42 protein-coding genes (1 of these 42 running past the window's edge) are annotated in these 52,585 nt (G+C 55.8%); 6 read left to right on the forward strand and 36 right to left on the reverse strand.

From position 1 onward, the window contains the following. Together guaA and guaB are read right to left on the reverse strand one after the other, a co-directional pair. Positions 1-657 carry the beginning of a glutamine-hydrolyzing GMP synthase gene (gene guaA / locus OGX93_RS20010; RefSeq protein ID WP_058667885.1) on the reverse strand. It extends 921 nt beyond the left edge of the window, so 657 of the gene's 1,578 nt are visible here — the first part of the coding sequence; it begins with the start codon at positions 655-657; its stop codon lies off the left edge, out of view. Between the two features lie 68 nt (positions 658-725). Then, a complete protein-coding gene (guaB, locus tag OGX93_RS20015) occupies positions 726-2,192 on the reverse strand; it encodes an IMP dehydrogenase (RefSeq protein ID WP_012131273.1) in 1,467 nt (488 codons plus the stop codon). Positions 2,193-2,353: 161 nt separating this feature from the next. Here guaB and xseA point away from each other — a divergent pair, with 161 nt between their 5' ends. After that, positions 2,354-3,727, forward strand: coding sequence for an exodeoxyribonuclease VII large subunit (gene xseA, locus OGX93_RS20020; RefSeq protein WP_286449842.1), 1,374 nt, complete (start codon positions 2,354-2,356; stop codon positions 3,725-3,727). Here the strand turns inward: xseA and OGX93_RS20025 are convergent. From OGX93_RS20025 to OGX93_RS20080, 12 genes are all read right to left on the reverse strand, one after another. Beyond that, positions 3,724-3,939 carry a zinc ribbon domain-containing protein gene (locus OGX93_RS20025; protein WP_058669111.1) on the reverse strand — a complete coding sequence of 72 codons (216 nt, stop codon included), beginning with the start codon at positions 3,937-3,939 and terminating at the stop codon, positions 3,724-3,726. The two genes, xseA and OGX93_RS20025, sit on opposite strands and share 4 nt — an antisense overlap. A 130-nt stretch (positions 3,940-4,069) precedes the next feature. Continuing rightward, positions 4,070-5,623: a peptide MFS transporter gene (locus OGX93_RS20030; protein WP_012131270.1), complete on the reverse strand. Its 1,554-nt coding sequence runs from the start codon at positions 5,621-5,623 to the stop codon at positions 4,070-4,072. A 300-nt stretch (positions 5,624-5,923) separates the two neighbouring features. Further along, positions 5,924-7,396, reverse strand: coding sequence for a ribosome biogenesis GTPase Der (gene der / locus OGX93_RS20035; RefSeq protein WP_047462015.1), 1,473 nt, complete (start codon positions 7,394-7,396; stop codon positions 5,924-5,926). Between the two features lie 118 nt (positions 7,397-7,514). Next, a complete protein-coding gene (gene bamB, locus OGX93_RS20040; RefSeq protein WP_012131268.1) occupies positions 7,515-8,693 on the reverse strand; it encodes an outer membrane protein assembly factor BamB in 1,179 nt (392 codons plus the stop codon). A 10-nt stretch (positions 8,694-8,703) separates the two neighbouring features. After that, entirely contained in the window at positions 8,704-9,324 is a 621-nt protein-coding gene (locus OGX93_RS20045) for a YfgM family protein (RefSeq protein WP_012131267.1), read from the reverse strand. Positions 9,325-9,337: 13 nt separating this feature from the next. Then, entirely contained in the window at positions 9,338-10,612 is a 1,275-nt protein-coding gene (gene hisS / locus OGX93_RS20050; protein ID WP_024130119.1) for a histidine--tRNA ligase, read from the reverse strand. A gap of 109 nt (positions 10,613-10,721) precedes the next feature. Beyond that, positions 10,722-11,840, reverse strand: coding sequence for a flavodoxin-dependent (E)-4-hydroxy-3-methylbut-2-enyl-diphosphate synthase (ispG, locus tag OGX93_RS20055; RefSeq protein ID WP_012131265.1), 1,119 nt, complete (start codon positions 11,838-11,840; stop codon positions 10,722-10,724). 26 nt (positions 11,841-11,866) lie between these two features. After that, on the reverse strand, positions 11,867-12,880 hold the full coding sequence (rodZ, locus tag OGX93_RS20060; RefSeq protein ID WP_286449843.1) for a cytoskeleton protein RodZ: 1,014 nt from the start codon (positions 12,878-12,880) through the stop codon (positions 11,867-11,869). Positions 12,881-13,170: 290 nt separating this feature from the next. Beyond that, positions 13,171-14,337, reverse strand: a complete 1,167-nt coding sequence (rlmN, locus tag OGX93_RS20065; protein ID WP_012131263.1) for a dual-specificity RNA methyltransferase RlmN — start codon at positions 14,335-14,337, stop codon at positions 13,171-13,173. 285 nt (positions 14,338-14,622) lie between these two features. Then, entirely contained in the window at positions 14,623-15,054 is a 432-nt protein-coding gene (gene ndk / locus OGX93_RS20070) for a nucleoside-diphosphate kinase (RefSeq protein WP_012131261.1), read from the reverse strand. Between the two features lie 148 nt (positions 15,055-15,202). After that, the gene (gene pbpC / locus OGX93_RS20075) at positions 15,203-17,515 is read right to left on the reverse strand and encodes a peptidoglycan glycosyltransferase PbpC (RefSeq protein WP_286449844.1); all 2,313 of its coding nucleotides are present in this window, start codon (positions 17,513-17,515) and stop codon (positions 15,203-15,205) included. Then, a complete protein-coding gene (locus OGX93_RS20080; RefSeq protein WP_104868343.1) occupies positions 17,516-22,450 on the reverse strand; it encodes an alpha-2-macroglobulin family protein in 4,935 nt (1,644 codons plus the stop codon). 210 nt (positions 22,451-22,660) lie between these two features. Here OGX93_RS20080 and sseA point away from each other — a divergent pair, with 210 nt between their 5' ends. Continuing rightward, positions 22,661-23,503 carry a 3-mercaptopyruvate sulfurtransferase gene (gene sseA / locus OGX93_RS20085; RefSeq protein ID WP_024130118.1) on the forward strand — a complete coding sequence of 281 codons (843 nt, stop codon included), beginning with the start codon at positions 22,661-22,663 and terminating at the stop codon, positions 23,501-23,503. Between the two features lie 90 nt (positions 23,504-23,593). Here the strand turns inward: sseA and sseB are convergent, their stop codons facing one another. The 11 genes from sseB to trmJ all read right to left on the reverse strand — a co-directional run bounded on the left by sseB (position 23,594) and on the right by trmJ (position 32,502). Then, positions 23,594-24,370, reverse strand: a complete 777-nt coding sequence (gene sseB / locus OGX93_RS20090) for an enhanced serine sensitivity protein SseB (protein ID WP_012131255.1) — start codon at positions 24,368-24,370, stop codon at positions 23,594-23,596. A gap of 94 nt (positions 24,371-24,464) precedes the next feature. Further along, positions 24,465-25,748, reverse strand: coding sequence for an aminopeptidase PepB (pepB, locus tag OGX93_RS20095; protein WP_049010618.1), 1,284 nt, complete (start codon positions 25,746-25,748; stop codon positions 24,465-24,467). A gap of 59 nt (positions 25,749-25,807) precedes the next feature. Then, positions 25,808-26,008 (reverse strand): Fe-S cluster assembly protein IscX, encoded by a 201-nt coding sequence (iscX, locus tag OGX93_RS20100; RefSeq protein ID WP_012131252.1) that lies wholly within the window; start codon positions 26,006-26,008, stop codon positions 25,808-25,810. An 11-nt stretch (positions 26,009-26,019) separates the two neighbouring features. Continuing rightward, positions 26,020-26,355, reverse strand: a complete 336-nt coding sequence (gene fdx, locus OGX93_RS20105) for an ISC system 2Fe-2S type ferredoxin (protein WP_012131251.1) — start codon at positions 26,353-26,355, stop codon at positions 26,020-26,022. A 1-nt stretch (position 26,356) separates the two neighbouring features. Then, on the reverse strand, positions 26,357-28,207 hold the full coding sequence (gene hscA / locus OGX93_RS20110; protein WP_071258070.1) for a Fe-S protein assembly chaperone HscA: 1,851 nt from the start codon (positions 28,205-28,207) through the stop codon (positions 26,357-26,359). A gap of 15 nt (positions 28,208-28,222) precedes the next feature. Beyond that, positions 28,223-28,738: a co-chaperone HscB gene (hscB, locus tag OGX93_RS20115; protein ID WP_104868341.1), complete on the reverse strand. Its 516-nt coding sequence runs from the start codon at positions 28,736-28,738 to the stop codon at positions 28,223-28,225. Positions 28,739-28,833: 95 nt separating this feature from the next. After that, positions 28,834-29,157: an iron-sulfur cluster assembly protein IscA gene (gene iscA, locus OGX93_RS20120; protein WP_004104506.1), complete on the reverse strand. Its 324-nt coding sequence runs from the start codon at positions 29,155-29,157 to the stop codon at positions 28,834-28,836. A 17-nt stretch (positions 29,158-29,174) separates the two neighbouring features. Beyond that, positions 29,175-29,561: a Fe-S cluster assembly scaffold IscU gene (iscU, locus tag OGX93_RS20125; RefSeq protein ID WP_002913991.1), complete on the reverse strand. Its 387-nt coding sequence runs from the start codon at positions 29,559-29,561 to the stop codon at positions 29,175-29,177. A gap of 27 nt (positions 29,562-29,588) precedes the next feature. Beyond that, entirely contained in the window at positions 29,589-30,803 is a 1,215-nt protein-coding gene (gene iscS / locus OGX93_RS20130; protein ID WP_024130117.1) for a cysteine desulfurase, read from the reverse strand. Between the two features lie 244 nt (positions 30,804-31,047). Then, a complete protein-coding gene (iscR, locus tag OGX93_RS20135) occupies positions 31,048-31,539 on the reverse strand; it encodes a Fe-S cluster assembly transcriptional regulator IscR (protein ID WP_012131246.1) in 492 nt (163 codons plus the stop codon). A 231-nt stretch (positions 31,540-31,770) separates the two neighbouring features. After that, on the reverse strand, positions 31,771-32,502 hold the full coding sequence (gene trmJ / locus OGX93_RS20140) for a tRNA (cytosine(32)/uridine(32)-2'-O)-methyltransferase TrmJ (RefSeq protein WP_071258072.1): 732 nt from the start codon (positions 32,500-32,502) through the stop codon (positions 31,771-31,773). A 118-nt stretch (positions 32,503-32,620) separates the two neighbouring features. Between trmJ and suhB the strand changes: the two genes are divergently transcribed. Next, complete coding sequence (gene suhB / locus OGX93_RS20145; protein WP_024130116.1) at positions 32,621-33,424, forward strand: inositol-1-monophosphatase; 804 nt, start codon at positions 32,621-32,623, stop codon at positions 33,422-33,424. Between the two features lie 104 nt (positions 33,425-33,528). On the opposite strand, the gene OGX93_RS20150 is transcribed toward suhB, so the two are convergent. Further along, on the reverse strand, positions 33,529-34,509 hold the full coding sequence (locus OGX93_RS20150; RefSeq protein WP_071258073.1) for a nickel/cobalt transporter: 981 nt from the start codon (positions 34,507-34,509) through the stop codon (positions 33,529-33,531). After that, entirely contained in the window at positions 34,500-35,138 is a 639-nt protein-coding gene (locus OGX93_RS20155; RefSeq protein WP_199971694.1) for a DUF1007 family protein, read from the reverse strand. The genes OGX93_RS20150 and OGX93_RS20155 overlap by 10 nt, the downstream gene beginning before the upstream one ends. A gap of 124 nt (positions 35,139-35,262) precedes the next feature. Here OGX93_RS20155 and csiE point away from each other — a divergent pair, with 124 nt between their 5' ends. Next, positions 35,263-36,540, forward strand: coding sequence for a stationary phase inducible protein CsiE (gene csiE, locus OGX93_RS20160; protein ID WP_286449845.1), 1,278 nt, complete (start codon positions 35,263-35,265; stop codon positions 36,538-36,540). On the opposite strand, the gene OGX93_RS20165 is transcribed toward csiE, so the two are convergent. The 4 genes from OGX93_RS20165 to OGX93_RS20180 all read right to left on the reverse strand — a co-directional run bounded on the left by OGX93_RS20165 (position 36,535) and on the right by OGX93_RS20180 (position 43,382). After that, positions 36,535-37,674 carry a 3-phenylpropionate MFS transporter gene (locus tag OGX93_RS20165; protein ID WP_286449846.1) on the reverse strand — a complete coding sequence of 380 codons (1,140 nt, stop codon included), beginning with the start codon at positions 37,672-37,674 and terminating at the stop codon, positions 36,535-36,537. The two genes, csiE and OGX93_RS20165, sit on opposite strands and share 6 nt — an antisense overlap. A gap of 88 nt (positions 37,675-37,762) precedes the next feature. Further along, on the reverse strand, positions 37,763-38,605 hold the full coding sequence (locus OGX93_RS20170) for an aldose 1-epimerase (protein ID WP_199971696.1): 843 nt from the start codon (positions 38,603-38,605) through the stop codon (positions 37,763-37,765). Then, a complete protein-coding gene (locus OGX93_RS20175) occupies positions 38,605-40,044 on the reverse strand; it encodes a sugar porter family MFS transporter (RefSeq protein WP_049009092.1) in 1,440 nt (479 codons plus the stop codon). The genes OGX93_RS20170 and OGX93_RS20175 overlap by 1 nt, the downstream gene beginning before the upstream one ends. Before the next feature lie 71 nt (positions 40,045-40,115). Then, positions 40,116-43,382, reverse strand: a complete 3,267-nt coding sequence (locus OGX93_RS20180; protein WP_286449847.1) for a DUF5107 domain-containing protein — start codon at positions 43,380-43,382, stop codon at positions 40,116-40,118. A 114-nt stretch (positions 43,383-43,496) separates the two neighbouring features. Here OGX93_RS20180 and OGX93_RS20185 point away from each other — a divergent pair, with 114 nt between their 5' ends. After that, positions 43,497-44,690, forward strand: a complete 1,194-nt coding sequence (locus OGX93_RS20185; RefSeq protein ID WP_047461977.1) for an ROK family transcriptional regulator — start codon at positions 43,497-43,499, stop codon at positions 44,688-44,690. Between the two features lie 184 nt (positions 44,691-44,874). Here the strand turns inward: OGX93_RS20185 and glyA are convergent, their stop codons facing one another. Beyond that, positions 44,875-46,128, reverse strand: coding sequence for a serine hydroxymethyltransferase (gene glyA, locus OGX93_RS20190; protein WP_049009096.1), 1,254 nt, complete (start codon positions 46,126-46,128; stop codon positions 44,875-44,877). 325 nt (positions 46,129-46,453) lie between these two features. On the opposite strand from glyA, the gene hmpA reads away from it, so the two are divergent. Next, positions 46,454-47,644, forward strand: coding sequence for an NO-inducible flavohemoprotein (hmpA, locus tag OGX93_RS20195; protein ID WP_012131231.1), 1,191 nt, complete (start codon positions 46,454-46,456; stop codon positions 47,642-47,644). A gap of 96 nt (positions 47,645-47,740) precedes the next feature. Here hmpA and glnB read toward each other — a convergent pair whose 3' ends face one another. The 4 genes from glnB to qseE all read right to left on the reverse strand — a co-directional run bounded on the left by glnB (position 47,741) and on the right by qseE (position 51,687). Further along, positions 47,741-48,079, reverse strand: coding sequence for a nitrogen regulatory protein P-II (gene glnB / locus OGX93_RS20200; RefSeq protein WP_002914032.1), 339 nt, complete (start codon positions 48,077-48,079; stop codon positions 47,741-47,743). Positions 48,080-48,155: 76 nt separating this feature from the next. Next, entirely contained in the window at positions 48,156-49,490 is a 1,335-nt protein-coding gene (gene glrR, locus OGX93_RS20205) for a two-component system response regulator GlrR (protein ID WP_024130114.1), read from the reverse strand. Then, positions 49,490-50,233, reverse strand: a complete 744-nt coding sequence (gene qseG / locus OGX93_RS20210; RefSeq protein ID WP_286449848.1) for a two-component system QseEF-associated lipoprotein QseG — start codon at positions 50,231-50,233, stop codon at positions 49,490-49,492. The genes glrR and qseG overlap by 1 nt, the downstream gene beginning before the upstream one ends. 23 nt (positions 50,234-50,256) lie before the next feature. After that, positions 50,257-51,687, reverse strand: coding sequence for a two component system sensor histidine kinase QseE/GlrK (gene qseE, locus OGX93_RS20215; protein ID WP_047461964.1), 1,431 nt, complete (start codon positions 51,685-51,687; stop codon positions 50,257-50,259). Between the last annotated feature and the right edge of the window lie 898 nt (positions 51,688-52,585).

Below are 52,585 nucleotides of genomic sequence, written 5' to 3' on the forward strand. Positions count from 1 at the left end.
ATTTACCGCATCGTCGATGATCTTCGCCGGAGTCCACAGCGCTTCACACTGGCAGATATCACGCACAAAGCGTTCCAGCATGCGCATACCCTGACGGGTGTGCGTGACTTCCGGGTGGAACTGCACGCCGTAAAAACGTTTTTCCTCGTTAGCCATAATGGCGAACGGGCAGGTTTCGGTGCTGGCAACGGTGACAAAGTCAGACGGGATAGCGGTAACTTTATCGCCGTGGCTCATCCACACGTCCAGCAGCGGCTTGCCGTCTGCGGTCAGGGAGTCTTCAATGCCGCGAATCAGCGCGCTGTCGGTTCTCACTTCCACCTGCGCGTAACCGAATTCACGTTCATTGGATGCTTCAACATGGCCGCCCAGTTGCATCGCCATCGTCTGCATGCCGTAGCACACGCCGAATACCGGCACGCCAGCTTCAAACACATACTCCGGCGCGCGTGGACTGTTTTCTTCAGTGGTGCTTTCCGGGCCGCCGGAAAGAATAATACCGCTTGGGTTGAATTCGCGAATTTGTGCTTCCGTAACATCCCACGCCCACAGTTCGCAGTAAACGCCGAGTTCACGCACGCGACGCGCAACCAGCTGAGTGTACTGAGAACCAAAATCCAGGATGAGAATGCGATGTTTATGAATATTTTCCGTCATTGACGCTAATTCCGAGGCAAGTGAAACAGATTAAATAAATCGCCCGACACGAGGTCGGGCGAAGAAAATCAGGAGCCCAGACGGTAGTTCGGGGACTCTTTGGTGATGGTCACGTCATGAACGTGGCTTTCCTGAATACCCGCACCGCTGATGCGTACAAACTCCGCTTTGGTACGCAGCGCGTCGATAGTACCACAGCCGGTCAGACCCATACAGGAGCGCAGGCCGCCCATCTGCTGGTGAATGATCTCTTTCAGGCGACCTTTATACGCTACGCGGCCTTCGATACCTTCCGGCACCAGTTTGTCTGCCGCGTTATCGCTCTGGAAGTAACGGTCAGAGGAGCCTTTGGACATCGCGCCCAGAGAACCCATACCACGGTAGGATTTGTAAGAACGGCCCTGGTACAGTTCGATTTCACCCGGGGATTCTTCAGTACCCGCCAGCATGGAACCGACCATTACCGCGCTTGCGCCTGCGGCGATCGCTTTGGCGATATCGCCGGAGAAACGAATACCGCCATCGGCGATAACCGGAATGCCCAGGCCTTCCAGCGCTTCAACCGCGTCAGAAACCGCGGTGATCTGCGGAACGCCTACGCCAGTGACGATACGGGTCGTACAGATAGAGCCAGGACCGATACCCACTTTCACCGCGCTGACGCCAGCGTCTGCCAGCGCGCGCGCGCCTGCGCCGGTTGCTACGTTACCGCCGATGATTTGCAGATCCGGGTATTTGGCGCGGGTTTCACGAATGCGTTGCAGAACGCCTTCGGAGTGGCCGTGAGAGGAGTCGATCAGCAGTACGTCAACGCCTGCGGCAACCAGCGCATCAACGCGCTCTTCGTTGCCCGCGCCCGCGCCGACTGCCGCGCCAACGCGCAGACGACCCTGCTCATCTTTACAGGCGTTCGGTTTACGTTCCGCTTTCTGGAAATCTTTTACGGTGATCATGCCGATCAGATGGAAGCTGTCATCCACAACCAGCGCTTTCTCAACGCGTTTTTCGTGCATTTTGGCAAAAACCACTTCACGCGCTTCACCTTCGCGCACTGTGACCAGGCGCTCTTTCGGCGTCATATACACGCTGACAGGCTGGCTCAGGTCGGTGACAAAACGCACGTCACGACCGGTAATGATACCGACCAGCTCGTTATCTTCGGTGACAACCGGATAGCCAGCAAAACCGTTACGTTCGGTCAGTTCTTTCACTTCACGCAGCGTGGTGGTTGGCAGAACGGTTTGCGGGTCGGTGACCACGCCGGATTCATGTTTCTTCACGCGGCGAACTTCTTCCGCCTGACGCTCGATAGACATGTTTTTGTGGATAAAACCGATGCCGCCTTCCTGTGCCAGGGCGATTGCAAGGCGCGCTTCCGTCACGGTATCCATTGCTGCGGAGAGCATAGGGATGTTCAGACGAATGGTTTTCGTCAACTGCGTGCTGAGGTCGGCAGTATTCGGCAGAACGGTGGAGTGAGCGGGAACGAGGAGGACGTCGTCAAACGTCAGAGCTTCTTTAGCAATACGTAGCATGGGCAATATCTCTAACCTGGGGGTGGATAAATATTGCCGTGGCATTATACAGAGCGAAACCGATTGCATCCACACTTTTTTGCAAATAATGCTTGCGATCCCCTGTGGGCGGGTTACTATCGACTGAATAACTTGCTGATTTAGAATTTGATCCCGCTCACATGTTATCCTCTCAGACCTCCTCAATCTTTACCGTAAGCCGCCTTAATCAGACGGTTCGTCTGCTGCTTGAGCAGAAAATGGGGCAAGTATGGATCAGCGGTGAAATCTCTAATTTCACGCAGCCCGCCTCCGGTCACTGGTACTTTACGCTAAAGGATGACACCGCCCAGGTACGCTGCGCGATGTTCCGTAACAGCAACCGCCGCGTCACTTTTCGCCCGCAGCACGGACAACAGGTGCTGGTTCGCGCCAATATCACCTTGTATGAGCCGCGCGGCGACTATCAGATCATCGTTGAAAGCATGCAGCCTGCGGGTGAAGGCCTGCTCCAGCAGAAGTATGAATTACTGAAAGCAAAATTGCAGGCTGAAGGGCTGTTCGATCAGCAGTATAAACAACCACTCCCCTCGCCCGCTCACTGCGTCGGGGTGATCACCTCAAAAACCGGTGCCGCTTTACATGACATTCTTCATGTCCTGAAGCGCCGCGATCCCTCCCTGCCGGTTATCATCTACCCGACCGCTGTTCAGGGTGATGACGCGCCGGGCCAGATTGTTCGCGCCATTGAACGGGCCAACGCCCGAAATGAATGCGATGTGCTGATCGTCGGGCGCGGCGGCGGTTCACTGGAAGATCTGTGGAGTTTTAACGATGAACGCGTCGCGCGGGCGATTTTCGCCAACCGCATTCCGGTCGTTAGCGCCGTCGGCCATGAAACCGACGTTACCATCGCCGATTTTGTTGCCGACCTGCGCGCGCCGACGCCTTCCGCAGCCGCCGAGATAGTCAGCCGTAATCAGCAGGAGTTGCTGCGCCAGATTCAGTCCGCGCAACAACGCCTCGGGATGGCGATGGATTACTATCTGGCAAACCGCAACCGCCGTTTTACGCAGCTTTTCCATCGGTTACAGCAGCAACACCCGCAACTGCGCCTGGCGCGCCAGCAGACGATGCTGGAAAGATTGCGCCAGCGGATGAACTTCGCGCTGGATAATCAACTCAAGCGCGCGGCTTCGCGCCAGCAACGTGTCCTCCAGCGTTTAAACCAGCAAAACCCGCAGCCGCGAATTTATCGCGCGCAAACGCGTATTCAGCAATTGGAGTATCGTCTGGCCGAGAACGTGCGCGCACGTCTGAGCGCCACACGCGAACGCTTTGGCAATGCGGTAACGCATCTTGAAGCTGTCAGCCCGCTCTCCACGCTGGCGCGCGGTTATAGCGTAACCACGGCGACGGACGGCAAGGTGCTGAAGCAAACCAGACAGGTGAAAGCCGGTGATGTGCTCACCACCCGGCTGTCAGACGGCTGGGTGGAAAGCGAAGTGAAAGGCGTGACGACCGCGAAGAAAACGCGCAGGAAAAAGACGGATTAAAGCGGCACAAACTCCACGCGCTTTTTAGAGATCAGCCCATGACCATTCTGGCAGAAATAATCCACCGCGCCGCAGGCTTTTAACACCTGGAGCGGCTTATGGCACTCCGGGCAGCGCGCTTCAAGTTCAATATCTTTATTGCAGCTGTCGCAGTGCGCCGCACCGTTTTGCGGTTCCAGCTCTGTATGGCAATCCGGGCAGGTAATCGACACGGTAACTCCTTTGATATGTTGCGAGCTGAGCATCAAAACCCATGACCAATAAATCCCTGAACGCCTGTTCCCGTCTCATTCGTTGAACTGCCGGGGCGTCACTCACGCCCCGGCCAGGTCGAATGTTGCATCAGGCGTTAGTGACCGGCTTCTGCTCATTTTTAGTCTGTGTATTTTCCAGCATACGACGAACCGGAACAATAAGCACGATCAGCACCGCAGCGCAAATCAGCAGGGCGACGGAGCAACGCGCGAAGAGGTCCGGCAGCATATCGAGCTGGTCGGCCTTCACATGGCCGCCAATCAGGCCCGCAGCCAGGTTACCCAGCGCGCTCGCACAGAACCACAGCCCCATCATCTGACCGCGCATTCTTTCCGGCGCCAGCAGCGTCATGGTCGCCAGACCGATCGGACTCAGGCACAGCTCGCCCAGCGTCAGCATCAGAATGCTGCCTACCAGCCAGAACGGCGATACGCCCGCCCCGCCGTTATTCAGCACGTTCTGCGCCGCCAGCATCATCAGGCCAAAGCCCGCCGCCGCACACAGAATACCGATAACAAACTTGGTGATGCTGCTCGGGCGAATGTTCATGCTCGCCAGCTTTGGCCATGCCCAGCTGAACACCGGCGCCAGCAGGATGATAAACAGGGCGTTGATCGACTGGAACCATACGGCCGGGATCTCAAAATCGCCGATCATGCGGTTAGTGTAGTCGTTGGCGAACAGGTTGAATGAGGTCGGCTTTTGCTCAAACGCAGACCAGAAGAATGCGGCTGAAACCAGCAGGATAAAGCAGACCAGCAGTCGTGCGCGCTCTTTACGGTTCAGGCCCGCAAAAACAAACAGGTAGATAAAGTAGAGCGCAACAGACGCCGCAATCACGTACACCAGCATGCTGGCTACCGCGACCGGGTTAATCACAATCACGCCCTGAGCGATCAGCGCAACAATAACCACCACGCCTACTGCCAGCGCCAGCAGCCATGCGCCCACGCCGTTTCTCTTCACTACCGGGCTGTTCCAGGTGGAGTCCAGCCCCACTTCGCTGTCGTAGCGTTTCATTGCCGGAACGGCAAACACGCGGAAGATGATCAACGCCACCAGCATCCCGATGCCGCCGATACCAAAGCCCCAGTGCCAGCCGTGGCTTTTAATCAGCCAGCCGGAGATCAGCGGCGCAATGAACGACCCCATATTGATGCCCATATAGAACAGCGAGAAACCGCCGTCACGACGCGCATCGCCTTTTTTATACAGCGTCCCTACCATGACCGAGATACAGGTCTTGAACAGGCCAGAACCGAGCACGATAAACATCAGGCCGATAAAGAACAGGTTGTCGCCCATCACGGCAGAGAGCGCAATCGACAGGTGGCCGAGCGCAATCAGAATCGAGCCGTACCAGACCGCTTTCTGCTGGCCGAGCCAGTTATCCGCCAGCCAGCCGCCAGGCAACGCCGCGAGATACATCGTACCGGCAAAGATACCGACAATCGCGGAGGCGTTTTCACGCGCCAGTCCCATGCCCCCGTCATAGACGGTCGCAGCCATAAACAGGATCAGTAACGGACGGATGCCGTAAAACGAGAAACGTTCCCACATCTCGGTGAAGAACAGCGAACCGAGCGGATAAGGATGGCCGAAGAACGTTCGGCTTTCTTTTTGATTAACAGAGGATTGCATAATTCTCCCGAAAAGGTATGTCGTTGTGCTTATAAACACCGCAATGCACGCCGACCAGTTACGTATCTGGCCGATTTTTTTACATGCGGCGAAGGGTTATTTAACCATTTGATAACCTGGAGCCAGTTTTGTCTAGTACCAACCCCTGGACTTTAAGATGAAAATTCGACAATTGTCTACTTTCTTAGATTTAAAATTGGAAGAAAACGAATAGTCATTGACATCACACAGGGAAACCATCGGCTGGAGCAAAACAAAAAAACCCGCGACAGGCGCGGGTTTTATCAACGTCAGCGACGATTATTTGCTTTTCTTAATGTGCTTAATCAGACGTTTACGCTTACGCATCTGAGTCGGGGTCAGCGTATTGCGCTTATTCGCATACGGGTTTTCCCCTTCTTTAAACTGAATACGGATAGGCGTTCCCATCACGTCCAGCGATTTGCGGAAGTAGTTCATCAGATAGCGCTTGTAAGAGTCCGGCAGGTCTTTCACCTGGTTGCCGTGAATCACCACGATTGGCGGGTTATATCCCCCGGCGTGGGCATATTTCAGCTTCACGCGGCGACCGCGAACCAGCGGCGGCTGGTGATCTTCAACCGCCATAGTCATGATGCGGGTCAGCATGGCGGTGCTGACGCGACGGGTTGAACTGTCATACGCTTCACGTACGGACTCAAACAGGTTGCCCACGCCGCTGCCATGCAGCGCAGAGATAAAGTGTACGCGCGCAAAGTCGATAAAGCCCAGACGGAAGTCCAGCGTCTCTTTCACCTGCTCTTTCACTTCCTGGGTCAGGCCGTCCCATTTATTCACGACGATGACAAGTGAGCGCCCACTATTAAGGATAAAGCCCAGCAGCGACAGATCCTGATCGGAAATCCCTTCGCGCGCATCAATAACCAGCATCACCACGTTGGCATCTTCAATCGCCTGCAACGTTTTAATGACGGAGAATTTTTCTACCGCATCGGTGACTTTCCCACGCTTACGTACGCCTGCGGTATCAATCAGCACGTATTCACGCTCGTCGCGTTCCATCGGAATATAGATACTGTCGCGCGTCGTTCCCGGCATGTCATAGACCACTACGCGGTCTTCACCCAGAATACGGTTAGTCAGTGTGGACTTACCTACGTTCGGACGACCGACAATCGCCAGTTTGATTGGCAGATCCTGAGGGTTGAAGTCATCTTCCGGCTCCTCTTCCCCGTTCTCTTCCGCTGCCAGTTTCGCCCAGTATTCAGCGTCTTCATCCACCTCTTCCTGCGGGGCGACGTCGTCCATCCACGGCAGCAGAACATGCTCCAGCAGGCTGAGCACGCCACGACCGTGAGAAGCTGCAATCGGGTGAATTTCACCCAAACCCAGCGCATAGAAGTCGACAACCGCCTGATCGGGATCGAGCCCGTCAGTTTTGTTTGCCACAAGGAACGTGGGTTTTTCGCGGGAGCGCAGATGTTTGGCGATCGCTTCATCCGCTGGCATCAGGCCAGCACGCGCATCCACCATGAACAGCACAACATCAGCCTCTTCAATCGCCAGCAGCGACTGTTCCGCCATGCGGGTTTCCACACCGTCTTCGGTGCCATCAATACCGCCGGTATCAATACAGATAAACTCGCGGCCTTCAATCTCCGCACGACCGTACTTACGGTCACGAGTCAGACCCGGGAAATCCGCAACCAGCGCATCTCGGGTGCGAGTTAGACGGTTAAATAACGTGGATTTTCCGACGTTAGGGCGCCCGACAAGCGCGACCACAGGTACCATGTTTAAAGCCTCATTTAAAAAATCATCAAACAACGCGCGCGATTTTTGCGCCGTTGTTAAAAACAGTAAAACGGCCCCTGCACCAGGAGCCGTTTTTCAAAGCGTGCGGCCGTGACGATTAACGCGTAATAGAATACAGCGTACCGTCTTTCGCCTGGATCAGCAGTTTGCCATCGGCAGAGACCGGTTCGGTCAGGAAGCCGGAGCTATCCACTTTTTGCTGAGCCACAAAACGACCGTCCTCAACGTTAATCCAGTGCATATAGCCTTCGCTATCGCCTACCACCAGATTGCCATTATACAGCGCAGGCGATGTCAGCAGGCGGTGCAGCAGATCGCTTTGCGTCCACAGCGTCACGCCGCCGTCGGTGGTCAATGCCAGAATACGGTCGTTCTGATCCACCAGGTAGATACGATCGCCGTCAACGATGAAATCATTCACCGAGCCCAGCTCACGTTTCCACATAATCTGACCACTGCGCAGATCCAGCGCCGTCAGGTTACCATTATAAGCCAGCGCGTAAACGACGCCATTGACGATAACCGGCGTGGTATCGACATCGCTCAGACGGTCGATTTCAGTCGAACCGGTCGCCTGGGAAATACGCTGTTGCCAAATCATCTGGCCCTGCTGCATCAGCACGGCGCTGACGCGACCGTTATCACCACCCACAATGGCGGCGCCATACGCGGTAGCCGGAGCGGACTCACCGCGCAGCGAAAGCGACGGCATGTCGAGGTTCACGGTCCATTTGATCGCGCCGTCCGCCTCATTCAGCGCCTGCAACTGACCGTTGCTGGTATGAATAAGCACCAGGCCATCGCTGACAACCGGGCGAGATAACGCTTCACCGGCGACTTTCGTCTGCCATGCCGTCGTACCGTCAGCCGCGTTCAACGCATAAACCTGCGCTTTTTCGCTGCCAACATAGACATGGCCGCCGGAGACCGTTACGCCGCCAGACAGCAACGCAGGCGCTCTGGAGAACCAGCCGTCTTTCTCCGCCAGGTTCACGGACCAGACTTCTTTCCCGTCATCCGCGTTTACCGCTTTTACGGTGCCTTTACGGTCAGCCGCGTAGACCACGTTATCGGCATACGCCGGGTGCAGGTTGGAATAAAACTCGCCGATACCGCTACCTACAGACGTACTCCATGCGGTAGACGGCGTAAACTGGTTTTCCACCGTCGGCAACGGGGACATTTTGACAACATCTTCTTCGCCACTAAACAGTGAACAACCGCTCAATAACGTAACAGAAAGCAGTCCTGGCAGAAGTAATTTACGCAATTGCATCGGGTCCCTCTCAGATGGACAAATTATTGATTTTCATCTGCATCATTTCACTCAGCGCCGGGCTGGCATCGCTTTTCACGCCTGCTTCCCATGCGCTGCGCGCGCCTTGTTTATCGCCTTTGCTCAACAACGCTTCGCCACGCAGATCGGCGACAATCGCAGCCCATCCTTCACCTTTTACGGTATCGAGCGTTTTCAGCGCGGTATCGGCCTGCTTGAGCTGCACCTGAACGCGGGCAAGACGCAGATTAATCACCGCTTTGAGGTTCTCATCGCTGGTGGCCGCCAGTCCTTGCTGTAGCTGGGCTGCGGCTTTCTCAAGTTCATTTTGATCAACAAACTGCTGCGCCAGTTCCATAGAAGCTAACGCGCCGTAGGTATTTTTATTCTCCGTGGCGAATTTCTCCGCAGCGGAGATGCTATCCGGTTTGCCCGCGCTCACCGCGGTCACCGCATTTTGATATGCCAGAGAAGCAGAGCGTGCGGACTCCGTCTGATGACTGGTCCAGTAGCGCCAACCGAGCAGCGCGCCAACCCCTAAAATCACCCCAACAGCCAGCGCTTTGCCATTTTCAGCAAAGAAGCGTTTAATCGCATCAACCTGGTCGTTTTCGTTCTCGTAAATTTCCACGCTGTCCTTCTCCTTAACCCAATAACGTGCGCAAATGTGCGGTCACACTATCCTGTGCGACTGCCGTTTGCTCACCAGAGCGCAAATCCTTCACTACAACGGTGCCGTCAGCCACTTCGGACTCACCCAGCACCAGTGCAACGCGGGCGCCCCATTTATCGGCACGGGCAAACTGTTTCTTAAAGTTGCCGCCGCCGTGGTTAGTCATCAGTTTCACGCCCGGATTTTCATCACGCAGGCGCTCCGCCAGTGTCATCGCCGCAGACTGCGTATCCGCGCCTGAGGCTACCAGGTATATATCGACAACAGGATCGGCATTAAATTCCAGATTAACTGCCTGAACTAACAAAACAAGTCGTTCCAGACCCATCGCAAAGCCCACCGCCGGGGTTGCGCGACCGCCAAGTTGCTCCACCAGACCGTCATAACGACCGCCGGCGCACACCGTGCCCTGAGACCCCAGACTGTTGGTTACCCATTCAAATACGGTGCGGTTGTAGTAATCAAGGCCGCGAACCAGACGCTGGTTGACGGTGTAAGCGATACCCGCCGCTTCCAGCAGTTTGCACAGACCGGCAAAGTGCTCGCGGGAGTCGTCATCCAGATAGTCGCCCAGAGCAGGCGCATCGTTGAGCAGCGCCTGAACGTCCGGGTTCTTGGAATCCAGCACGCGCAGCGGGTTGGTATACATGCGGCGTTTGCAGTCTTCGTCCAGCTTCTCTTTATGCTGTTCAAGGTATGCCACCAGCGCATCACGATAGTTGGCGCGCGCGTCAAGCGAACCGATGGAGTTCAGCTCCAGATTCACATGTTCAGCAATACCCAGCGCACGCCACCAGCGCGCGGTCAGCAGAATCAGCTCCGCATCAATATCCGGCCCTTGCAGACCGAAAGCTTCGACACCCAACTGATGGAACTGACGATAACGCCCTTTCTGCGGACGCTCATGGCGGAACATCGGCCCGATATACCACAAGCGCTGTTCCTGATTGTACAGGAGACCATGTTCGATACCGGCGCGTACGCAACCCGCCGTCCCTTCAGGACGCAACGTCAGGCTGTCGCCATTACGATCCTCAAAGGTGTACATCTCTTTTTCAACCACGTCAGTGACTTCACCGATAGCGCGTTTGAATAACGGGGTCTGCTCTACAATCGGCAAACGGATTTCACTGTAACCGTAGCTGCCGAGCACGTTTTTGAGTGTGCCTTCAATGCGCTGCCAGATGGCGGTTTCGCCAGGCAGATAATCGTTCATGCCGCGAATGGCTTGAATGTTTTTTGCCACGTTTATTCTCTTTCTGAATATAAAAATGAACCCTCAGCGCTTCCCAAACGATACGGGAGCCATGCGGGTTCAATCATACACGGGAAGCGCGCCGCTTCCCATCGCGTTATTATTTTTCAACCTGCTGCACGTCGATTCGACGCGCTTCGTCCATAATGCTGGCCTTCGCGCGGATACGGGCTTCAAGCTGCGTAATCATATCATCGTTGTCGAGTCTGTCTTTACGCACGCCGTCTTCATACAGGCCGCTTTTTTTGTTGCCGCCCGTTACGCCCAGCGTCGAAACCAGCGCTTCGCCCGGCCCGTTCACCACACAGCCGATGATGGAAACGTCCATTGGCGTGATGATGTCTTCAAGGCGTTGTTCCAGCGCGTTGACCGTGCCGATGACGTCGAACTCCTGACGGGAACAGGTTGGGCAAGCGATAAAGTTGATCCCACGCGCACGAATGCGCAGCGATTTCAGAATATCGAAGCCCACTTTAATTTCTTCTACCGGATCGGCCGCCAGAGAGACGCGCAGCGTATCTCCAATGCCTTCCGACAGCAGTAAACCGAGGCCAATCGCCGATTTCACCGCACCGCTGCGCGCGCCGCCCGCTTCGGTGATCCCAAGATGCAACGGTTGTTCGATCTGTTTCGCCAACAGACGATAGGATTCTACCGCGAGGAAAACATCCGAGGCTTTCACGCTGACTTTAAACTGATCGAAGTTCAGGCGATCGAGATGATCCACATGGCGCATCGCCGATTCCAGCAGCGCCTGCGGCGTCGGCTCACCGTATTTTTCCTGTAGATCTTTTTCCAGCGATCCGGCGTTTACGCCGATACGGATGGGGATATTTTTATCGCGGGCGCAGTCGACAACGGTACGAATACGCTCTTCGTTACCGATGTTGCCTGGGTTGATTCGCAGGCAATCCACACCATATTCCGCCACTTTCAGCGCAATGCGATAGTCGAAGTGGATATCAGCAACCAGCGGGACATTAACCTGCTGCTTGATCAGCTTAAACGCCTCTGCGGCATCCATTGTCGGCACGGAGACGCGGACGATATCCGCGCCAACACGTTCCAGCGCTTTAATTTGATTGACCGTCGCTTCCACATCCGTCGTGCGCGTATTGGTCATTGACTGTACGGCGATGGGGGCGCCATCGCCAATCGGCACATTCCCAACGTAAATACGTTTCGATTTTCTACGTTGAATTGGAGCCTGGTTATGCATGAAAAATCTCCCGCGTTGCCCGTCTGTTACTGCGCCGGTGATTGTTCGGCATTAAGGGTCAGACGCGCAACCTGGTTAGTTCTGATAAAACGGCTCAGATCGACAGGTTTTCCTTGATACTGGATCTGTACCGCAGCCGGGGCGCCAATTTTAAGCTTATAAGGCGCCTGACCGGTTAGGTTTAAATTGCCATCTTTACGCTGCATTCCGCTAAACAGTTTTTTACCTGTCGCATCGGTGACTTCCAGCCAGCAATCGGCGGTAAAGTTCATCACCAGCGCGTTCTGATCGACCGCTGACGTAGCCACGCCCGCCTGATCGGTCGGCAATGACGCCGTATCACCCGTCGCGGCAGGCGCCGTGGTTGCGGTATCCACATTCGCCTGAGAAGGCGCAACGACCGCATTCTGCTGAACGTCTGCGGCTGGCGCCGTGGTCGTCGCGGACGCATCCGGCGTCTGCGGCACGGTGTTTGTCGCCGTAGAGTCAACAAGCGCAGTTGGCGCTGGCGTCGAATCCTGGCTTGCGGCTTCGCTGGTGTCCAGCGGTACGCTCTGGGCGCTATCGCCGCCGGCATTCAGTTCAGCAGAAGATTGATCGACCATCGTGGTGAGTTCTTCCTGCTGCGCCTTATGGTTTTGCCACCACCAGGCCCCCGTCAGGCCAACCACCACAAACAGCACCAGCCAGGTGAACGTCATCAACCAGCCATCGCGCTTTTTACGACGCTTACCTAAAGAGAAGCTCTGCATTGGCGCGACTTTGGAAGGACGAACCGGCGCCTGTTTTTCCAGACCGGGCAGCAGTTCTTCTTCAGGGATGTGCACCAGACGCGCATAAGAGCGGATATACCCGCGCAGAAACGTTGAAGCGAGATCGGCCGGGGCCTTATCTTCTTCAATATCGCGTACCGTGGAAACCTTCAGGCAAAGTCGCTCTGCAACCGCCTGCTGGCTGAGTCCGAGTTGTTCACGGGCATTGCGCAGACGAACGCCGGTGGATTGTGCTTCATTTTGGTCGTGCGTGGCTTCAGTATTCATTCGCTACAGCTGCTGGTACGTAAATTGGGGTTCAGGCGCCGGTGAGACACAATGCCCACCCGCACCGCGAAACATCTGGTCAGTTAACCTTAGTTGGACAGTATAAGACTGTCAGGCTACTTATGACAAAACAGCTTAATCCTTAAGGCTAAACTATTGTTGCACCGCTACATACTGCCCTAAAGTTGACAAAAACGCACCGTTAATATTGACCAGATAAGTACAACTTGAGGCATCATTCAACCAACATTGCGCCACTGTACACAAAACACACAATGGCGCAAGCCGTATCAGACCGCCTTAATGTCGATAGCCTCACCTTGCATACGCTTACGCAGAGTACGTTTGGTACGGTCAATCACATCCCCGGCAAGCTGACCACAAGCGGCATCAATATCGTCGCCGCGTGTTTTACGCACAATGGTCGTGAAACCATAGCTCATCAACACCTTAGAAAAACGATCGATGCGGCTGTTGGAACTCCGGCCATACGGCGCGCCCGGGAACGGGTTCCACGGAATCAGGTTAATCTTACACGGCGTATCTTTCAGCAGTTCCGCCAGCTGATGCGCATGTTCCGTTCCATCGTTGATGTGGTCCAGCATGACGTATTCAATTGTGACGCGTCCCTGATTCGCATTGGATTTCTGCAAATAACGGCGAACCGCGTCGAGGAACGTTTCGATGTTGTACTTTCTGTTGATCGGTACAATTTCATCGCGAATTTCATCGTTCGGCGCATGCAAAGAGATCGCCAGCGCAACGTCAATCATGTCGCCCAGTTTATCCAGAGCCGGAACAACGCCTGACGTCGACAGCGTAACGCGGCGTTTAGACAGACCGAAACCGAAATCATCCAGCATGATTTCCATCGCCGGTACAACGTTGGTCAGGTTCAGCAGCGGTTCACCCATGCCCATCATCACCACGTTGGTGATCGGACGTTGCCCGGTGACTTTCGCCGCGCCGACAATTTTCGCCGCACGCCACACCTGGCCGATAATTTCAGAGACGCGCAGGTTACGGTTAAAGCCCTGCTGCGCAGTTGAGCAGAATTTACACTCCAGCGCGCAACCAACCTGCGAAGAGACGCACAGCGTGGCGCGATCGTCTTCCGGGATGTAGACCGTTTCCACGCGCTGATCGCCAACGGCAATCGCCCATTTGATGGTGCCATCTGAAGAACGCTGTTCTTCCACCACCTCTGGCGCGCGGATTTCCGCCACCTCTTTCAGTTTGCCACGTAACACTTTGTTGATGTCGGTCATCTCATCAAAGTTATCGCTGCAATAGTGGTACATCCACTTCATCACCTGATCGGCGCGGAAGGGTTTTTCACCTAATTCTTTAAAAAACTCCCGCATCTGCTGACGGTTCAGATCCAGCAGGTTAATTTTTCCATTTTTATCAGGAACAACCGGGGTGATGATTTCAGACGTGACAATTTGTTCAGACATATTCTATTCCGGCCTCGTTATTACACGTTATGGCCCCTGGAGGGTTGAAAAAAGAAGCGCCCCAGTGAGCGGTGCTCGTCCTGGGGCGCTGCATTGTACAAATTCTATCGCAAGGATGCCACGCCTGCGCGGGACATTAGCGAAAATAATGTGTAAAGGCAGAGCAGCGTCGTAGACCTGATAAGTCGTAGGCCGGGTAAGCATCAGCGCCATCCGGCATTGCGCGACTGCCTGATGGCGACGCAGATGCGTCTTATCAGGCCTACATACTACATCACTGATTTATTAACGAGTGCGCGGGCACACTTCGCCTTCACCAAAGAAATAGGCGATTTCACGCTGAGCGGATTCCAGAGAGTCCGAACCGTGGGTGCCGTTTTCGGTGAAGCTGTCCGCGTAGTCGGCACGCAGGGTGCCCGCCAGCGCGTTAGCCGGGTTGGTTGCGCCCAGCAGGTCGCGGTGACGCTGCACGGCATTTTCGCTTTCCAGTACGGAAACCACGATCGGGCCAGAGGTCATGAACTCGACCAGACCGTCGAAGAACGGCTTACCATCGTGCTCGGCATAGAAACCGCGCGCCTGCTCAACGGTCAGGTGCAGCATTTTCGTACCGACAATTTTGAACCCTGCTGCTTCAAAGCGCGCAAAGATGTTGCCAATAACGTTTTTTGCCACCGCATTTGGTTTGATGATGGAAAAAGTACGTTCAATCGCCATGATTACCTCTGTAATGTGTTCTGCTGTTGTATATATGCTTGTACGACCTGGCGCGGATTATAAAGAGCATCCGGGTTATTGCCTATGGATGAAGGTAACATTTTTTTAAAATAAGATGAGTATTAGCAACAAACTGTTGCTATCAGCTCTATTGCAGAGTAAATCGCAGCGCAGAAATCTGTCCAGCAGCATCCATAACCAGTAATTGATACTCGCCTTTTTCGGCAAGATGTAACGTAATATTCCGCTCGCGTTCTCCCAACGGCTCACCATTGAGGAACCACCAGCGCGCCCCCGCGCCACCACTGCTCTGAATCGATAAATCCACCCCGGAAGCGCCAGGTAACCGTTTCACTATCGCGCCATCACGCACGCCCGTTAACTGTAGAGGTAAAGGCGCATCCTGCCCCAGCGGCGGGCAGGTCGTCGAAGCCGTCGGCAGTCGCGCAGCGCGGCGTTCAGCAGCGGGCAACCAGGGCTCCAGCGGCAACGGCCAGACAATCAACGTCTGCTCCCGCGCCTGAGCGCAATCGGCGGCGACGCGTTTTCCGTCATTATCCAGCCAGACAGGAAAACGAATGCCGCTAATCCCTTCCTGTTCAGGTAACAGCAGCGTCGGCGGTTGGCTGTTTTCCAGCAGCCAGGTCGCCAGTCGACGGCGGCAGTTACTGTCTCCCGCCGAAAGCGCCTGTCCACCCGGCCAGCAGATAACGCCCCGGCTCACCGACGCCGGACGCGGATCTTCAGGCTGCGTCGCGGCGCGCGCCATCAGCATATTATTCACCTGATTAAGCAGCGGCACCGCGCTGGCAAAACCAAACTGTCCGGCAACGGGTGTGCCGTCGGGCCTGCCCGTCCAGATGCCAGTCACATAGCGGGAGCTAACGCCTATCGCCCATGCGTCGCGATAGCCATAGCTGGTGCCGGTTTTCCAGGCGAGCGGCACTACGCGCGGCAGGGCGCTATCCGGCAACGGCTGCGCTTCATCGGCCATCACCCGCCGGATGATCCAGGCCGCACCCGGCGACATCAGCGGACGCTCCTGCAACGAATCCCCTGGCTGCAAGCGCAATGTTGCCGCCTTGCCATGACGGGCGAACGCACTGTATGCCGCCACCATCTCGTCCAGCCTTGCGCCCGCGCCGCCCAGAATCAGGGAAAGATTAGGGGCCGCGCCCGCAGGCAGATACAGCGGCAGGCCAACGTTACGCAGTTTTGCCGCAAAACGTTTTGGGCCATATGCTTCCAGCACCTGTACCGCAGGCAAATTTAACGAACGCACCAGCGCTTCGCTCATGCTGACGGGGCCATGAAACCCGCTGTCAAAGTTTCCCGGACGATAATCGCCGGTACGGCGCGGCACATCCTGTAACAGCGAGGCGGGATGGATCAACCCGTCATCCAGCGCCAGCCCATAGACAAAGGGTTTAAGCACCGATCCCGGCGATCGGATCGCAGTGACCATATCCACATGACCAAAACGACTGTCATCATTCATATCCACCGATCCAACCCAACCACGCACGCTCATATCGGTATGATCGACAACGATCATCGCCAGCGAACTGCGCGCCGGAAGCCGTCCCTTCCAGTTTTGCGCCAGCTCTTCAAGCTGACGCTGCAACCCGGCATCCAGCGTAGTGACGATTTTGTCACTGTTGCTTTTGCCCAGCATCATGCGTGAGAACAGTGGCGCCAGTTGCGGCATTTGTCGGGGCGCCAGCCAGACGGGTTCTTCGCGGGCCTCCTGAACATGCCGGGCCGACCATACGCCCTGCGCCGCCATCCGCTCCAGCACTTTATTGCGCGCCGCTTGCGCGCGATCCGGCCAGCGATCGGGACGCAAGCGGCTCGGCGCCTGCGGTAAAACCGCCAGCAACGCCGCTTCCGAATAGCTCAGTTGCGCCGGTGGTTTACCCAGATAAGCCCAACTGGCGGCGCCGATGCCCTGCAACGTTCCGCCAAACGGCGCACGGTTCAGATACAGCGTCAGAATATCGCGCTTGGACAGGTGCCACTCCAGCTGGAGCGCGCGCCAGAGCTGGCGAAATTTACCGCCAAAGGTTCGCGGATGCGGGTCCAGCAGTCGCGCCACCTGCATGGTCAACGTACTGCCGCCGGAAATCACGCGTCCTGACGACAGATCCTGCCAGGCGGCACGCAGTACCGAAAACGGATTCACGCCCGGATGCTGCCAGAACCAGCGGTCCTCGTAATTGATTAACGCGTCAAGATAGCGGGGAGAAACGTCTTCAATCGTCACGGGATAGCGCCAGATCCCCTCAGCATCGGCAAAGCGCCACAGCGGTGTGCCGTCATGCGCCACCACCACCCGTGCCGGATTGACCTCATGCAGCGGTAGCGGCCAGATTTTGTCCGCCGCCCAGACTGTCAGAATCATCAGAAATGGAGCGATGGCCAGCCAGCGCCAGCCACCGCGTAGACTACGCAGGACGATCATTTATGGCGTGACAATCAAAAGCCCCTCGGTTGATCCCGTCGCCCGCCACTGTGGAACATACATTGACTCCACCTGCGGGACAGGAACCTGATAGGTTCCCGGCGTCACCGCGCGCGCCAGATACACCAGCGTCACCGGCTGCCCCTGGTTAACCGCCACCGCCGCGACAAAGCGATCGTCACGGAACTCCATATGCTGAATATCCGCCTGCTGCATCTGATTTAACAGATTTTGCACTTCACTGCCGCTGTCCTGCAGGCTGGCGCTGCTGTTTGCCAGGTTCTGGTTTTCCAGCTCCAGACCGGCAGGCAGCAGGTCGACCACCAGCGCGTCTGGCACGTTTTGACTCGCTTTCACTTCGAGCCAGACCAGCACCAGTTCACCGCTGCGCAGGGAACTGAGCGATTTACTCTGACCATCGGTTCCCAGAATCTGGCGCTCGATGTGCAACACATTGCTGGCAGGTACGGGCGCCGTTTGCGGGTATCCGCTGCTGTCCAGACGCAGCCACAGCGGTTGGTCGCCGCTGTTGGTCACCTGCAACGCGGAAAGCCGATCGGCATCCAGATTACGCGTTTGCGCTTTATCGCCCGTCAACGGCTGGTCAGCGAGCGAGGTCTGCGCCTGCCATGTCCCCGGCAGATCCTGTAGCGTGCGCGCAGCAAGGAACAGCGCATTACTCTCCTGCGTCGAAAGCCAGCGCTGACCAAATGCCTGTTCAGAAAGCGTCGTCAGCAGCGTATTTTGCGCCTCGGGTTGCAGTTTATTTTCTTCCAGCAGCGACAGCATGAGCGCGTTATCACGCAACGGGCTACCGTAATCCGCCATCCATTGCTGCGCGTCACGGCGCGGCGTGTTCAGCGCCAGCGTCAGCGCCTGTTCACTGCGGCTGGCATCGCCCATATTTTTCAGCGCAATGCCCAGTTGCAGAAGCGGCAAGCCCGACGCGGCCTGACTCCGGCGTTCCCAGATTTCACGCAGCGCGCCAAGCGGCGCTTTTTGCTGACGCGCCAGCACCAGTCCCGCATACGCCTGAACGGCAAATTTGCTGGCCTGGGTATCGTCGCTATAGCGCACCGACATCATGCCCGGATCCTGCAAATAGCGCAGCAGGCGTTCATTTCCCCGGTTAATCGCATCGGCCGGAACGCTGTACCCTTGCTCGCCAGCGCGCACGAGGAAATCCATCGCGTATGCGGTAAGCCAGTATTCTTCCGGCCCGTTGTTATCCCACAGGGCAAAACCGCCGTTATCACGCTGCATTTGCAGCATCCGGGAGATCCCCGTGTCGACTGCCGCACGGCGTTTTTCATCGGTATCGCCCGCGATCCCCAACGCCTTCAGTTGCGCCGCGTTGGTATAGAGCGACGGGAACAGGCCGCTGGCGGTTTGCTCCAGACAACCATACGGATAAGCCTTCAGCTCCCGAATATAGCGCGCCAGGTTCAGCGGCGGTTTGCCGCTAAGCAGCAACTGCCCCTGCAACGTTACCGGCGAGAAGTTCTCCAGGTTTTGGGCGGGCGCATGCCAGGTTTCCCCCGCCTGAAGCACCGTTCCGCTATTTACCGTCTGCGCAGGCCAGGCCGGACGGACGCCAATTTTCCACTGCTTATGTTGAGCGGGAAGCGTCTCGCCAGGTAGGTTCAGGCCGGTCAGCATGGCCTGCAATTCTCCCTCGCCAAACCCTTCTTTTGCGCGTACCGGGATAAACAAGGTCGTACGCACGCCCGGCGCCAGGTTTACCGGAGCAGGTTGCTGACTCACCAGTTCCAGTAACCCACTGGCGGCGAGTTCAATCGTCAACATCTGCGGTTTGTCTGTCAGGTTAGTGACATCCAGCGTCAGGCGCGAAGTATCGCCGCCCGCCATAAAGCGCGGCTGATTCAGTTCCGCAATCACCGGAGCGGCAACAATCACCTTGCTTTCACTGCTGCCGAAGTCCTCTGCCGTCCATGCCTGGGCCATAACGCGTAACTCGCCGTTAAAATCACCAATCGGCAACGTAACGGAACCTTCGCCCTGCTCATTGAGCGTGACCGGCAGCGCCTGCTGCGCCACGATGTTGACATGGTTGACCGGCGGTTTGCCGCCGCGTTTGAGTTCATCGCCGTCGCCGCCAAAACGCAGCGTCGCCAGACGTCCCTGCCCTTCAATCACCTGACCGTAGATATCATAAATATCCGCGCCATAGCGTTTTTGCCCGAAGAATGCCTGCCACGGATCTGGCGTAACGTAATCGGTGATATTCAACACTCCGCTGTCCACCGCAGAGAGCAGTACGTTGATCTGTTTTGGCGTTTCGCCATGTTTAGCGCTGGCTTTGACGTTCACCGTCAGCGGCTGGTTTGGACGTATTTTAGCCGGGCTTTCCAGCGTCAGATCCAGACGACGATTTTCATCCCCCAACGGCAGGTGCAGCAGCCCAACCGCGCGTTTCGGCGTCGCTGAACGCGACTTATCGCCCGGACGCACAACCAGCGCGCTCAGGTAGAGATCGTGTCGATTCCAGGCTTTATCGACGGGAATCGACAGGTCGAGACCCTCGGCAGGTACATCTATTTCCTGCCACCAGAGCGGGCCGTCGCTTGATTCCACCATCGCGTAGCCTTTACCCGCCACCGGCGCGGCGACATGCAGTTTGATGGTGTCCCCAGGACGATAGGTGGGTTTATCCAGCTTCAGGGTGACGCGATCTGGGCGCGCCGCGCCGCTGCCGTCGCTGTTATCCTGCCAGCTGTAACCTGCCCAGAAGCGCACGCTGCTGATCGCATCATTCGGGGCTTTCACTTCGAGACGATACGATCCCCAGTCAACCGGGAAGCTCACCTTGCCCGTTTCATCGGCGCTGAGATCCAGCGTCTGCTCCCCTTCAACCAGATCTTTTTGATCAAACTGCGACTGCCAGCCTTCGCTTTCCGACCAGTTCCAGTAATAATCGCGCCGTTCACGGATCAAACGAACCTGCAAACCCGAAGCGGCTTTTTTATTGCCTTGCGCATCGGCGTAGACAATATCAAAGGCGGCGTTACCGCCCTCATCCACGATGGGTTGGTTAACCGTGGCGTCAGTGCGATAGTCATACACCGCTTTAGAGGCGAATTGCGGACGAATACCCGGCAAGGTATCGGCAGGCCAGATAGCCTGTTCCGCACGGCGAGTGACCGGGCGACCGCCTGATTCCAGCAGGCTTGCCTGTAGGATCACCTGTAACGGCGAATGCGCTTCCTGCCACTGGCTGTTGGCGGAGACGTCGCCACGGCCATTTTCATCCAGCGTAAGCTGGACTTCGTCCAGGCTGCGGGAAAGGTTTTCTTCCGCAATATCGCCAAACTGGAAGCCCGGCAGCGCCTGTACCGCTTCACGCTGCGGGCGCAGGAAGAGTTGCCCCTGTAACGTGTTGCCATTGGCAGGCGCTCCGTACAGGTAGTAACCAACAACGGAGAACGTCACCTCTTCCGACGGGGCTAACGGCGTTTTCTGCGCGCTGAGATTAAGCGCCATTCGCTCCGGCATAAAATCTTCGACATGGAAATCCCACATCCGGGGCTGGTTATCGCCCGTGTTCGCGCGGATGTGCCACATGCCGGTTGGCGCACCGCTATCCAGCGGATACGTAAAGCGGTATAACCCGTTTTCAGGCTGGCTGACAACGGTGCGCAGTACCTGACCGTCCGGCTTTACCACTTCCAGTTTGACGGGCTGATCGGGCAAGGTTTTACCGTCGCTGTCGCGCAGCAGTCCGTTGAGGATCACCGTTTCCCCAGGACGATACAGATCGCGCGGGCCGAACATAAAGAACTGCTTGCTGTAGCCCGGCGCGCCCGCAATCGCGAACTCCGCCAGATCCAGCGCGGGCAGTTTCAGATCCAGCAGCGTGGTTTGTCCGTCTTTTCGCGCCAGCAACAGCGCCGCCTGCTGACTATTTTCCAGCTGTACATGCCCCTGCGCATCGCTGGCGGCTTGCGCCAGCGTCTGACCTTTCTCATCAAGCAGAGCAACCTCAACCCCCTGCTGCGCCGCGCCGTTTTCCAGACTCTGCGTAAAGATATCAAGGCGATTGTGATAACGGTGGGCGGAAACGCCAATGTCGCTGAGGGTAAAGAGCGTGGCAGGATTACTGTAGTTGTAATGTCCGGCCTGATTCATTACCGCAATGTACACGCCCGCCTGTTGCAGGGGCTTAATGTCACTCAGCGGCAGCAGGCGTTTTTCACGCGTATTACGCGCAGGATTGAGATCAAAACGCCCGGTATAGACCAGATCCGCCATTTTGAGCAGGTTGTCAGATTCCCAGTTCGAAAGAGCATTACGGTATTCCCACTGACTGACGAATGCCGCCAGCGACTCAGGCTTCACGCGAAAGAAGTTTACATCCACCTCGTTCACGTTCAGCGCCATGACCGGCAAGCCTTCCACCACTTTTCCCGGCAGCAGCGAGCCACGGCTGGCAAAGCCGACGCTCGGCTGAACGTCCCGCGTGGTAATGGTTTTTTCATACGCGCGGCCAAAGGCGGTTTTATTCAGCGCCGTTAAATCACGTTCAACGGACACCACCAGATCGCGGTTGGGTTCCAGGTGGCGCAAGCGCAGCTCTTTCAGATTCGGCGACAGCTCCCAGGCGCCATCAACCTTGCCGCTTTTTTTATCGACCACATGTACGGTGCGGGCAAAATCTTGTTCAGGATCTAACGGAATGGAGAACGTCAGCACCAGCGTCGCCGCGCCGTCCAACTGGACTTCGGAGGCGTCCAGCAGCGTCAGTTCTTTACCTTCGCTCTGTTGCGCCAGCTTTTGCAGTTGTGCCGGATCTTTCGTCGGAGCGGATTGCGCGGCGGGCGTCTCATCATTTTTCACCGCCGTTGGCGCGTTATCGTTGTTATCGCACCCCGCCAACGCCAGCATAAGCATGCAAGCGGCTACGCGTATGTGTTTCATTCTTTCATCCCTGGCCACAGTGGCCCGTTAGCAACGTAGAGTAACTATTATGCGTGAGATTTCCCGTTGTGAAAGCCAGTATTCGTTATATAAGTTCTGATTTTTTCATCAGAAATGTGGTTTCACCAGCCAAATCAGCCTCTTTTACTTGTCCCTTTGCGGTAAACGTCCGACAATTTGGCATTATTATGGCAAAAGATGGAGACGCCTATGTCCACCTCCTGGTTTGTCGCCGCCGACTGGCTGGCAGAGCATATCGACGATCCGCAAATTCAAATTATCGACGCCCGCATGGCGCCTCCCGGACAGGAAGACAGGGATGTTGCGGGTGAATATCGTTCAGGCCACATCCCCGGAGCACTCTTTTTCGATATTGAAGCGCTCTCCGATCACACCTCGCCGCTGCCGCACATGATGCCGCGCCCGGAAGCCTTCGCCGTGGCGATGCGTGAACTGGGCGTACACCAGGACAGACATCTGGTGGTCTACGATGAAGGCAACCTGTTTTCCGCCCCGCGCGCGTGGTGGATGCTGCGAACGTTTGGCGTAGAAAACGTCTCAATTCTTGCCGGTGGTCTGGCGGGCTGGCAGCGCGATGAGCTGCCGCTTCAGGAAGGCGAAGTGGAACTCCCGGAAGGGGAATTTGACGTTAAATTCACGGCGGAGAAGGTTGTGCGTCTGACCGATGTACTTCTGGCGAGCCATGAAAGAACCGCGCAAATCGTTGATGCCCGCCCGGCGCCACGGTTTAATGCCGAAGCCGATGAACCGCGTCCGGGTCTGAAGCGTGGCCATATTCCCGGCGCGTTGAACGTGCCCTGGACAGAGCTGGTGCGTGAAGGGGAATTAAAAACGACCGATGAACTGGACGTCATTTTCTTCAGTCACGGCGTCAGTTTTGACAGACCGATTATCGCCAGCTGCGGTTCAGGTGTCACTGCGGCGGTCGTGGTGCTGGCGCTCGCCACGCTGGATGTGCCCAATGTCGCGCTGTATGACGGCGCATGGAGCGAATGGGGCGCGCGTAATGATTTACCGGTAGAACCGGCCTAACGTTTTGTAATGTGCCGGATGGCGCTTGCGCTTATCCGGCCTACAGTGCGGGTTGTCCCGGATGACGTGAACGCCATCCGGCTACCGGGATCAGATAATCCGATTCTGTTTAAAATCGCGCAGGAACCCGCCCCAGCGGCGCTCGTAGAACGGCGCGATGTGCTCGGTAATAAAGTGGCTGATGCCCTGCTCACCTTTTTTCACCTGACAGATATCAATCGGTTCATCGCCGGGCAAGGTATCAGTCGCCACGCTGCCCGCCGCATGAATGATCTCTTCGATGTCGCCATCCGCTTCGATGCCAATCAACAGATTCGGCTGAGCGTCATTGCTCTCTTTAATAGTGCAAAGAAAGGCGCGCTTAACCAGTTTGATGGTTTTAAACAGCGTGGTCAGGGAGTCGATCATCTGCGCAGGTGGTTCCGCCACCTCAGACAGAATCAGCGATTCACCGCCTTCCAGCACTTCCTGTGTACTCAGCGGATTGCCCTCTTCGCCGATCAGATGGCTGATCTCACGCGGCATAAACTCTTTACCGGTAGGCAGTTTTGCGTTCAGGAAGAGCGTTTCGCCGAGCGTCATTTCAAATAACGTGCGCACCGGCATCACCACGAATGCCTGCTCGTCTTCTACCGCCTGCTGCAAGGCTTCCAGAGAGGTAAAAAACGGGATGACCGTCGTGCCGTCTTCTTTTTCCCAGTGCTGCAAATCCAGCGCGCTATCGTCAACAATCGCTTCGCCTTCAGCCGCTGTGCCTGGCACCCAGACGGTGGACTCCAGTAAGGTACGGAAAAATGCCGGACGATGCGCGGGTTCAGTCGCCGCCTTCTCCAGCAGGGTTTCTAATTCGTTTTTTGTTTCGGACATAAGGATCACAATAGAGATGCGTGTAGGGCGGGTAAGCGAAGCGCCCCCGCCGTTATCTTGCCGGATAGCGCTAACGCTTATCCGGCCTACATAATTATGCTGTTAACAGGTTAGCGATGGTGCGCACACCCAAACCGGTCGCCCCTGCCGACCACTGCTCAACCGGCGCTTTACGGTAGGTTGCAGAGCAGTCAATGTGCAGCCAGCCCTGCTGGTAGTTTTCGACAAAGTGCGACAGGAAGCCCGCTGCGGTGCTCGCCCCGGCAGGATACGCCGCGCTACCGGTATTGTTCAGTTCCGCAAAGTTAGAAGGCAACTGATTGCGGTGGAACTCCGCCAGCGGCAGACGCCAGAACGGTTCGTTTTCTTCTGCCGCACTCGCCAACAGACGCCCCGCCAGCGCGTCATCAAAACTGAACAACGCGTGGTAGTCGTTACCCAGCGCGGTTTTCGCGGCGCCGGTCAGCGTCGCCGCATCGATGATCAGCTCTGGTTTTTGCGCGCTGGCGTCGATCAGGCCATCCGCCAGCACCAGGCGCCCTTCCGCGTCAGTGTTCATCACTTCCACGTTCTTACCGTTGCGATAATGAATAATATCGCCCAGTTTAAACGCGTTGCCGCTGATCAGGTTATCCGCGCAGCACAGGTACAGCTTCACGCGTTTGTTCAGACCACGGGTAATCGCAAATGCCAGCGCGCCCGTTACCGTTGCCGCACCGCCCATATCGGACTTCATCGAGTCCATAAATGCGCTTTGCTTGATGCTGTAACCGCCGGAGTCAAAGGTAATGCCTTTGCCCACCAGACAGGCGTAAACCGGCGCGTCTTTATCGCCGGTTGGGTTGTAATCCAGCGCCAGCAGCACCGGCGCGCGATCGGAACCCCGGCCAACGGTATGCAGCCCCATGTAGTTTTGCTCGCGCAGATCTTCGCCTTTGGTAATGCGGTAAGAGACGTGATCGCACGCGACGCTGCACAGCAGATCAACGGCACGCTGCGCCAGCTGTTCCGGCCCCAGCTCTTCCGCCGGCGCGTTAATGGTGTCGCGCACCCAGTCAATGATCGCCAGACGGTTGTCCAGTTCCTTCTGCTTCTCATCGTCAAGATCTGGCCACTCGACCTTGCGGCTGCCTTTCGGCCCTTTGTAACCCTGCCAGAATGCCCAGCTACGCTCCACATCCCAGCCAGCGCCGGTCAGTTGTACGTGTTTAATGCCCAGGCCGTCGATTTTACGCGCCGCGCGCTGGATTAAACCGGAATCATCTTTACCGTTCAGGTGCAGGGTAATGCCGTCATTATTGATGCTGTATGTGGCTTTGTCTCCCCAGCGAGCGTCAGCCGGTTGGGTGGAGAGCGTAATTTTCATCGCTTCAGTCATTGTTCTTTTCCTTCTTCGCGCATACAGGAAAACGGGCCACCCGTGGGCAGCCCGTTTATTTATTCAGCTTCGTCCAGCCAGACCAGCAGGATAGCCTCAAGGATCTTTTCATTTGATGCCTGCGGGTCATCATCAAAATCCTCAAGATCGCAAATCCATTGATGCAGGTCGGTGAAACGAACGGTCTTAGGATCGAGATCGGGGAACGCGTCGTACAGCGCCTCGCCGATTTCGCGGCTATCAGTCCACTTCAGTCCCATACTACCCTCTGTTAATGCTCGCGTGCATGGTTGATTGTGTAACGTGGGATTTCGACCACCAAATCTTCATCGGTGACGCGCGCCTGACAGCCTAAACGGCTCTCCGGCTCCAGACCCCAGGCTTTATCCAGCATATCGTCTTCGTCTTCCGTGCTTTCCGGCAGGGAATCGAAACCTTCACGCACGATGCAGTGGCAGGTCGTGCAGGCACAGGATTTTTCACAGGCGTGTTCAATCTCGATACCGTTACGCAGGGCAACGTCAAGAATGGTTTCGCCGGTCTCAGCTTCCAGAACTGCGCCATCGGGACAGAGATCCTGATGAGGCAGAATAACAATCTTTGGCATATTAAACCTCGTCCACGGAATGGCCTTGCAGCGCGCGACGAACAGATTTGTCCATGCGACGAGCGGCGAATTCCTGGGTTTGTTTGTCTACGTTTTTAATGGCTTGTTCTATCGCGTCAACATCATCGCTCTGCGCAACCTCGCTCAAGTGCGCGGCGGCATCATCAATGACCTGACGTTCTGCGGCGCTTAGCAGCGCGGCATCAGCAGCGAGCGCGCCGGTCAGGCTTTCCAGCACGCGCGCCGCTTCCACTTTTTGCTCTGCCAGCATACGGGCTTTTACATCCTGCTCGGCAAAGCTCATTGAATCCTGAATCATGGTGGCGATTTCGCTGTCCGTCAGACCGTAAGACGGTTTGACCTGGATAGACGCCTCAACGCCGGTGGATTTCTCCATCGCGGTGACGCTCAGCAGGCCATCGGCATCCACCTGGAAGGTGACGCGGATATGCGCCCCGCCCGCTGGCATCGCCGGGAGCCCGCGCAGCGCGAAGCGCGCCAGCGAACGGCAATCCTGCACCAGCTCGCGCTCGCCCTGCATGACATGGATCGACATCGCGGTCTGACCATCTTTAAAAGTGGTGAAGTCCTGCGCGCGCGCCACCGGAATGGTGGTGTTACGCGGGATCACTTTCTCCACCAGGCCACCCATGGTTTCCAGCCCCAGCGACAGCGGAATCACGTCCAGCAGCAGCATTTCGCTGTCCGGCTTGTTGCCGACGAGGATATCCGCCTGAATCGCCGCGCCAATGGCGACGACCTTATCCGGGTCGATTGCCGTCAGCGGCGGACGACCAAAAAATTCGCCCACGCGTTCGCGCACCAGCGGCACACGGGTGGAGCCGCCGACCATCACCACTTCCAGCACCTCCTGCGCCTCAACGCCCGCATCTTTCAATGCGCGGCGACAGGCCATCAGAGTACGTTTAACTAAAGCGGCAATAAGGTCATTAAACTGTTCACGGGTGATGTCACCCTGCCAGCCCGCCACATTGACGCTAACGGAATCGGCATCGCTCAGCGCGATTTTTGCCGCGATGGCGGCATCCAGCAGTTCACGCTGGACACGGTTATCGCTGCGATCGGCAATGCCCGCCTGCTCACGGATATAATCGGCCAGCAGATGGTCGAAGTCGTCGCCGCCGAGCGCGGAATCACCGCCGGTCGCCAGCACTTCAAACACGCCGCGACTCAGGCGCAAAATAGAGATATCGAAGGTGCCGCCGCCGAGGTCGTAAACCGCGATAACGCCTTCTTTGCCGGAGTCCAGACCGTAGGCGATCGCCGCCGCCGTAGGTTCATTGAGCAGACGCAAGACGTGCAGCCCCGCCAGACGCGCCGCGTCTTTCGTTCCCTGGCGCTGTGCATCGTCAAAGTAAGCAGGCACGGTAATAACCACGCCATCCAGCTCGCCCGACAACGCTTCCGTCGCCCGCGCCGCCAGCGCTTTCAGGATATCGGCAGAAATACGTACCGGGTTGAGCAGACCTGCCGCCGTTTCAATCATCGGCAGACCATTTTCACTAGCCTGGAACTGATACGGCAGATGGGGATAGCGCGTCTGAATATCCGCCAGCGAGCGGCCCATCATGCGTTTTACCGAGCTGATGGTGTTAGCCGTGTCCTGCGCCGCGTTCGCGCGCGCCGCGTAACCGACCGTGTGGCCCTGCTGCTGATAGTGAACGACTGACGGCAACAGATGGCGACCGTCGTGATCGGCCAGCGTTTCTGCCTGGCCGCTGCGAACGGTCGCAACCAATGAGTTGGTAGTACCTAAATCGATGCCTGCCGCCAGACGACGCTGGTGCGGCGCAGCGCTCAGACCAGGCTCACTAATTTGTAATAAGGCCATATTCGCTTCCGGGAATTAAAAATCGAGCAGCTTTTCTTCGAGTTGTTCGGCGCTGCTTCGCAGTTTATCGAGAAAACGCAGTTTACGCACGGTGTCCGCCGCCACGTCCCACGTCTCGTTGTCCAACTGTTCCACCATCAGCTGATGGCGGGCATCAAACATTGTTTTCACGCGCTTGATGAAACTTTCCAGTCGCGCTTCGTCCTTTGCCTGTTCTATTTCATCAAGCTCTTCACGCAGTTCCAGCTGTTCCATCAAAAACGCAGTATCGCGCACCGTATGCTGCTCGCTGGCCAGATCAAAGCCGTGTAGTGACAGTAAATATTCGGCGCGCGTCAAAGGGTGACGCAGCGTTTGCCAGGCCTGATTAATGGTCGCGGAGTGTTGTACGGCGGCGAGTTGCTCAGCCTGCGTACCGCTGGCGAATTTATCAGGATGATACTGACGTTGAAGATCCTGAAAACGGAGGCTCAGCGCCTGGGTATCGAGTTGATAGCGGGCTGGCAAGCCAAAGAGGGTGAAGTAGTCCATAACATTCTCAGGGCATCGACTCTCTGATGTTTCAGGGAGTCAGGTAAAACAAACCCCACGCGCAGGTGACCACGGTGGGGTTATCGGTAAGCACGTTACACGTTGAAGCTTTCGCCGCAACCACACTCGTCTTTTACGTTCGGGTTGGTAAATTTAAACCCTTCGTTCAGACCTTCTTTTACGAAGTCTAACTGCGTACCGTCCAGAAATTGCAGGCTCTTACCGTCGATCACGACTTTTACGCCTTTGTCTTCAAACACGGTGTCTTCTGCCGCCGGTTCATCAACAAATTCCAGTACATAAGCCATACCTGAACAGCCGGAAGTTCTCACCCCCAGGCGCAGGCCAAACCCTTTACCACGGTTTGCCAGAAAGGTATTTACTCGCGCTGCAGCACTGTCGCTAAGTGTAATCGACATAACAACCTCAACTCTTCTTATTTTGCTTCACGTTTGCTTTTGTAATCCGCAATAGCGGCTTTAATTGCGTCTTCTGCCAGAATGGAGCAGTGAATTTTCACCGGAGGCAGTTCAAGCTCGTCTGCGATATCGGTATTTTTAATCGCCTGCGCTTCGTCCAGAGACTTCCCTTTCACCCATTCGGTGACCAGGGAGCTGGACGCGATAGCGGAACCGCAGCCGTAAGTCTTGAAACGCGCGTCTTCAATGATACCTTCATTGTTGACTTTAATCTGCAACTTCATCACGTCGCCGCAAGCCGGTGCACCCACCATGCCGCTGCCTACGTTTTCGTCGCTGTTGTCAAAGGAACCCACGTTGCGTGGATTCTCGTAATGATCGATTACTTTTTCGCTGTAAGCCATTATAAATTCTCCTGATTCCGATACCGATTAATGATGAGCCCATTCGATGCTGTTCAAATCCACGCCCTGTTTGAACATTTCCCACAGCGGGGAAAGGTCACGCAGACGACCGATGGATTTGCGCACCAGCTCAATGGTGTAGTCGATCTCTTCTTCAGTAGTGAAACGACCTAAAGAGAAACGGATAGAGCTATGCGCCAGCTCGTCATTCATGCCCAGTGCGCGCAGCACATAGGACGGTTCCAGACTTGCGGACGTACAGGCGGAACCTGAAGACACCGCCAGATCTTTCAGCGCCATAATCAGGGATTCGCCTTCAACGTAGTTAAAGCTGACGTTGAGAATGTTCGGCGCGCCCTGTTCCAGGTCACCGTTCAGGTAAACTTCTTCGATATCGTTGATGCCGTTCCACAGACGGTTACGCAGCGTACGCAGACGCGCCATCTCGGTTTCCATCTCTTCTTTCGCGATACGGTAAGCTTCGCCCATACCGACGATCTGGTGTACAGGCAGCGTACCGGAACGCATACCGCGCTCGTGACCGCCGCCGTGCATCTGCGCTTCGATACGAATACGCGGTTTACGACGCACATACAGCGCGCCAATCCCTTTCGGGCCATAGATTTTGTGGCCGGAGAAGGACATCAGGTCTACTTTCAGCTGGCTCAGGTCGATAGGCAGTTTGCCCACGCTCTGGGTGGCGTCAACGTGGTAGATAATGCCACGCGCACGGCACATTTCGCCGATGGTCGCGATATCCTGCACCACGCCGATTTCGTTGTTAACGTGCATGATGGACACAAGAATGGTGTCATCGCGCATCGCCGCTTCGAGTTCTTTCAGATCGATAATGCCGTTGCTCTGCGGCGCCAGGTAAGTAACCTCAAACCCTTCGCGCTCAAGCTGACGGCAGGTATCCAGCACGGCTTTATGCTCGGTTTTGCTGGTGATGATGTGCTTGCCTTTTTTCTGATAAAAGTTGGCCGCACCTTTAATCGCCAGGTTGTCGGATTCAGTCGCACCGGAGGTAAAGACGATTTCACGCGGATCGGCGCCAACCAGTTCTGCGATCTGGTTGCGGGCGATATCTACCGCTTCTTCAGCTTGCCAGCCGAAACGGTGTGAACGAGAGGCCGGGTTACCAAAGGTTCCGTCCAGGGTCAAAAACTGCATCATTTTCTCGGCAACACGCGGGTCCACCGGCGTGGTTGCGGAGTAATCGAGATAGATCGGTAATTTCATTGCTCTATAAACTCCGTACATCGCTTCAATGCAAGGAATCAGGCAACCGGCTGGATGTACGACCGAGTACACGGGGCGAGTAAACGCCCCGGCCTGATTCTGAAATCTATTATAATTTTTTACCCTAACTGTTTTGCGGTGCAGCAAGGCGACAAGCTTGTGAAACCCAGGCGCTTACATAAGTAAGTGACCGGGATGAACAAGCGCGGCCAACGCAGCAGCGCCCCGAAACAGGGCGGGTAAATTACGCGCGCAGTTTGACGTCGATTGCGTCTTGCGTACGGGTGCTACGTGGCGCGTCATGGGTGTGCTGACGATCAGACACATCCAGAACTTCCTGGTTATTCACCAGTTCGCCTAAGGTAATGTTGTTGAGGAAACCGGTCAGACGGTCACTCAAATCACGCCACAGCGCATGCGTCAGGCATTTATCGCCGCCCTGACAGCCGCCTTTGCCCTGACAACGGGTCGCATCTACCGACTCGTCAACAGCGCTAATCACTTCGCCAACCGCGATGCTACCTGCGTCTTTACCCAACAGATAACCACCGCCTGGGCCACGTACGCTGGAAACCAGACCATTTTTACGCAAACGTGAAAACAGCTGTTCCAGATAAGAAAGGGAAATTCCCTGACGTTCAGAAATATCAGCCAACGGTACCGGGCCCGCTTCGGAGTTGAGCGCAACGTCCAACATTGCGGTCACGGCATAACGCCCTTTAGATGTCAGTCTCATGTCTTACTTAACCTCAAACTCGCCCCTGCCCGGGGTTTTTTATTGTAAAATGGGGGTATTGCATAGCAGGGTCAAGTCTGACATTCCCGACTAAATCAGTCAACTATTTACTTGACTAATTTAGTCAGGTATTTAACCTTCAGTGCCGTTTCTGTTTGCCGGATGGCGCTCCGCTTATCCGGCCTACAATATTCGGCCTGCAAATCGTGCAGCCATCCGGCATCAACACGCTTACTTGCCTTTATTCTGCTGCTCAATAGAAGCAAGAATACCGCGCAGGATGTTCAGTTCCTGGCTTTCCGGGCGCGCACGCGTAAACAGACGACGCAGTTTGTTCATGACCTGCCCCGGATGGCCTTCACGGATGAAGCCGGTTGAAAGCAGCGTCTGCTCCAGATGGCCGTAAAAACGTTCCAGGTCGTCCACCAGCGGATATGGCGTCTCTTCATGTTCCGCCGCCTCGTCGTTTTCCTGCGTTGCCAGCCAGGCCATACGCACTTCGTAGGCGATCACCTGTACCGCCATCGCCAGGTTGAGCGAGCTGTATTCCGGGTTTGCAGCAATCGCCACATGGTAATGGCATTTTTGCAGTTCGTCGTTGGTCAGGCCAACGCGCTCGCGGCCAAAGACCAGCGCAACCGGCGTATTCGCGGCTTCCGCCACGCTTTTCAGACCGCATTCGCGCGGGTCCAGCATCGGCCACGGCAGCGTGCGGGAACGCGCGCTGGTGCCGACCACCAGGCTACACCCTGCCAGCGCGTCATCGAGCGTATCGACGATCTGCGCATTGCCGATCACATCGCTGGCGCCAGCCGCCAGCGCGATAGCCTGGGAGTCCGGCTTGACCAACGGATTTACCAGCCACAGGTTTGTTAAACCCATTGTTTTCATGGCGCGGGCAACAGAACCCATATTGCCGGTGTGAGAGGTTTCCACCAGCACAATTCGAATATTTTGCAGCATTGTCTTTCTTCGGCTAAAGATTATTCGGGCATATTATCATAAAACGGAGACATATTCCGAACTCGCTGCTATACTCTGCGCCGTTTTCCCGTTCTTTAACATCCAGTGAGAGAGACCGATGCATCCGATGCTGACCATCGCCGTGCGCGCAGCGCGCAAGGCGGGTAATGTAATTGCCAAACACTACGAAACGCCTGACTCAGTAGAAACCAGCCAGAAAGGCAGCAATGATTTTGTGACCAACGTCGATAAAGCCGCCGAAGCGATTATTATCGAAACGATCCGCAAATCTTACCCACAGCACACCATCATTACCGAAGAAAGCGGTGAACATGAAGGTACCGATCAGGATGTTCAATGGGTTATCGATCCACTGGATGGCACCACCAACTTTATCAAACGTCTGCCGCACTTCGCGGTATCTATCGCAGTACGCATCAAAGGCCGTACTGAAGTCGCGGTAGTTTACGATCCTATGCGTAACGAACTGTTCACCGCCACTCGCGGTCAGGGCGCACAGCTGAACGGTTACCGTCTGCGCGGCAGCACCGCGCGCGACCTGGATGGCACCATCCTGGCGACCGGTTTCCCGTTCAAAGCCAAACAGTATGCGACCACCTACATCAATATCGTTAGCAAACTGTTCACCGAATGCGCTGACTTCCGTCGCACCGGTTCTGCTGCGCTGGATCTAGCGTATGTGGCTGCGGGTCGCGTTGACGGTTTCTTTGAGATCGGTCTGCGTCCGTGGGATTTCGCCGGCGGCGAACTGCTGGTGCGTGAAGCGGGCGGTATCGTCAGCGACTTTACCGGCGGCCATAACTACATGACGACCGGTAACATCGTGGCCGGTAACCCACGCGTGGTTAAAGCGATGCTGGCAAGCATGCGCGACGAATTGAGTGATGCGCTGAAGCGTTAATCGTTTGATGCCGGATGACGGCTAGCGCCTTATCCGGCCTACCAGGGGAGTTTCCCGTAGGCCTGATAAGCGAAGCGCCATCAGGCATTCATCCTACAACTGTGCTAAAACGGTCTTAATCCCCTGCCCACCGGCACCGCACTGACCCACATCACAACAGCAGCCACAACCAAAATCACGCCACCGGCTAACGCCAGCGTTGTCCAGCCAATCTGTCGCCACAATACCGGCGTTTTATTGCCGCTTAATTTTACCGCCAGTGCGCGGAAACTGTGAACCAGCAACGCCAGAGAGGTAATGGTCAGCGAAGTTCCCGCCGCCATCGCCAGCGCCGACGCCATTCCCCAACTAAAGACGCCAATAACTTTACTGAACAGCAGCACCATAATCGCGCCGGAACAGGGGCGCATCCCCATCGACAGAATAATCATCAGCCGCGCGCGCCAGTCATCGCCATTCCTGAGTTGCTCTGGGTTCGGCAGATGCTGATGCCCACAGCCGCAATGTTCGTGGTGAACATGATGCGGCGTAAATGAGATAAATTTCGGCTTGCGCAGCAGCGCGCGAAGCGTCTTTAGCGCCCGCCAGCAAAGCAATATTCCCAGCACGCCGACTAACGCATAACTGCCCTTCTCCAGCCAGAAGCTGCTCAGATGTAACTGCCTCGCCGGAAGCTGCAATACCGTCAGCACCACAACCACCAGCGCAATGGCCACCAGCCCCTGCAACAACGATGAGGCCAGCGTCAGGCCAATGCTTGATTTCAGCTTTGATGGATGCGTCGCCAGCCATGTGGTAATCACCACTTTTCCATGACCCGGCCCCAGCGCATGGAGTACGCCATACAGAAAGCTAAACAACAGCAGCGAACCGCCCGCCTGCGCCGGATTCGCCGCCACCGCTTTTAATAAGGCGCTCATCTGCTGATTCACTTCCCGCTGCCAGACAATGCTTTTCACCATCACCTGCGGCCAGGCCTGCCATAACCACAGCCCACCCGCGATGGCCAGCAACAGAAATACCGCCAGCGGCCACAGCGGCAGCCAGCGTCGGGAGCGCGGGCGTTGTTGGGAGATTACTGACATTGCACCGTTACCTTCTGCGCGAACTGTTTACCCAAATCCATATCCTCCGGCGGCGCGTCTTCTTTATCCAGCGACTGCGCAAAACTGAGCGTCTCTTCACTCGGCGTCGGCGTATGCACGCTTATGCTGCATTGTGTGCTTAACGCCTGCGGCAACGAGGCGTCCCGATCGTTGGCGTAGCTCATATCCACATAGTATGTGGGATCGAAGGTCGAAAAAGTGTAAGTCTGGCCGCCCAGCGGCTGCGGTTCAGCCAGCGGCAGGACAAACGTCAACACCGCCTGGTGCGCTTCCCGTTCCATTCCGTATTCCGTCGGGCGATTTTTAAACTTAACCTTTTGTCCGTTGTGCCACACTTCGGTGAAGTAGTGCTGGCCGAGCACGTTCGCCATCACTTCCGCCGCCAGCTTTTTCCAGATCTCCGAACCGGGCTTCGCGTCTCCCGCGTCGTAAAGCAGGTCTGCGGAGGTGATTTCATCCATCGTCCAGCGCATTTTTAGCGCCACAAACCGATCGTTTTCACTCACCAGCTGCGTCTGCAATCGAATAAAACTATGAGGGTGCGCCTGCGCTGTAAAAGATAAAACAGCGAGAAAGAGTGTTAAAGCGCTGCGTTTAACTAATTGCATCTGTTCCTCACGTTAAAAATTCTGTGATGCTCGCCAGCATTCCTGGCGTAAAGCCCTCTTATAACCATTTCAACGCACAAACTTTAGCTATCCTTATCAAACAAACTAACGGGAGACCAGACAGATGATGCCAACGCTTACTTCGCCGTCTGTACTTTCTGCTCCCCAGCGCCGCTGCCAGGTTTTACTGACGCTTTTCCAGCCGGGGCAAATCGCCACCACGGAAACATTCAGCGCGCTCAATGGAGTCGATGATGAAATTGCCCGTGAGGATATCACCGAAACAGGTCTGGAGATCCAGCGCTATCATCGACTCGCCATCACAACGGGTCAGAACGGACGCTACCGAATCGAGGGGGCTGCGCTCAACCAACGTTTGTGCCTTTTACACTGGCTCAGACGCGGCTTACGCATATGCCCGACTTTCATTACGCAACAGTTTACGCCGGCATTAAAAACCGAGCTTAAACGGAGAGGGATCGCGCGTACGTTGTATGACGATACCAATCTGCATGCGCTGATCAACCTTTGCTCGCGGCGGCTGCAAAAACCGTTTGAATGCCGGGATGTGCAGTTTCTGCGGCTGTTTTTACAATATTGCCTGCTACAGCATCATGCGGGCATCGCACCGGCGTTTAATCCGCTACAGAAACAGTGGGTGCAGTCCTGCGCCGAATATCCGCTCGCGCTGGAGATTGGCCGTCACTGGCAGCGCCGCGTCATGCAAAACGCGCCGCCCGACGAAACGCTGTTTATGGCTTTACTGTTTTCCATGATTCGCATCCCCGACCCTATCCACGACAACCATCAGCAGGATCGCCGCCTGCGCCTGGCTGTCGCCCGGCTGGTGTTGCGCTTTCGGGAAATGGGGCAGGTACGCTTCAGCGACGAACAAGGACTTAACGACCAACTCTATGTGCACCTTGCCCAGGCGCTGAGCCGAAGTTTATTCGCCATTGGTATTGATAACACGCTGCCGGAAGAGTTCAGTCGCCTCTACCCTCGGCTGGTGCGCACCACGCGTGACGCCCTCGCCGGGTTTGAAAGCGAATACGGTGTGCGTTTCTCTGATGAAGAGACAGGGCTGGTCGCGGTGATTTTTGGCGCATGGCTGATGCAGGAGAACGACCTGCACGAAAAGCAGATCGTGTTACTGACAGGCAATAACGGCGAACTGGAGGCACATATTGAGCAGCAATTACGAGAACTGACGCTCCTGCCGCTCAATATTAAGCATGTGCCGACGCAGGCCTTCCAGAAAGAAGGTTCGCCGCGCGGCGTGGCGCTGATTGTCACCCCATATGCCACACCGCTGCCGCTCTTTTCGCCGCCGTTGATTCATGCGGACCTGTCACTTACCGCACACCAACAGCAACAGATCCGCAAAATACTGGAATCATGATGACGCGGCGACGTTAGGCCGTAAGAAAATAGCAGGCAACGCCACCAATGCCATCACCCAGAATACGCCGTTCCCTAAATGCTGATACAGGAATCCGGCGAATACGGTCATGATGGCAATGCTGCCGCCCATCGCCACGGCAGAATAGACCGCCTGTAGACGAATCACTTCGCTTCCCTGGCGAGCGGCGATGTAACGCATCGCGGCCAGATGGCAAACGGTAAAGGTGCCGCAATGCAGAATCTGGATCGCTATCAACCACGGCAGCGCGGTGCTCCAGCCCATTAATCCCCAGCGAATGACGCCGCATACGGCGGAGAGCAATAGCAGATCGCGAGCGCTAAAACGGCGGAACAGTTTGTTACTCATCGCAAAAATAACCACTTCCGCCACCACGCCCAGCGACCACAAATACCCCACTGCCGAAGCGGAATAGCCCGCCCCCTGCCAGTAAATCGCGCTGAAGCCGTAATAAGCGGCATGCGCGCCTTGCAGCAGGCACACGCAGGCGAGAAAGCGCCAGCTCTGAACGACGAGCGTACGCCAGGCAGGCCAGCCCGCACTCTCCTGATGACGGCTTTCCCCCTGCGGTAATACGCTCGGTCGCAGCAGCATACCTAGCAGCATCGAGGCCACCCCAAGCGTCAATAGCCCCAGAATTGCCTGATAATCAAAGAGGCTCACCAGTTTCCCGGTCAACGCCGAGCCGATCACAAACGCAATGGACCCCCACAAACGCACCCGGCCATAGTCCATCGTTAACTGTTTTTGCCAGGTATTGGCCAGCGCATCGGTGAGCGGCACCAGCGGCGAGAAGAAGAGGTTAAAACCGATCATCACCACCATCAGCCACGCGACGTGCGTCCCTGCCCAGAATGCAAGGGCAAACACCAGCGTCAGCAGCGCCAGAAGGCGTAACGCAGAAATCAAGCGGGAAGGATCGCTCACCCGTGGCGCAATCAACAGGCTACCGAGGAAACGCGCCACCAGCCCCGCCCCCAGCAGGAGACCGATGGTTTCCGGCGTCAGTCCCAGGCCTTTAAGCCAGACGCTCCAGAATGGCAGAAAAATACCGTAGCTAAAGAAGTAGGTAAAATAACCGAGCGCCAGCCAGCGCGTGGAGTGCAAAACCATGATTCCCTCCCGTATGGAGGCGATAGTCTGGCGATAAATGCAGGCTGGCGCAAGAGAGCATTAACAGGCGAATAACATCTTTTTTGGCCTAAACAACAGCGATTTGCATCGCGAAATGGCACTGGTCCCCCTGAGCTAAAGCCTGGAGTCCCGGTTGCCCCGGCATGTTGTGGGCATTTACCGGGTGCGACTGCGGTTCCAGACACAAGAATGACTCCCCTTGCATTCTGAATAGCATAAGCCAGGGCGTTTGCGATAAAAGCGTGACCTTCATCACATCACGCTGCACAATCGCCCGCCCGCTCCAGCCGGAATACCCTACGTTAAGCCACGCATCCTCGCCATATTGCGCACCGGAAAAATCCGCCTGCCGGGGAATATCGCTCTGCCATTCCTGCGGCAGATGCAGCTTACCTTCCGGCCAGTAACCGCTGGCGGCAAACTGCACGGTACTGTGACGATCAAAAGCAAAGTACGGGTGGAATCCGCAACCATAAAGCATCGGTCGTTCCCCCCGGTGCGTTATCGTCAGCGAGGCATGAAGCACAGCGGCGTCCAGCTGATAGTGAAGATCCGCGACATAATCATAACCGCACGCCATTTGACGACCTGAACGCAGATGACAGGCATCCTCATGAACGGCAATCGTATCCCAGCGCCTGAGCCAGCCGTCACCGTGCAGAAAGAAAACGGCATCCTCCTCATGCCGGGGAAGATTCACCTCCTCTCCCCTGAACAAAAAACGGTTTTCGGCAACGCGATTAGCGACCGGCAGCATAGGGAACAGGCCGCATTCGCCGGGTTTTACGCCGCATCCTTCACGTAAAACGGCCTGCTGATGCGCTAATGAAAACAAACTCAACAATCTGCCGCCCTGTGGATCAACACGCATCCGCAGATGCGTGTTTTGTAATATCAGCGTATCGTCCATTACCGTGCGCTTCGCTGTTGAGTTGACGGGCTGGATTTCACATGCCGCGCCGCCAGTTGCTCTTCCAGCGCCTCCAGCGTCACGCCTTTCGTTTCAGGCACATTGCGCAGCACGTAGAAATACCCCATCGCGCAGATAACGCCGTAAAGCAGGAAACTGCCCGCCGCTCCCAGCCCCGCATTAAGCAGCGGGAACGTGTAGGTCAGCAGGAAGCAGGCAATCCAGAGCGCCAGCGTCCCCAGCGACATCGCCAGACCACGGACGCGGTTCGGGAAGATTTCCGACAACAGAACCCAGGTGACTGGCGCCAGCGTCAGGGCGTAAATCGCAATAGCCGCCAGCACCAGCACCAGAACCGGCCAGCCCATAATCCCCATCCCGTAAGCGGCGGCAATCAGTACATAAATCACCGTGAGTCCTGAAGCGCCAAACAGCATCAGTTTTCGGCGACCAATTTTATCGACCAGCGGCAGCGCTGCGAGGGTGAAGACGAGGTTAATGATCCCTGTGGCGACAATGGATTTTAACGTTCCGTTGATATCAAACCCTGCGGAAGCGAAGATCTCCTGCGCATAGTTGAAGATCACATTGATCCCGCACCATTGCTGGAAGACGGCCAGCACCATGCCGATGATGACAATCGGTTTAATCTGCGGCTGCAACAGCGTTGACCAGGCCACTTTGTGGTTGTCTTTCAGCAGAGTATGTTCTATTTCCCGCAACGTCTGCCCGGCATACTCCGCTGAGCCAATCCGTTGCAGCATGGCGCGGGCGCGTTCAGGTTTGCCCGCTTTGACCAGCCAGCGCGGTGATTCCGGCACAAAGAACATCAGAACCAGAAACGCCAGCGCAGGCACCAGTTCCGCGCCGAACATCCAGCGCCAGCCCATCTGCCCATTCCAGCTTTCAACAATCGCCTGCCGGGTCGCGTCGGTCGCCACCGGTTCTGCAATCATCAGATTAATGAGCTGGGCCGCCAGTACGCCGATCACGATCGTGAGTTGGTTGACCGCCACAAAACGTCCACGCTTCTCCGCCGGGCTGACTTCCGCGATGTACAGCGGGCTAAGGGCGGACGCCAGGCCGATTCCTACGCCGCCAACAATACGGTAAATCACAAACATATCGAAATTGCTGGCGACAGCGGTTCCCCAGGACGATGCGCTGAACAGGATCGCGGCCAGAATCAGCGGCATTTTTCGCCCAAATTTATCAGCGCACCAGCCGGACATCAGCGCGCCAAAGATACAGCCGACCAGCGCGGAACTCATCGCCCAGCCGGACTGCGCTGGATCGGTAATTGAAAAATAGGCTTCGTAGAACGGTTTGGCGCCGCCAATCACCACCCAGTCATAGCCAAACAGCAAGCCGCCGCAGGCGGCAACCAGACAGATAGTCCAGACATAACCGATTCTTAAATGTGTCTGCGTGTTATTCATTATGATTCCTCTTTCAGGGAAACGCAGGGAACAGCAGGTTTCAGGTGGAGTCGCCTCCACCTGTTCAGGGTCTATTGAAATAACGGTATGTTGAGCGCATGGCGCAGCAGCTGCGCCTTGTCATGCGTCGGATTGCGTTGCAGGAGCACGTTTAGCGCCTGCTGGCACGCCGGGATATCGCCCTGCCCCAGATGGCCCAGCGCGGTAATGAACAGGCAGTGCTGTTGGTGTTTCTCCTGTGCGGGTGCATCCAGCACCACCAGATCCGGTAACGATACGGCGAAGAAATCGACATCGGGAACCTTGTCACGCTGCGTCTCCACCCATTGCAGGAAACTCTGGAAAAGAAGGTTCGCTTCAGTGCAGTCACCTGACGCTTTCAGAGCCATCCCCTGCCAGAAGAGATAATCCACCGGCTGGTCATTGTAGTAACGTCCCGCGTCCAGCGAGCTGCCTCCGCGAGTCGCGCGGGTGAAATAGCGCTGCGCCTCATCATGATGACCTTGCTGGCGCGCGCAATAGCCCAGCAAATACCAGATGTCATTATCCGTTTGTCCCGGTAAACGCCCCTCGCCGAGATTGTGCGGATAGTGCAACGCCTGCTGAAGCAAAACGGTGGCGTTTTGCAGCTCGCCACGGCGAATAGCCTCCAGCGCCTGGTGGATCTGATTCAGTAAATATTGCCCGGTGGCTTTGCCCTCCCCGCCTTCCCAGGGGTGAAAAACACGTTCGCGCAACACCCCGGCGGCCGCTTCGTAGCGACCGAGGCTATTCCATACGCTAAGCAATTCCACGGTCAGATCGTCGCGATGGAAAACAATCTCTTTGCTGGCCTCCAGCCGTTGTAAACGCGCCTCGGCTGGCGCTGCCATCAGTTTGTTCAGATAATCCAGCTCAAACAGGAAGCGGGCATTCTTCGGCTCCAGCACGACCGCTTGAGACAGGTATTTCAGCGCTTTCTGCGCATCGTGCTGTTTGTTCCAGGCGTAAATCCCCAGCAGCCGATGCACCGGCGCGAAATTCGGTTCCTGCTCCAGCGTAAACTGCCAGCAATTCACCGCCTCTTCATAACAACGTTTGCTGTACCAGAAGCAGCCCAGCAGATAACGAGCGAAGGCGCAATCCGACAGCGTTTGCAGCATTTGCACTTCGTCGAGCGTGTTGGGAAAACGAACGCGGTTGTGCAAACAGTCGCGAGCCAGCGCAATAAACGGTTGCGGATCATCACTCAGCGAGGCGCGCCACAGCATGGGCAGCGTCTCCTGGCTGTCGAGCAGCGTCAGCACCGCGCGGGCGGCCTCTTTTTGCCCACAAGAGACCAGCCAGCCCGCCAGCTCGCAGGCGTTGGCGCCACGGCGCCCGGTAATGGCGATAAGCGCCTCTTTCGCCGCCTCATCCTGACGGATAGCCCAGCGCGCATAATGCAGGGTGTAACTCAGCGGGTACTCAATAAGCTGCTGTGAAATATACGCCAGCGCTTCGGTTGTGCGCCCGAGTCCGGCCAGAATCAATGCTTTCAGCCCCATCGCCAGATTATTGCTGCCATTAAAGCGCAAACTCAGATTCACTTTCTCCAGCGCATCGGCGTAATCATTCCGCTTCATGGAGATTCGCGCCAGCGACCAGAAGGCCGCGTCACGACAGTTGCCGCTCCAGCTGGCTTTGTAGTAGTGCTCACGGGCGAGGTCGTCCTTGCCCTGGCGTTCCAGCGCGGCGGCCAGCAGCATACTCGCCTCCCCATCACGCGGATTTTTATTGAGCTTATGCGCCCGCTGTAAGGCAGACTGCGCACAGCGCTCTGCCTGCGCCCAGTCCGCACGATTCAGCGCCAGCGTGCCCAACGCGACATTGTTGCGATAGTCATGCGGGTCCACGTCCAGCGCTCGCTGGTAATACTCTTCTGCATAGCGGCTGGCATGGTTGTACTGCTCCAGATGCTGACCAATAAAATAGAGCTCATCAGTACAGGACAGCGCCTCTGGTAGTTCGGGCGCACAGGCCGCTTTCGGCAACGGCAAGTCCTCCGCGATATGCTCCTCATACGCCAGCAGCGTGACGCCATCACGACGGGCAACGGTCATTTTCACCCGCGCGTGGCCCGCGTCAGAAAGATCGGCGCGCCAGCTTTGACCGGGTTCCAGCGTGAGTGTTTTTTCAAAGAACGGTTGCCCCTGGGCACAAAGCGTTACCTGAACGTCATGTAGCGGCGCAACGGCATAAACGCCGGATGAAAGCTGGTTCCCTTCTCGCTCAAGGCGCAGCGCAAGCTGCGTACTGGCATTTTGCACCATGCCCAGTTCACTGTAGGGCAGGAAATTTTGCACGAAGACTTTCTCTTCATACGGCGCAAGCCAGGTAAAATCTGGCTGGTTGTCGGTGAAGACCCCGGTCATGAGTTCAATGTACGGGCCGTTGTCATCGGTCAGGTTGCGATCCCAGGCCACGCCAAAATCACCGTATCCCCACGTCCACTGTTTTTTACCCGGCGAAATATGGTGGTCGGCCACATGCAGCAGTCCCCCTCGTTCGCCATGATGCCAGGCGCCGACAAAATCATAATCTGACTTTTCAGCCATATAAGAGGTCGGCACCGGCACATTTTTATAACGCGAGATATCCACGCCGGCGGAGTAGTCCACTTTGTAATAAGTGCCCGTCGCGATCGGAAAGGCGGAGACATCCCGTTTACCGTGGTCATATACGGCAGTGACGTCCGGCGGGAAAACGCTCTGGTGGTCGTCTCCGCCTTTCACCGCCGGGTTTGCCCACCACAAAAAATGGCGCGGCGTAGCGTTGCCGTTAAAGACTTTTCCGGTGATTTCAATTAATGCCCGATCGGGGTACAGCGTAAATCCGGTCATCACCTGCAAGCCGCGCATGGGCTCCACTTCCCCCATCCACACGGTTTGTTCTCCGCGTTCGCCCTGCTGACAGGTAAAATCCACCGGCATAAATGTGGTAGGACGGTGATGCTGCGGCCAGTTAAATTCAATCCCACCGGAGATCCACGGCCCCAGCAGCCCGACCAGCGCGGGTTTCACCACTTCGTTGTAGTAAACAAAATCACGCTGCTGCACTTTGTCATACGCGCGATGAATACGTCCGCCCAGCTCCGGCAACAGCATGATGCGAATAAAATCATTCTCCATCCAGACTGCCTGATACTCACGCATTTCACGTTCACCGGTCAGCGTATCGATGACGCCATAAGGATAAACCGCGCCTGAAGACCCCTGATAAACCCGTTTTTCCAGGAACATCGGGTTCGGATCTTCTTCGCCGGTTGTCCACGTAGGGAGTGAGAGTGTTTCCTGCCAGACCTTAACTGAACCGTACATGTCATTCTCCACTAAACAAACAAAAGTAAAATTTCACCTTGCTGCTATTCTGGGGCAGATAACTGGCGTTAAAATACGCAATGCTCACGCAATATAGTTAAGGGAGTTAAGTGTATGCAGCGTACAGGGTTCAATAACGCCCGGGTCAGGCAAGCCAACAAACAGATCTTTCTGTCGCACCTGTGGCGTGAAAAACAGCTCAGTAAATCCCGGCTGGCGCAGCTCAGCGGCCTGTCGATTCCGGCGGTCAGCAATATTCTGGAGGAGTTGATCGATGAGGGAAGAATTTGCCATTCCCGGGAGACGTTAAGCCAACGAGGGCTGAGTAGCGGCAGCTATCACCTGCCCGAACAGGGAGACTGGACGCTGTGCATGAACGTGACGCCCACCAGCATCACCAGCCAGCTGGCAGATGCGCGTCTGGTCGCCGTGGGCGACTGGCGCCATGCGGAGATCAATGCCGGTTCGCCAAAAGCCTTGCTGACCGCGCTTGCCGCGCACTGGCGGGAATATCGTCAGCGCTATCCCGACGTGACCATCAATCTGGCATTAGGCGTTCACGGTCAGGTCGATCCCATTACCGGGGCGTCAAAAACCATGCCGCAGGCACCGTGGAAAACCCCGGTTGAGATTAAATATCTGCTGGAGGAGATGCTCGGCGTACAGGTGCGGTTAGACAATGACTGCGTGATGCTGGCGCTGGCGGAGAAGTGGCAAAACCCGGCGGCAAACCGCGATTTCTGCGTCATTAACGTCGATTACGGGATTGGTTCCTCCTTTGTCATCAACGACAACATCTGGCGCGGCAGTTTGTATGGCAGCGGTCAGATCGGACATACCATCGTCAACCCGGACGGGGTAGCCTGTGATTGCGGCCGCTACGGCTGTCTGGAAACTGTGGCCTCGCTCAGCGCGCTTAAAAAGCAGGCTCGACGGTGGATGAAAACGCAGCCCACGGCGGATTGCGATCCAGAAACTATCACCATCGATCAACTGATTACCGCCTGGCAACAGGGCGATGTCCGCATCCAGGCCTGGGTGGAACACGCCGCCAGCGCGATTGGCCTGAGTTTATATAACTTTCTGAATATCCTGAATATTAACCAAATCTGGATTTATGGCCGCAGTTGCGCCTTTGGCGAAAGCTGGCTGAATACGCTGGTGCAGCAAACGGGGTTTAATCCCTTTGATCATGGCGATAACCCGCAGGCAAGGTCCACCCGGATCGGCTTTGGCACACTCAGTCGTTCGCAACAGTTGATGGGGATCGGCTATCTGTACGTCGAATCACAGCTAAACGCGCTCTGAATATGAGTCCGACACCCTGCGATGAAAGGAGACTCGCTTGTCGAATGAAAAACCACCGGCGCGGTATTAAAATTATTCATATAACCGGGTATCAAAGTCGCGCCTGGATTCGCCCGCACGGCGTGACCCGGAAATAAAAAAGGCTTCCCGCAGGAAGCCTTTTTCACGATGCCTGGCGTATCGCTTACGCGTAAACCGGGAAGCGTGCGCAGATGTCCAGCACTTTGCCTTTGATGCGCTCAATAACCGCTTCATCGTTGATGTTGTCCAGCACATCGCACATCCAGCCAGCCAGCTCTTTAGCTTCAGCTTCTTTAAAGCCGCGACGCGTAATGGCCGGAGAACCGATACGGATACCGGAAGTAACAAACGGGCTCTTCGGATCGTTCGGCACGCTGTTTTTGTTAACGGTGATGTTGGCACGACCCAGCGCGGCGTCAGCTTCTTTACCGGTCAGGTTTTTGTCCACCAGATCCAGCAGGAACAGGTGGTTCTCCGTACCGCCGGAAACCACTTTGTAGCCACGGTTCAGGAACACTTCCACCATCGCTTTGGCGTTTTTGGCAACCTGCTGCTGGTAGACTTTAAACTCCGGTTCCATCGCTTCTTTCAGCGCCACCGCTTTACCGGCGATCACATGCATCAGCGGGCCACCCTGAGCACTAGGGAAAACAGCAGAGTTCAGTTTTTTGTACAACTCTTCGTCACCGCCTTTCGCCAGGATCAGGCCGCCGCGCGGACCCGCCAGGGTTTTGTGCGTGGTGGTGGTCACAACGTGAGCATGCGGAACCGGGTTCGGGTAAACGCCTGCGGCGATAAGACCCGCGACGTGCGCCATATCAACAAACAGGTACGCGCCAATGCTGTCGGCAATTTCACGCATTTTTGCCCAGTCAACGACGCCGGAATAAGCAGAGAAGCCGCCGATGATCATCTTCGGTTTGTGAGTCTGAGCCAGCTTCGCCATCTCTTCGTAGTCAATTTTACCGGACTCATCGATGCCGTAAGGCACGATGTTGTACAGTTTACCGGAGAAGTTTACCGGAGAACCGTGAGTCAGGTGGCCACCTTGCGCCAGGTTCATACCCAGAACGGTGTCGCCCGGTTGCAGCAGCGCAGTGTAGACCGCGAAGTTAGCCTGAGAACCAGAGTGCGGCTGGACGTTGGCGTAGTCTGCGCCAAACAGTTCTTTCGCGCGGTCAATCGCCAGTTGCTCAACGACATCCACATATTCGCAACCGCCGTAGTAGCGCTTGCCCGGATATCCTTCAGCGTATTTGTTGGTCAGCTGAGATCCCTGCGCCTGCATCACGCGCGGGCTGGTGTAGTTTTCGGAGGCGATCAGTTCGATGTGCTCTTCCTGACGTACTTTTTCCTGCTCCATAGCCTGCCACAGTTCGGCATCATAATCGGCAATGTTCATTTCACGCTTTAACATCCGCATCTCCTGACTCAGCTAACGATAAATTTTGGCCTAAAAAGGCAATCCCGTGGGACAACGGCCAACAGTATAACCGAATCATTCTGCGATAACAGGTCTTGACAAAGGATTTTACGCAAACGATTACCTTCATGCTGTACAAGGCTTTGTCGAATGAAGACCTTACGAATTCCAACGGATTTCTTTTCAGGTTTGTGATGCAGATTTTTCACGTTGTAACGTTAAAAACGCAAAGTTACAAAGAACCATTTACAATACAGGGTTATTTTTTATAAGATGTATTTGACATACATCATTAAAGTCTCAGATAAAGGAAGACAGTATGCTTGACGCTCAAACCATCGCCACAGTAAAAGCCACCATTCCCCTGCTGGTTGAAACCGGTCCAAAACTGACCGCCCATTTCTACGATCGCATGTTTACCCACAACCCTGAACTCAAAGAAATTTTTAACATGAGTAACCAGCGAAATGGCGATCAACGTGAAGCGCTGTTTAACGCCATCGCGGCCTATGCCAGCAATATCGAAAACCTGCCTGCGCTGCTGCCTGCGGTAGAAAAAATCGCCCAGAAGCACACCAGTTTCCAGATCAAACCAGAACAGTACAACATCGTTGGCGGCCACCTGCTGGCAACGCTGGACGAAATGTTCAGCCCGGGCCAGGAAGTGCTGGATGCCTGGGGTAAAGCGTATGGCGTTCTGGCCAATGTCTTTATCAATCGCGAAGCGCAAATCTACAGCGAAAACGCCAGCAAGAATGGCGGCTGGGAAGGCACTCGTCCGTTCCGCATCGTCGCGAAAACGCCGCGCAGCGCCCTGATTACCAGCTTTGAATTTGAACCGGTCGATGGCGGCCCGGTCGCAGAATATCATCCGGGTCAATACCTGGGGGTATGGCTGAAACCGGAAGGCTTCCCGCATCAGGAGATCCGTCAGTATTCCCTGACCCGCAAGCCGGATGGTAAAGGTTATCGCATCGCAGTTAAGCGTGAAGATGGCGGTCAGGTTTCCAGCTGGCTGCACAACCACGCAAGCGTCGGCGATATCGTCCACTTAGCCGCTCCGGCTGGTGATTTCTTCATGGATGTCGCAACGGACACGCCTGTTTCCCTGATTTCCGCAGGCGTCGGCCAGACTCCAATGCTGGCTATGCTGGATACGCTGACCAAAGCCAACCACACCGCGCAGGTGAACTGGTTCCACGCGGCGGAAAACGGCGACGTGCATGCGTTCGCAGATGAAGTGAGCGAGCTGGGTAAAACCCTGCCGCGCTTTACCGCACATACCTGGTATCGCGAACCGACAGAAGCCGATCGTGCGAATGGCGCGTTCGACAGCACAGGTCTGATGGATTTAAATAAACTGGAAAGTGCGATCAGCGATCCGGCAATGCAGTTTTATCTGTGCGGTCCGGTCGGCTTTATGCAGTTTGCTGCGAAGCAGCTGACAGGGCTGGGCGTGAAAAGCGAAAACATTCATTACGAATGCTTCGGCCCACATAAAGTGCTGTAATTAAGTCATGCCTGATGGCGCTACGCTTATCAGGCCTACGGGATTTTGTAGGCCGGATAAAGTGTTTACACCGCCATCCGGCAAGCACGACGCGGTTTAAATTGCCGCGTCGTCTTCTTCGCCGGTACGAATACGAATCACGCGCGCAACGTCAAAGACGAAAATTTTACCGTCACCGATTTTCCCCGTCTGCGCGGTACGAATAATGGTGTCAACGCAGGTATCCACAATATCGTCGGTCACCACGATTTCAATTTTCACCTTCGGCAGAAAATCCACCATATATTCCGCGCCACGGTACAGCTCGGTATGACCTTTCTGACGCCCAAAGCCTTTCACTTCGGTAACCGTCATACCGGTAATGCCTACCTCAGCCAGCGCTTCACGGACGTCGTCCAGCTTGAAGGGTTTAATAATCGCATCAATCTTTTTCATGCTATTCCTTGAAAAGGTCGCCTGTCTTTTAATCTGATAAACGTAACATAATTCACGCTACTTTACGGCATGAAAACTACTCTTTGAAATCGTTTGCATCCAACTCATGGCGCGAGAGCAGCTTATAAAATTCCGTCCGGTTACGCCCTGCCATTCTCGCCGCATGGGTGACATTCCCTTTGGTGATTTGCAGCAGTTTACGCAAGTAGTTAAGCTCAAACTGATTACGCGCCTCAACAAACGTCGGCAGCGCCGTATTTTCGCCTTCCAGCGCCTGCTCCACCAGCGCGTCGCTGATGACCGGCGAGGAAGTTAACGCCACGCACTGCTCAATAACGTTCACCAACTGACGCACGTTTCCCGGCCAGCTTGCGGTCATCAGGCGCTTCATCGCATCCGTTGAAAACGCCCGCACAAACGGTTTATGCCGCTCTGCTGACTGGCGCAGAAGATGATTCGCCAGCAGCGGAATATCTTCCGTACGCTCCGCCAGCGTCGGGATCTTCAGACTCACCACGTTCAGACGGTAATATAAGTCTTCGCGAAATTCACCCCGCGCCATCGCCTTAGGCAGATCGCGGTGCGTTGCGGAGATAATGCGCACATCAATATCGATATCGCGATTGCTGCCAAGCGGTCTGACTTTGCGCTCTTGCAGAACGCGCAGCAGCTTAACCTGTAACGGCGCGGGCATATCGCCGATTTCATCAAGAAACAGCGTGCCGCCTTCCGCCGCCTGAAATAACCCTTCGCGATTGCTGACCGCGCCGGTAAACGCCCCGCGCGCGTGGCCAAACAGTTCGGACTCCAGTAGCTGTTCCGGCAGCGCGCCGCAGTTAATGGCGATGAAAGGTTTACTGCTGCGCGGGCTGGCGTTATGGATAGCCTGCGCGAAAATCTCTTTCCCGGTGCCGCTTTGCCCGTTAATCAGCACGCTGACATCCGATTGCGCCACCATCCGCGCCTGTTCCAGCAGGCGTATCATCAACGGACTGCGCGTAACGATTGATTCGCGCCAGCTGTCGTCCATTGCTGGCGCCGATTGTTCAAGCGCGTCATCAATGGCCTGATACAGCGCATCTTTATCGACCGGTTTGGTCAGAAAGCTAAACACGCCTTTTTGCGTCGCCGCCACGGCATCAGGAATAGAGCCGTGTGCGGTCAAAATGATGACGGGCATGCCAGGCTGGACTTTCTGGATTTCCGTGAACAGCTGCATGCCATCCATTTCATCCATTCGCAGATCGCTAATGACCAAATCCACTTTTTCGCGATTCAGTACGCGCAGCCCTTCCTGACCGCTTTCCGCCGTCACGACGCTGTAGCCTTCGCTGGTCAGGCGCATCCCCAGCAGTTTCAACAGCCCCGGGTCATCGTCCACGAGCAGCAGATGTGCCGGTTTGCGGCTTATCATGGCGTTACCTCATCTTGTGGCAGTGCGGAAGATGCGCCGTCGTCAGGCGCTGCGGGTTTATCATTTCCGTGTGTCGCGTCAGGATTGTAGTTGCCTGCGGGTTTGCGCGTGGAGAGCTGGCGCTCAATATCAGTCAGATTCTCCAGCTTGCGCGTCGTGAGATCGAGCTGCGCCTGTAAGTGCTGATGCTGCTGACGCAACGTATCAAGCTCGCTATCCGACGCTTGCTGGAGTTTACTGTAACGCTGACGCTCTTCGGCAAGCTGTAACTGTAGCGCCTGACCGTCGCGCCAGAGCTGATAAAGCGGGCGCACCTGAGCGGGAATTTGCGCGCTTAGCGCATCGAGGCGAGTGACCATATCGCGCCGTTCAAGGGGCGTAATTTTAGCATCCGCCAGCAGAATCCCGCGTTTGAACGTGTTCTGCCAGCTGCCATCTTCCAGCGCCCGCGCTTCATTGCGTGACTGAACAGGCAACAGGCGATCGGCACAATCAATCGCCCGCTGCCAGTAAAGCGGATTGTTATCCGTCGATGGCCCTTTGAGTAACCAGATATCCGAACAGTCGGTAGAGAGATAATCCGCCAGCTGATACGGTGGAGTTTTTTCCTGCGACGCATCATTTACGACATGCTTCGCGGCATGTGGCGCGCACCCCATCAGCACCAGGCAAGGCACACTCGCTAACCATCCTCTTCGGGGAAATAATCGCTTCAGAACTCGAACAAAAACGTGTGGCATACTCACCAGGCTTAGCTTCATTTTTAGTGGTTTTTCGATGCAGATAGCGGCAGTTCGATACGGAAGCAAACCTCTTGCGCATTCTCATCGACCAGATACAGTTCCCCCTGCATACGACGGATGCAGTCCCTGGCGATACTTAACCCTAATCCGCTCCCCTTCACCGCACCTTTACGCTGATGGCTTCCCTGGAAAAAGGGTTCAAAAATCATGGCCCTTTCCGCTTCCGGGATCGGCGTGCCCGTATTGATCACGTCAATATGCGCCTTTGAACCATATACATTGCTGCGAATACAAATGTTACCGGATTCAGCGCCATAGTGCACCGCATTGGAATAAAGATTGTCCAGCACGCTCATTAATAGCATCGGCTCGGCCAGACAGCTGTCGATAGCCAGCCTGACCTCGGTATGCATCATTTTAGCGCGCGCAGGCAAACTGTGAGCGGAAACCACCATATCCACCAGCGGTTCAAGCTCCACGGTTTCCATCTCAATCGCGCTGTCCGCCAGTTTCCTGTTGTAATCAAGCAGTTGCTCAATCAACTTCTGTAAGTTGCGGCTGCTATCGTCCAGAATGCCGACGACCTCTTTTTGCTCCGGCGTCAATGGCCCCACGACCTGATCGGCCAGCAGCTCTGTCCCTTCGCGCATACTGGCCAGCGGCGTTTTCAGCTCATGCGACAGGTGACGTAAAAACTGATGCCGTTGGGATTCCAGCCAGGACAGACGTTCACTCAACCAGATAATGCGCTGCCCCACCGAACGCAGCTCGCGCGGCCCGGTAAACGATACGGTATTTCCCAGAGAGCGCCCTTCTCCCAGCCGGTTAATCATCCGTTCTATCCCTTTCACCGGCCCAATGATCATCCTTGTAAAAAGCAGTACCATCGCCAGACTGACCAGAAACAGCACCAGCGCCTGCCAGCCAAAGAATTGTCCGCGCTCTGCGATTTCCTGCTGTAACTGCTGCCCGCGCGAGAACACCACCGTGCGCGTTGCCTGCACCATTTCCGTATTGGCGTTGGCAAAAGCCTCCAGCCGCGCGGCGGCGGTAGCGTCAGGGCCGCTATTTTTACACTGTAATTGTGCAAGACCGTTCAGATCATCGCGTAGCGCCTGGTAAAGTTTAGCGTCCGGCAATACTCCCGCATGTGCGTCCAGCATTTCGCTGTAGCGTTTTCGCTGGCTCTGATACACCTTCGCCAGCGTACGGTCGTCGAGCACGCAATATTGCCGGTAGCTGCGCTCCATCTCCAGCGCCACGTTGGTCATCGCTTCGCTGCGCCGGGCATCTATCAGCGTGGTGCGGTTAGTCTGCGCCGCCTGGGCGCTGAGCGCGTTGAGACTTTGCCAGGCCTGCCAGGCCAGTACCAACAAAGGCAACAGAATCAGCAGAAATGCCAGCATAACCAGTTGTCGCAAGGACCGGGGGAAAACAGACCAGCGCTTCAAGGCGTTACTCTCATCGGATAAGGATACAAGGATGCTAACCGAGGGGAACATCAGATACAACAAAGCCGGGATTAACCCGGCTTTGTTATGGAATAAGGCGGTGCCTAACTCGACGTTTCGCCCGGTGGTTGATAAAGCGACGCTATTATCAGAAGTTGGACGGCAGGCACCTTGTTGTGCGTCATTCGAAGTTTATGTAGCGCTTCCCGAAGGGGCTGACATAAGAAGGTGAATGAGCCACTGGTTACTATTATGCAGTAAGTGTGCCAATTTTAAAAAAAATAATTAACATTATGATTTTATTTGGTTTTATAGAGAAATCATCACCGTTACAAAACGAACAAAATTTCAGCAAGGTGTCGCCATTCAGAGACACCTAAAAACAAACCTTACGCTATCTTTGTAAATCAATGAGTTAAATGTCTCCTTTTGGAGACACAAACAATCTACTGATGTCGGCATTTCCCGACACCTTTATGGTTGATGGCAGGGCAAAAATATTGCCATCCAGTGAGCGAAATTATTCTGAAGAGAGAACATAGTATCCCGGAGTATTATGCCGTTCACTTTACGTCCCGCATTTCTCTGGCGCTTCATCACCCGTGAACGCGTTAAGGGGGCTATCGCTGCCCCCTTAACAATCCCCGCTCCCGGCAGGAAAATTGTTGCTTCGCAATACCCTCCGCTTATTCCTTCAGGCTACCGGGGCGGGCGCGAGGTAGCGTCCCTGCAAAACGCGCCCTGAACCCGCATCCATGCGGGTTCCTCCGGCCTTACGGAAACACGTCGGCAATTTTCAGCCGGACCTGCCCACACCTGACCATTTCTGCGGTTTGTTTTTTAACAGCAAAACCGGTGCGGCTGAAAATCAGAGCATTGCAGCAATGCCCCTGTTCCG

It is taken from the genome of Citrobacter sp. CK195, from assembly GCF_030333365.1.
GTDB lineage: Bacteria > Pseudomonadota > Gammaproteobacteria > Enterobacterales > Enterobacteriaceae > Citrobacter_B > Citrobacter_B koseri.

Coding starts and splice junctions, on each gene's coding strand:
- guaB (WP_012131273.1), bottom strand. CDS start 2,192: ATGCTACGTATTGCTAAAGAAGCTCTGACGTTTGACGACGTCCTCCTC.
- xseA (WP_286449842.1), top strand. CDS start 2,354: ATGTTATCCTCTCAGACCTCCTCAATCTTTACCGTAAGCCGCCTTAAT.
- OGX93_RS20030 (WP_012131270.1), bottom strand. CDS start 5,623: ATGCAATCCTCTGTTAATCAAAAAGAAAGCCGAACGTTCTTCGGCCAT.
- der (WP_047462015.1), bottom strand. CDS start 7,396: ATGGTACCTGTGGTCGCGCTTGTCGGGCGCCCTAACGTCGGAAAATCC.
- bamB (WP_012131268.1), bottom strand. CDS start 8,693: ATGCAATTGCGTAAATTACTTCTGCCAGGACTGCTTTCTGTTACGTTA.
- ispG (WP_012131265.1), bottom strand. CDS start 11,840: ATGCATAACCAGGCTCCAATTCAACGTAGAAAATCGAAACGTATTTAC.
- rodZ (WP_286449843.1), bottom strand. CDS start 12,880: ATGAATACTGAAGCCACGCACGACCAAAATGAAGCACAATCCACCGGC.
- rlmN (WP_012131263.1), bottom strand. CDS start 14,337: ATGTCTGAACAAATTGTCACGTCTGAAATCATCACCCCGGTTGTTCCT.
- ndk (WP_012131261.1), bottom strand. CDS start 15,054: ATGGCGATTGAACGTACTTTTTCCATCATCAAACCAAATGCGGTGGCA.
- pbpC (WP_286449844.1), bottom strand. CDS start 17,515: ATGATCGTCCTGCGTAGTCTACGCGGTGGCTGGCGCTGGCTGGCCATC.
- OGX93_RS20080 (WP_104868343.1), bottom strand. CDS start 22,450: ATGAAACACATACGCGTAGCCGCTTGCATGCTTATGCTGGCGTTGGCG.
- sseA (WP_024130118.1), top strand. CDS start 22,661: ATGTCCACCTCCTGGTTTGTCGCCGCCGACTGGCTGGCAGAGCATATC.
- sseB (WP_012131255.1), bottom strand. CDS start 24,370: ATGTCCGAAACAAAAAACGAATTAGAAACCCTGCTGGAGAAGGCGGCG.
- pepB (WP_049010618.1), bottom strand. CDS start 25,748: ATGACTGAAGCGATGAAAATTACGCTCTCCACCCAACCGGCTGACGCT.
- iscX (WP_012131252.1), bottom strand. CDS start 26,008: ATGGGACTGAAGTGGACTGATAGCCGCGAAATCGGCGAGGCGCTGTAC.
- fdx (WP_012131251.1), bottom strand. CDS start 26,355: ATGCCAAAGATTGTTATTCTGCCTCATCAGGATCTCTGTCCCGATGGC.
- hscA (WP_071258070.1), bottom strand. CDS start 28,207: ATGGCCTTATTACAAATTAGTGAGCCTGGTCTGAGCGCTGCGCCGCAC.
- hscB (WP_104868341.1), bottom strand. CDS start 28,738: ATGGACTACTTCACCCTCTTTGGCTTGCCAGCCCGCTATCAACTCGAT.
- iscA (WP_004104506.1), bottom strand. CDS start 29,157: ATGTCGATTACACTTAGCGACAGTGCTGCAGCGCGAGTAAATACCTTT.
- iscU (WP_002913991.1), bottom strand. CDS start 29,561: ATGGCTTACAGCGAAAAAGTAATCGATCATTACGAGAATCCACGCAAC.
- iscS (WP_024130117.1), bottom strand. CDS start 30,803: ATGAAATTACCGATCTATCTCGATTACTCCGCAACCACGCCGGTGGAC.
- iscR (WP_012131246.1), bottom strand. CDS start 31,539: ATGAGACTGACATCTAAAGGGCGTTATGCCGTGACCGCAATGTTGGAC.
- trmJ (WP_071258072.1), bottom strand. CDS start 32,502: ATGCTGCAAAATATTCGAATTGTGCTGGTGGAAACCTCTCACACCGGC.
- suhB (WP_024130116.1), top strand. CDS start 32,621: ATGCATCCGATGCTGACCATCGCCGTGCGCGCAGCGCGCAAGGCGGGT.
- OGX93_RS20150 (WP_071258073.1), bottom strand. CDS start 34,509: ATGTCAGTAATCTCCCAACAACGCCCGCGCTCCCGACGCTGGCTGCCG.
- OGX93_RS20155 (WP_199971694.1), bottom strand. CDS start 35,138: ATGCAATTAGTTAAACGCAGCGCTTTAACACTCTTTCTCGCTGTTTTA.
- csiE (WP_286449845.1), top strand. CDS start 35,263: ATGATGCCAACGCTTACTTCGCCGTCTGTACTTTCTGCTCCCCAGCGC.
- OGX93_RS20165 (WP_286449846.1), bottom strand. CDS start 37,674: ATGGTTTTGCACTCCACGCGCTGGCTGGCGCTCGGTTATTTTACCTAC.
- OGX93_RS20170 (WP_199971696.1), bottom strand. CDS start 38,605: ATGGACGATACGCTGATATTACAAAACACGCATCTGCGGATGCGTGTT.
- OGX93_RS20175 (WP_049009092.1), bottom strand. CDS start 40,044: ATGAATAACACGCAGACACATTTAAGAATCGGTTATGTCTGGACTATC.
- OGX93_RS20180 (WP_286449847.1), bottom strand. CDS start 43,382: ATGTACGGTTCAGTTAAGGTCTGGCAGGAAACACTCTCACTCCCTACG.
- OGX93_RS20185 (WP_047461977.1), top strand. CDS start 43,497: ATGCAGCGTACAGGGTTCAATAACGCCCGGGTCAGGCAAGCCAACAAA.
- glyA (WP_049009096.1), bottom strand. CDS start 46,128: ATGTTAAAGCGTGAAATGAACATTGCCGATTATGATGCCGAACTGTGG.
- hmpA (WP_012131231.1), top strand. CDS start 46,454: ATGCTTGACGCTCAAACCATCGCCACAGTAAAAGCCACCATTCCCCTG.
- glnB (WP_002914032.1), bottom strand. CDS start 48,079: ATGAAAAAGATTGATGCGATTATTAAACCCTTCAAGCTGGACGACGTC.
- qseG (WP_286449848.1), bottom strand. CDS start 50,233: ATGCCACACGTTTTTGTTCGAGTTCTGAAGCGATTATTTCCCCGAAGA.